The sequence below is a fragment of the Streptomyces sp. NBC_00207 genome (genome assembly GCF_045160965.1).
GTDB lineage: Bacteria > Actinomycetota > Actinomycetes > Streptomycetales > Streptomycetaceae > Streptomyces.
Map to the genome: position 1 here is coordinate 283,524 of NZ_CP130715.1, position 54,935 is coordinate 338,458.

Annotated in this window: 56 protein-coding genes, 1 tRNA gene and 7 pseudogenes (2 of these 64 cut by a window edge); 30 read left to right on the forward strand and 34 right to left on the reverse strand. The window is 67.2% G+C overall.

What is annotated here, in order from left to right; genetic code table 11:
• A pseudogene (locus OG472_RS01405) lies at nt 1–587 on the reverse strand (IS5 family transposase) (its annotated part extends 144 nt beyond the left edge of the window); the annotation flags it as partial.
• Nucleotides 588–675: 88 nt separating this feature from the next.
• A pseudogene (locus tag OG472_RS01410) lies at nt 676–825 on the reverse strand (IS701 family transposase); the annotation flags it as partial.
• 149 nt (nt 826–974) lie between these two features.
• On the opposite strand from OG472_RS01410, the gene OG472_RS01415 reads away from it, so the two are divergent.
• The 4 genes from OG472_RS01415 to OG472_RS01430 all read left to right on the forward strand — a co-directional run bounded on the left by OG472_RS01415 (nt 975) and on the right by OG472_RS01430 (nt 4,524).
• Nucleotides 975–1,763 (forward strand): class I SAM-dependent methyltransferase, encoded by a 789-nt coding sequence (locus OG472_RS01415; protein WP_405827109.1) that lies wholly within the window; start codon nt 975–977, stop codon nt 1,761–1,763.
• 145 nt (nt 1,764–1,908) lie between these two features.
• Nucleotides 1,909–3,153 carry an IS701 family transposase gene (locus OG472_RS01420; protein ID WP_405827111.1) on the forward strand — a complete coding sequence of 415 codons (1,245 nt, stop codon included), beginning with the start codon at nt 1,909–1,911 and terminating at the stop codon, nt 3,151–3,153.
• Nucleotides 3,150–3,812: a CPBP family intramembrane glutamic endopeptidase gene (locus tag OG472_RS01425; protein WP_405940685.1), complete on the forward strand. Its 663-nt coding sequence runs from the start codon at nt 3,150–3,152 to the stop codon at nt 3,810–3,812. Before OG472_RS01420 ends, OG472_RS01425 begins: the two co-directional genes overlap by 4 nt.
• Nucleotides 3,813–4,038: 226 nt before the next feature.
• Nucleotides 4,039–4,524: a DUF1877 family protein gene (locus tag OG472_RS01430; protein WP_405940686.1), complete on the forward strand. Its 486-nt coding sequence runs from the start codon at nt 4,039–4,041 to the stop codon at nt 4,522–4,524.
• A 94-nt stretch (nt 4,525–4,618) separates the two neighbouring features.
• Here the strand turns inward: OG472_RS01430 and OG472_RS01435 are convergent, their stop codons facing one another.
• Both OG472_RS01435 and OG472_RS01440 read right to left on the reverse strand, forming a co-directional pair.
• Entirely contained in the window at nt 4,619–5,686 is a 1,068-nt protein-coding gene (locus tag OG472_RS01435) for an IS110 family transposase (RefSeq protein ID WP_405940687.1), read from the reverse strand.
• A 201-nt stretch (nt 5,687–5,887) separates the two neighbouring features.
• On the reverse strand, nt 5,888–6,742 hold the full coding sequence (locus tag OG472_RS01440; protein ID WP_405940688.1) for an IS5 family transposase: 855 nt from the start codon (nt 6,740–6,742) through the stop codon (nt 5,888–5,890).
• Between the two features lie 240 nt (nt 6,743–6,982).
• Here OG472_RS01440 and OG472_RS01445 point away from each other — a divergent pair, with 240 nt between their 5' ends.
• Complete coding sequence (locus tag OG472_RS01445) at nt 6,983–7,309, forward strand: hypothetical protein (RefSeq protein WP_405940689.1); 327 nt, start codon at nt 6,983–6,985, stop codon at nt 7,307–7,309.
• Between the two features lie 290 nt (nt 7,310–7,599).
• Here the strand turns inward: OG472_RS01445 and OG472_RS01450 are convergent, their stop codons facing one another.
• Entirely contained in the window at nt 7,600–7,914 is a 315-nt protein-coding gene (locus OG472_RS01450) for a DUF6247 family protein (protein ID WP_405940690.1), read from the reverse strand.
• A 1,523-nt stretch (nt 7,915–9,437) separates the two neighbouring features.
• On the opposite strand from OG472_RS01450, the gene OG472_RS01455 reads away from it, so the two are divergent.
• Nucleotides 9,438–10,733: a hypothetical protein gene (locus OG472_RS01455; RefSeq protein WP_405940691.1), complete on the forward strand. Its 1,296-nt coding sequence runs from the start codon at nt 9,438–9,440 to the stop codon at nt 10,731–10,733.
• A gap of 61 nt (nt 10,734–10,794) precedes the next feature.
• Nucleotides 10,795–11,181, forward strand: a complete 387-nt coding sequence (locus OG472_RS01460) for a hypothetical protein (RefSeq protein WP_405940692.1) — start codon at nt 10,795–10,797, stop codon at nt 11,179–11,181.
• Between the two features lie 86 nt (nt 11,182–11,267).
• On the opposite strand, the gene OG472_RS01465 is transcribed toward OG472_RS01460, so the two are convergent.
• Nucleotides 11,268–11,510: a hypothetical protein gene (locus OG472_RS01465; protein ID WP_405940693.1), complete on the reverse strand. Its 243-nt coding sequence runs from the start codon at nt 11,508–11,510 to the stop codon at nt 11,268–11,270.
• 406 nt (nt 11,511–11,916) lie between these two features.
• Here OG472_RS01465 and OG472_RS01470 point away from each other — a divergent pair, with 406 nt between their 5' ends.
• Nucleotides 11,917–12,093: a hypothetical protein gene (locus OG472_RS01470; RefSeq protein ID WP_405940694.1), complete on the forward strand. Its 177-nt coding sequence runs from the start codon at nt 11,917–11,919 to the stop codon at nt 12,091–12,093.
• 1,312 nt (nt 12,094–13,405) lie between these two features.
• Here OG472_RS01470 and OG472_RS01475 read toward each other — a convergent pair.
• From OG472_RS01475 to OG472_RS01490, 4 genes are all read right to left on the reverse strand, one after another.
• The gene (locus OG472_RS01475; protein WP_405940695.1) at nt 13,406–13,840 is read right to left on the reverse strand and encodes a DUF732 domain-containing protein; all 435 of its coding nucleotides are present in this window, start codon (nt 13,838–13,840) and stop codon (nt 13,406–13,408) included.
• A 195-nt stretch (nt 13,841–14,035) separates the two neighbouring features.
• Nucleotides 14,036–14,605, reverse strand: a complete 570-nt coding sequence (locus OG472_RS01480) for a hypothetical protein (protein ID WP_405940696.1) — start codon at nt 14,603–14,605, stop codon at nt 14,036–14,038.
• Nucleotides 14,606–15,083: 478 nt separating this feature from the next.
• On the reverse strand, nt 15,084–15,956 hold the full coding sequence (locus OG472_RS01485; protein ID WP_405940697.1) for a hypothetical protein: 873 nt from the start codon (nt 15,954–15,956) through the stop codon (nt 15,084–15,086).
• A gap of 883 nt (nt 15,957–16,839) precedes the next feature.
• Complete coding sequence (locus OG472_RS01490) at nt 16,840–17,064, reverse strand: hypothetical protein (RefSeq protein ID WP_405940698.1); 225 nt, start codon at nt 17,062–17,064, stop codon at nt 16,840–16,842.
• Between the two features lie 261 nt (nt 17,065–17,325).
• On the opposite strand from OG472_RS01490, the gene OG472_RS01495 reads away from it, so the two are divergent.
• Both OG472_RS01495 and OG472_RS01500 read left to right on the forward strand, forming a co-directional pair.
• Nucleotides 17,326–18,486 (forward strand): helix-turn-helix domain-containing protein, encoded by a 1,161-nt coding sequence (locus OG472_RS01495; RefSeq protein WP_405940699.1) that lies wholly within the window; start codon nt 17,326–17,328, stop codon nt 18,484–18,486.
• A gap of 97 nt (nt 18,487–18,583) precedes the next feature.
• Nucleotides 18,584–18,781: a hypothetical protein gene (locus OG472_RS01500; RefSeq protein WP_405940700.1), complete on the forward strand. Its 198-nt coding sequence runs from the start codon at nt 18,584–18,586 to the stop codon at nt 18,779–18,781.
• Between the two features lie 48 nt (nt 18,782–18,829).
• On the opposite strand, the gene OG472_RS01505 is transcribed toward OG472_RS01500, so the two are convergent.
• Nucleotides 18,830–21,232 carry an MFS transporter gene (locus OG472_RS01505; protein WP_405940701.1) on the reverse strand — a complete coding sequence of 801 codons (2,403 nt, stop codon included), beginning with the start codon at nt 21,230–21,232 and terminating at the stop codon, nt 18,830–18,832.
• A 227-nt stretch (nt 21,233–21,459) separates the two neighbouring features.
• On the opposite strand from OG472_RS01505, the gene OG472_RS01510 reads away from it, so the two are divergent.
• Nucleotides 21,460–21,690, forward strand: a complete 231-nt coding sequence (locus tag OG472_RS01510) for a hypothetical protein (protein ID WP_405940702.1) — start codon at nt 21,460–21,462, stop codon at nt 21,688–21,690.
• A 549-nt stretch (nt 21,691–22,239) separates the two neighbouring features.
• On the opposite strand, the gene OG472_RS01515 is transcribed toward OG472_RS01510, so the two are convergent.
• On the reverse strand, nt 22,240–22,464 hold the full coding sequence (locus OG472_RS01515; RefSeq protein ID WP_405940703.1) for a hypothetical protein: 225 nt from the start codon (nt 22,462–22,464) through the stop codon (nt 22,240–22,242).
• Between the two features lie 567 nt (nt 22,465–23,031).
• Here OG472_RS01515 and OG472_RS01520 point away from each other — a divergent pair.
• Nucleotides 23,032–23,298, forward strand: coding sequence for a hypothetical protein (locus OG472_RS01520; RefSeq protein ID WP_405940704.1), 267 nt, complete (start codon nt 23,032–23,034; stop codon nt 23,296–23,298).
• A gap of 436 nt (nt 23,299–23,734) precedes the next feature.
• Here the strand turns inward: OG472_RS01520 and OG472_RS01525 are convergent, their stop codons facing one another.
• From OG472_RS01525 to OG472_RS01535, 3 genes are all read right to left on the reverse strand, one after another.
• On the reverse strand, nt 23,735–24,043 hold the full coding sequence (locus OG472_RS01525) for a hypothetical protein (protein ID WP_405940705.1): 309 nt from the start codon (nt 24,041–24,043) through the stop codon (nt 23,735–23,737).
• A gap of 11 nt (nt 24,044–24,054) precedes the next feature.
• The gene (locus OG472_RS01530; RefSeq protein ID WP_405940706.1) at nt 24,055–24,801 is read right to left on the reverse strand and encodes a hypothetical protein; all 747 of its coding nucleotides are present in this window, start codon (nt 24,799–24,801) and stop codon (nt 24,055–24,057) included.
• 569 nt (nt 24,802–25,370) lie between these two features.
• Nucleotides 25,371–25,982, reverse strand: a complete 612-nt coding sequence (locus OG472_RS01535; protein WP_405940707.1) for a hypothetical protein — start codon at nt 25,980–25,982, stop codon at nt 25,371–25,373.
• A 44-nt stretch (nt 25,983–26,026) separates the two neighbouring features.
• Between OG472_RS01535 and OG472_RS01540 the strand changes: the two are divergent.
• A pseudogene (locus tag OG472_RS01540) lies at nt 26,027–26,221 on the forward strand (transposase); the annotation flags it as partial.
• Nucleotides 26,222–26,311: 90 nt separating this feature from the next.
• Here the strand turns inward: OG472_RS01540 and OG472_RS01545 are convergent.
• The 4 genes and pseudogenes from OG472_RS01545 to tpg form a co-directional block, all read right to left on the reverse strand.
• Entirely contained in the window at nt 26,312–26,818 is a 507-nt protein-coding gene (locus OG472_RS01545; RefSeq protein ID WP_405940708.1) for a hypothetical protein, read from the reverse strand.
• 300 nt (nt 26,819–27,118) lie between these two features.
• The gene (locus OG472_RS01550) at nt 27,119–28,006 is read right to left on the reverse strand and encodes a LysR family transcriptional regulator (protein ID WP_405940709.1); all 888 of its coding nucleotides are present in this window, start codon (nt 28,004–28,006) and stop codon (nt 27,119–27,121) included.
• 232 nt (nt 28,007–28,238) lie between these two features.
• A complete protein-coding gene (locus tag OG472_RS01555) occupies nt 28,239–28,547 on the reverse strand; it encodes a hypothetical protein (RefSeq protein ID WP_405940710.1) in 309 nt (102 codons plus the stop codon).
• Between the two features lie 16 nt (nt 28,548–28,563).
• Nucleotides 28,564–29,154: pseudogene (gene tpg / locus OG472_RS01560) on the reverse strand (telomere-protecting terminal protein Tpg).
• Between the two features lie 266 nt (nt 29,155–29,420).
• On the opposite strand from tpg, the gene OG472_RS01565 reads away from it, so the two are divergent.
• Nucleotides 29,421–30,068, forward strand: coding sequence for a hypothetical protein (locus tag OG472_RS01565; protein WP_405940711.1), 648 nt, complete (start codon nt 29,421–29,423; stop codon nt 30,066–30,068).
• Here OG472_RS01565 and OG472_RS01570 read toward each other — a convergent pair.
• A complete protein-coding gene (locus OG472_RS01570) occupies nt 30,059–30,379 on the reverse strand; it encodes a hypothetical protein (protein WP_405940712.1) in 321 nt (106 codons plus the stop codon). The two genes, OG472_RS01565 and OG472_RS01570, sit on opposite strands and share 10 nt — an antisense overlap.
• Before the next feature lie 24 nt (nt 30,380–30,403).
• Here OG472_RS01570 and OG472_RS01575 point away from each other — a divergent pair, with 24 nt between their 5' ends.
• Nucleotides 30,404–30,529 (forward strand): hypothetical protein, encoded by a 126-nt coding sequence (locus tag OG472_RS01575; protein ID WP_405940713.1) that lies wholly within the window; start codon nt 30,404–30,406, stop codon nt 30,527–30,529.
• On the opposite strand, the gene OG472_RS01580 is transcribed toward OG472_RS01575, so the two are convergent.
• The 3 genes from OG472_RS01580 to OG472_RS01590 form a co-directional block, all read right to left on the reverse strand.
• Nucleotides 30,526–30,858: a hypothetical protein gene (locus OG472_RS01580; protein ID WP_405940714.1), complete on the reverse strand. Its 333-nt coding sequence runs from the start codon at nt 30,856–30,858 to the stop codon at nt 30,526–30,528. The genes OG472_RS01575 and OG472_RS01580 overlap by 4 nt on opposite strands.
• 843 nt (nt 30,859–31,701) lie before the next feature.
• A complete protein-coding gene (locus OG472_RS01585) occupies nt 31,702–32,346 on the reverse strand; it encodes an HNH endonuclease family protein (RefSeq protein WP_405940715.1) in 645 nt (214 codons plus the stop codon).
• A gap of 232 nt (nt 32,347–32,578) precedes the next feature.
• Nucleotides 32,579–33,181, reverse strand: a complete 603-nt coding sequence (locus tag OG472_RS01590; RefSeq protein WP_405940716.1) for a barstar family protein — start codon at nt 33,179–33,181, stop codon at nt 32,579–32,581.
• A 398-nt stretch (nt 33,182–33,579) separates the two neighbouring features.
• Between OG472_RS01590 and OG472_RS01595 the strand changes: the two genes are divergently transcribed.
• From OG472_RS01595 to OG472_RS01605, 3 genes are all read left to right on the forward strand, one after another.
• The gene (locus OG472_RS01595) at nt 33,580–34,011 is read left to right on the forward strand and encodes a hypothetical protein (RefSeq protein WP_405940717.1); all 432 of its coding nucleotides are present in this window, start codon (nt 33,580–33,582) and stop codon (nt 34,009–34,011) included.
• An 81-nt stretch (nt 34,012–34,092) separates the two neighbouring features.
• Nucleotides 34,093–34,593 (forward strand): DUF6381 family protein, encoded by a 501-nt coding sequence (locus OG472_RS01600; protein WP_405940718.1) that lies wholly within the window; start codon nt 34,093–34,095, stop codon nt 34,591–34,593.
• Complete coding sequence (locus OG472_RS01605; protein WP_405940719.1) at nt 34,590–35,000, forward strand: hypothetical protein; 411 nt, start codon at nt 34,590–34,592, stop codon at nt 34,998–35,000. The genes OG472_RS01600 and OG472_RS01605 overlap by 4 nt, the downstream gene beginning before the upstream one ends.
• 128 nt (nt 35,001–35,128) lie before the next feature.
• Here the strand turns inward: OG472_RS01605 and OG472_RS01610 are convergent, their stop codons facing one another.
• The 7 genes and pseudogenes from OG472_RS01610 to ligA all read right to left on the reverse strand — a co-directional run.
• Entirely contained in the window at nt 35,129–36,616 is a 1,488-nt protein-coding gene (locus OG472_RS01610; RefSeq protein ID WP_405940720.1) for an aldehyde dehydrogenase, read from the reverse strand.
• Nucleotides 36,609–37,868, reverse strand: coding sequence for an aspartate aminotransferase family protein (locus tag OG472_RS01615; RefSeq protein ID WP_405940721.1), 1,260 nt, complete (start codon nt 37,866–37,868; stop codon nt 36,609–36,611). Before OG472_RS01615 ends, OG472_RS01610 begins: the two co-directional genes overlap by 8 nt.
• Nucleotides 37,869–38,002: 134 nt before the next feature.
• A complete protein-coding gene (locus OG472_RS01620; RefSeq protein WP_405940722.1) occupies nt 38,003–39,028 on the reverse strand; it encodes an iron-containing redox enzyme family protein in 1,026 nt (341 codons plus the stop codon).
• Nucleotides 39,025–40,080, reverse strand: a complete 1,056-nt coding sequence (locus OG472_RS01625) for an iron-containing redox enzyme family protein (RefSeq protein WP_405940723.1) — start codon at nt 40,078–40,080, stop codon at nt 39,025–39,027. The genes OG472_RS01620 and OG472_RS01625 overlap by 4 nt, the downstream gene beginning before the upstream one ends.
• A gap of 75 nt (nt 40,081–40,155) precedes the next feature.
• The gene (locus OG472_RS01630; RefSeq protein WP_405940724.1) at nt 40,156–41,247 is read right to left on the reverse strand and encodes a hypothetical protein; all 1,092 of its coding nucleotides are present in this window, start codon (nt 41,245–41,247) and stop codon (nt 40,156–40,158) included.
• The gene (locus tag OG472_RS01635; protein ID WP_405940725.1) at nt 41,247–41,753 is read right to left on the reverse strand and encodes a transposase domain-containing protein; all 507 of its coding nucleotides are present in this window, start codon (nt 41,751–41,753) and stop codon (nt 41,247–41,249) included. Before OG472_RS01635 ends, OG472_RS01630 begins: the two co-directional genes overlap by 1 nt.
• Nucleotides 41,754–41,909: 156 nt before the next feature.
• Nucleotides 41,910–43,157 (reverse strand): annotated as a pseudogene (ligA, locus tag OG472_RS01640) (NAD-dependent DNA ligase LigA); the annotation flags it as partial.
• Nucleotides 43,158–43,226: 69 nt separating this feature from the next.
• On the opposite strand from ligA, the gene OG472_RS01645 reads away from it, so the two are divergent.
• Together OG472_RS01645 and OG472_RS01650 are read left to right on the forward strand one after the other, a co-directional pair.
• The gene (locus tag OG472_RS01645) at nt 43,227–43,385 is read left to right on the forward strand and encodes a HopJ type III effector protein (RefSeq protein WP_405943128.1); all 159 of its coding nucleotides are present in this window, start codon (nt 43,227–43,229) and stop codon (nt 43,383–43,385) included.
• A 544-nt stretch (nt 43,386–43,929) separates the two neighbouring features.
• Complete coding sequence (locus OG472_RS01650; RefSeq protein ID WP_405940726.1) at nt 43,930–44,190, forward strand: hypothetical protein; 261 nt, start codon at nt 43,930–43,932, stop codon at nt 44,188–44,190.
• A 393-nt stretch (nt 44,191–44,583) separates the two neighbouring features.
• On the opposite strand, the gene OG472_RS01655 is transcribed toward OG472_RS01650, so the two are convergent.
• Both OG472_RS01655 and OG472_RS01660 read right to left on the reverse strand, forming a co-directional pair.
• Nucleotides 44,584–44,660: transfer RNA gene (locus OG472_RS01655), tRNA-Met, on the reverse strand.
• Between the two features lie 111 nt (nt 44,661–44,771).
• Nucleotides 44,772–45,044: pseudogene (locus OG472_RS01660) on the reverse strand (RHS repeat domain-containing protein); the annotation flags it as partial.
• 217 nt (nt 45,045–45,261) lie between these two features.
• Between OG472_RS01660 and OG472_RS01665 the strand changes: the two are divergent.
• From OG472_RS01665 to OG472_RS01680, 4 genes and pseudogenes are all read left to right on the forward strand, one after another.
• Entirely contained in the window at nt 45,262–45,594 is a 333-nt protein-coding gene (locus OG472_RS01665) for a hypothetical protein (RefSeq protein WP_405940727.1), read from the forward strand.
• A 27-nt stretch (nt 45,595–45,621) separates the two neighbouring features.
• Nucleotides 45,622–45,879, forward strand: a pseudogene (locus OG472_RS01670) (DUF4913 domain-containing protein); the annotation flags it as partial.
• Between the two features lie 262 nt (nt 45,880–46,141).
• Nucleotides 46,142–47,089: an effector-associated constant component EACC1 gene (locus tag OG472_RS01675; RefSeq protein WP_405827163.1), complete on the forward strand. Its 948-nt coding sequence runs from the start codon at nt 46,142–46,144 to the stop codon at nt 47,087–47,089.
• 55 nt (nt 47,090–47,144) lie between these two features.
• Nucleotides 47,145–47,423, forward strand: a complete 279-nt coding sequence (locus OG472_RS01680) for a hypothetical protein (RefSeq protein WP_405827165.1) — start codon at nt 47,145–47,147, stop codon at nt 47,421–47,423.
• Nucleotides 47,424–47,545: 122 nt separating this feature from the next.
• On the opposite strand, the gene OG472_RS01685 is transcribed toward OG472_RS01680, so the two are convergent.
• Nucleotides 47,546–48,880 carry a hypothetical protein gene (locus tag OG472_RS01685; protein WP_405827167.1) on the reverse strand — a complete coding sequence of 445 codons (1,335 nt, stop codon included), beginning with the start codon at nt 48,878–48,880 and terminating at the stop codon, nt 47,546–47,548.
• 229 nt (nt 48,881–49,109) lie between these two features.
• Here OG472_RS01685 and OG472_RS01690 point away from each other — a divergent pair, with 229 nt between their 5' ends.
• The 4 genes from OG472_RS01690 to OG472_RS01705 are packed head-to-tail and all read left to right on the forward strand — an operon-like array spanning nt 49,110 to nt 51,195.
• Nucleotides 49,110–49,346 (forward strand): hypothetical protein, encoded by a 237-nt coding sequence (locus OG472_RS01690; RefSeq protein WP_405827169.1) that lies wholly within the window; start codon nt 49,110–49,112, stop codon nt 49,344–49,346.
• Nucleotides 49,347–49,361: 15 nt separating this feature from the next.
• On the forward strand, nt 49,362–49,754 hold the full coding sequence (locus tag OG472_RS01695) for a hypothetical protein (RefSeq protein WP_405827170.1): 393 nt from the start codon (nt 49,362–49,364) through the stop codon (nt 49,752–49,754).
• A 14-nt stretch (nt 49,755–49,768) separates the two neighbouring features.
• Nucleotides 49,769–50,422: a DUF6875 domain-containing protein gene (locus OG472_RS01700; protein ID WP_405827171.1), complete on the forward strand. Its 654-nt coding sequence runs from the start codon at nt 49,769–49,771 to the stop codon at nt 50,420–50,422.
• Nucleotides 50,347–51,195, forward strand: coding sequence for a hypothetical protein (locus OG472_RS01705; protein ID WP_405827173.1), 849 nt, complete (start codon nt 50,347–50,349; stop codon nt 51,193–51,195). Before OG472_RS01700 ends, OG472_RS01705 begins: the two co-directional genes overlap by 76 nt.
• A gap of 395 nt (nt 51,196–51,590) precedes the next feature.
• On the opposite strand, the gene OG472_RS01710 is transcribed toward OG472_RS01705, so the two are convergent.
• Nucleotides 51,591–53,522 carry a PQQ-binding-like beta-propeller repeat protein gene (locus OG472_RS01710; protein WP_405827175.1) on the reverse strand — a complete coding sequence of 644 codons (1,932 nt, stop codon included), beginning with the start codon at nt 53,520–53,522 and terminating at the stop codon, nt 51,591–51,593.
• Between the two features lie 516 nt (nt 53,523–54,038).
• On the opposite strand from OG472_RS01710, the gene OG472_RS01715 reads away from it, so the two are divergent.
• Nucleotides 54,039–54,533, forward strand: a complete 495-nt coding sequence (locus OG472_RS01715; protein ID WP_405827177.1) for an RICIN domain-containing protein — start codon at nt 54,039–54,041, stop codon at nt 54,531–54,533.
• A 315-nt stretch (nt 54,534–54,848) separates the two neighbouring features.
• A protein-coding gene (locus tag OG472_RS01720; protein WP_405827179.1) for a hypothetical protein crosses the window boundary here: on the forward strand, nt 54,849–54,935 show its 5' portion. 75 nt of this gene lie beyond the right edge of the window; 87 of the gene's 162 nt are visible here — the first part of the coding sequence; it begins with the start codon at nt 54,849–54,851; its stop codon lies beyond the right edge, outside the window.

Here is a 54,935-nt window from a genome sequence, read left to right on the forward strand (position 1 = left end):
TTTGTCGTGGTCGTAACCTCGGTCGCCGAGGAGGCTGTCGGGTCGGTTGCGTGGCCGTCCGACCAGGCCGGAGACCGATGGGATCTTCTTCAGCAGGGGGATCAGCTGGGTGACGTCGTTGCGGTTTCCGCCGGTCAGGGAGACGGCGAGTGGGATGCCCTGGCCGTCGACGATGAGGTGGTGCTTGCTGCCCGGGCGTGCTCGGTCGACCGGGCTGGGACCGCTTTTGGGCCCCGTCGAGCGGCCCTGACGTGGGAGGAGTCGATCACCGCCCGCGACCAGTCCAGCTTCTTCGCGACCCGCAGCTTCTTCAGCAGCACCAGGTGCAGCTGGTCCCACACGCCGGCGTCATTCCAGGCGGCCAGTCGCCGCCAGCAGGTCATTCCGGATCCGAAGCCCAGCTCCTGCGGCAGGTACTCCCACTGGATCCCGGTATGGAGCACGAACAGGATCCCGCAGAGCGCCTGCCGGTCGGGCACCCGAGGACGGCCCTCCACCTGTTTCTGTGCCGGCTCAGGCAGCAACGGCTCGATGAGCAACCACAGTTCATCCGACACGATCCATGGCCGCGACTGACGCTTCCCCACAGCTAGACCAACGACCCCCCGGACCGAAAGTCACATGATCAACAGCTTCTGTTAGGACCTCTAATACTCCAGCCGTAGATCGTGATCTTCATGGCTGGGCGGCTGCTTGCCGTCGGTAGTGGCAGTCGCGGGCGCGGGCCTGGTGTCGGCGTCGCCAGTGCGACCAGCGGAGTCGGTGCGCGAGGTCGTGGGCCCGGCTGGTCAGGGTGGTGAACAGGCGTTGGATCTCGGTGCAGGTCGGTATGGACCGAGGCCGGCCTGTGGCGTCGGCTGCACCGGGCGGTGCTGGACGAACTCGGGAACGAACGGCTCGTTGGATCTCGAAGGATGTGAGGGCCGTCGGGAGCGGCCCGGAACTGAACTGGTGCAGCACACGTCTCCCGCACCATGATCTCAAGTGAGCGCCAAGAGCACGCGATCTCCACCAAGCTGGTCTCGCCGTCCGCAGTGAGTGCGGAACCGTCGAAGACCAACGACTACAACAGCTTCGCCGAGGCGTACGCGGCCGCAAACGAAACCAACCTGGTCAATGCCTACTACGAGCGGCCCGCGATGCTGGCCCTCGCTGGAGACGTGGCCGGCCGACGGATTCTCGACGTCGGCTGCGGCTCGGGGGCCCTGTTTGCCGCGCTGCGCGACCGTGACGCCGTTGTGAGTGGCTTCGACACGAGTGCCGGGATGCTGGAGCTGGCTCGGCGGCGGCTCGGCGACGGTGCGGAGCTGCAGGTGGCGGACCTGGGCAGCCCGCTTCCTTACGCTGATGACACATTCGACGATGTAACGGCGTCCCTGGTGCTGCACTATCTGGAGGACTGGGGGCCGGCGCTGGCCGAGCTGCGACGCGTACTCAGGCCCGGCGGTCGGCTGATCGCATCTGTCGACCATCCCTTTGCCATCAACCTCATACACCGCGAGGCCGGTCGCGAGGCCGAGCACAACTACTTCGACACCACCAAATGGACCGTGGAGTGGACCATTGGCGGCCATACCGCCCTGGTGAGCAGGTGGAACAGGCCGCTGCACGCGATGATCGAGGCTTTCATCGGGGCCGGTTTCCGGATTACGGTCATCAGCGAGCCGGAGCCTGATCCCGCCGCCCGCGAGATGTTCCCCGAGGCCATCGCGGCCAAGCCGCGCTTCCTGTGCTTCCTGTTCTTCGTCCTGCAGGCCGACTAGTACTCCAGCCGTAGGTCGTGATCTTGCTGGTCGGGGCCGGTGCGGAGACGGCTGCGGCCACCGTTGATCATCGTGAGTTGTGTCGACCAACGAAGATCAGGCGGTGGCCGCAGGTCACAGCGTAGTGCCTGCCCGGTGGCGGTCGATGTTCGACCAGCTGACGGGCCGGTTTGCGCGGGTCGAACCACGCCGCCACGCAACGGCGTTGGTGCTGGGCCTGCTGGCGGACCTGCCAAGGAAGAACTGCTGGACGCTGGCCGAGCACGCGGGCGACTCCACCCCGGACGGCATGCAGCACCTGCTGCACCGCGCGAAGTGGGACGCCGACGCGGTCCGCGACGACGTACGCGCCTACGTGGTCGAGCACCTGGCCGATGACGAAGCCGTGCTGGTGGTCGACGAGACCGGCGACCTGAAGAAGGGCACCGCCACGGTCGGCGTCCAGCGCCAGTACACCGGCACGGCGGGCCGGATCGAGAACTCCCAGGTCGCCGTCTACCTCGTCTACTCCGCCGCCTGCGGGCATGCCGCGATCGACCGGGCCCTGTACGTCCCGCGCTCGTGGACCGACGACCTCGACCGCTGCCGGACCGCCGGCATCCCCGAAGACCTCACCTTCACGACCAAGCCGGTACTGGCGGCTCGGATGATCACCCGGGCTCTGGATGCGGGAACGCCCGCCCGCTGGGTCGCCGGCGACGAGGTCTACGGCGACAACCCGCACCTGCGGGCCGCGCTGGAAGACCGCCGGACCGGCTACGTCCTGGCAGTCTCCAGCACCCACCAAGTCACCACGGTGGCAGGGAAGTTCCCGGCCAAGGCCATCGTGGCGAAGATCCCGAAACGGGCCTGGCAGCGGCGCTCGGCCGGAGCGGGCGCCAAGGGCGAGCGGTACTACGACTGGGCCCAGGCCGACATCCACGGCCCCGCCGACCGGCCCGGGCACTGGTGGCTGCTGGTCCGCCGCAACCGGAGAAGCGGTGAACTCGCCTTCTACCGCGGCTTCTCACCCCACTCCGTCCCGCTGTCCGACCTGGTGCGGGTGGCCGGACGGCGCTGGACGGTGGAGGAGACCTTCCAGGCCGGCAAGGGCCTGGCGGGGCTGGACGAGCACCAGGTCCGCCGCTGGACCTCCTGGCACCGCTGGGTCACCCTCGCGATGCTCGCCCACGCCTTCCTCGCCGTCACCGCAGCCGCCGAACGCCGCGACCACCCCGCCCCCGACGACCTGATCCCCTTGACCTGCAACGAGATCCAACGCCTGTTCACCACCCTGACCAGCCGGGCCCACGACCTCGCGCACCGACTCTGCTGGTCACACTGGCGACGCCGACACCAGGCCCGCGCCCGCGACTGCCACTACCGACGGCAAGCAGCCGCCCAGCCATGAAGATCACGATCTACGGCTGGAGTACTAAGGCCCTGCCTCTGGTTCTACTCACGGTCACGGTTCAGGCGCTCATGCCGGCCCCGGCGGGCGAGAGCGGGGACCCCGCCTGGGCAGGCACACCGGGCCTTGCCACCGTGTGGCTCGTGGTGCCGTTCCAGGCCGCGGCCGAGGAGTACGCGTTCCGCGGCTGGCTGCTGCAGGGAGTCGGCGCCTGGTGCCGCTCACCATGGATGGCGATCACACCCCAGGCACTGCTCTTCGCCGTAGCCCACGGCTGGGGCACCGTCTGGGGCTTCACCGACCTCGTCGTCTTCGGCGTGGCGACCGGCTGGCTGACCATCCGTACCGGCGGACTGGAAGCCGCCATCGCCCTGCACATCCTCAACAACCTGGTGAGCATGAGCATCGCGGCCGCATTCGCCGGCGCCTTCGCCTCGGACGACACCGCCGCCGACATGGACTGGGCCGCCTTGGCCATCGACATCCCCATGGTGCTGCTCTACGCGACCGCCGTGCTGTGGGTCACCCGCCGCCGCGAACGCACAAGCGGCACAGACGTGCCCGGCAGGCCGAACACCTCACCGCCACCGCCCACCCCGCAGACTGCCGCGGCCTCACGCCCCACCGGAAGTCACATGGACCCGGCCGCCGAAGCCTGACCAACAGTCACGGAACGCGACAGGAAAACGCGAGCCGGGCCGGGCAGGCACGTTCGCGGACCCGGACAGGTGCCAGCCAGGCCTCGTGCAGCGCTAGGCCGTGTATCGAAAGAGTCCTGCTGAACACCGCGAGCCGATTTCGAGGGCACGGGGCTGTCAGTGCCCTCAAGTAGGTTCTGTCCGTTCGGCCTGACAGGTGGGTCGTGGAGCTGAGGGATTCGTCGTAGTGAGCATCTACCTGCACTTTCGTGCCGTGGCTGAGTCCAAGATCCGGGATGACCACACCTGGCTCGCCGCGTTCATGTCTGAGGCTTGGGAAAACGACGACGCCGAGTACGCCGCAGGCATCGCCCACTCGATCAACAAGGGCTGGGACGCTGTAAACGACTTCTACGCAGCCGCCGATGCCCTCTATACAGACGCCGACGAGCCCTGGAATTTGCCGATCTACGGCGGCCGCCCGGTACCCCACAGCGCTGACGCCGATCCCTCCGATCCCCCGCTGATGCTTCTGGAGCCGTCTGGGGTGTCACAGGCCGCGCGTTTCCTTACGACTGTCTCTTTCGACGAGCTGTGGAACGTCGTCGACGCAAGGTTCAGCGCCCTCGGCCGGACCAAGCAGGAGCACCTCGAACATCACAGGAACCTCCAAGAGTTCTACGGACAGGCGGCTTCGGCAGGCCACGCGGTGGTCAAAGCGGTACGGGCTTGAGTCGTGGCTACGTGCTGATCACAGCCATTCGTTGATGGCCGCGACCAGCACGGTCGCCTCGTAGCGGACGGCGAGTTTGATGCCCCTATGGATGTCAAGCCGCCAAGACGTGGGTGGTGGTGCGGGTGATGAGCCGGTGGATCTCGCGTGCGACGTAGCGTTTGAGGCAGCGGAGTGCTTCGCGGCGGGTCTTGCCTTCGGAGACGCGCCTGTCGATGTAGCCGCGGGTGCGGGTGTCCCAGCGGAGACGGGCCAGCACGATGGTGTAGAGGGCGGAGTTGGCCTGCCGGTTTCCGCCCCGGTTGAGGCGCCGACGCTGGGTTTTCCCGGAGGAGGCTTCGACTGGGCTCACGCCGCAAAGCGCCGCGAATGACGCCTCGCTGCGGAGGCGTTCCGGGTTGTCGCCCGCTGCAATCAGAAGCGTCGCGGCAGTGTCGGGGCCGACGCCGTAGCAGGCCAGGAGCTGCGGGTTGTGCTGCGTGATGACGTCTCTGATCCGCGCGGTGAGGTCTTCGATCTCCTCGGTGAGGTGCTGAATCCGCCGGGCCAGGAGTTTGAGCGTGTGGGCGGCGGCACCGGCCGTTCCGGAGGCCGAGCTGTCGAGCGCGGCGCAGGCACGTATCAGTTTGGGGTTGCTCAGACCGGCCAGAGACTCGCGGAGCTCAGGGGCGGTGGCCACGAGAACAGCCTTGAGCTGGTTGATCGCCTGAGCCCGGGACTTGATCGCGGAGGCCTTGGCCATCTTGAACAGCCTGAGCATCTCCACGGGCCCGTCGCCGGCCTTCGCGGTCGCCGTCGCCCTGCCAGTGATCACTGCGCGGGCTGCAGCCTCGGCATCGACGATGTCGCTCTTGCCGCGGCGTCGGCGGGTGGCTTTGTCAGGCTGGTTCACTTCGAAGACCGTGATGCCCTGACCATGGGGGTAGCGGCTGAGTGCGGCGCCGTATGAGCCCGTGCACTCCACCCCGGCTTGGCTGAGATGGCCCAAGGTCCGGGCCCAGTCCAGTAACTGTTCGTAGCCCTCGGCGGTCGTCGGAAAGCTCCGGTTCTCGACGAAGACGCCGGCGGCCGTGACCACGGCGGCGACGTGGAAGTCCTTGTGCGTGTCGACACCCATTACGATGTCGGGGTTGCCTTGGTCCAGCGGGGCGGGCTGGGTCATCCTGGTCACGGTCACCTGTCTCCTGCAGCCATGGGAAGCGGGGCGGCCATCGCTGGATCGGTCAGGGCGGTCAGGACTGTGACGGTGCCTCTCGCGAAGGCCCCTATCGGGACACGCCCGCCGGTCCAGCGGCAGCGAGTACCGCCCCAGACAGTGGCCGACAGATCAAACGCAAGGCACCAGGGCCAGTCGTAACGCGGGTCAGGCCACCGCCCGAAGCGGCACCTGAACATCCTCACAGTCGTAGCGGGTGGCGACGGCCCGGGAGTTCTTGAGTCGGTTGATCCCGCACTCGACCGCGTGGCGTTCGCGGTAGTCGACCGGGTCGAAGCGAGGCGGCCGGCCACCGCGGGAACCGCGCTTCCGGCGGTTGCGGGCCTGGTCGGCCTTGTCGGGGATGGTGCAGCGGATCCCGCGGCGGCGCAGGTAGGCACGGTTCCTGCGGGAGGCGTACGTCTTGTCCGCCCGCACGCGATCGGGACGGACCCGTGGCCGGCCCGGACCGACGCGGAGCACGCGAACCCTCTCCAGCACCGGTTCGAACTGCGGCGAGTCCCCACGCTGCCCGGCCGTGACCACGATGGCCATGGGTTTCTGACCCTGCTCGACAGCCAGGTGGAGCGTGGTGGTGAACCCGCCGCGCGACCGTCCCAGCCCATGATCATGGGGCTCGGTGAAGATACCGCCCGGTGGTTCCTTCTGCAGGTCGCCCTGCTTACGGGCGCCGGCCGCGTGCTGGTGGGCGCGGCAGACCGTGGAGTCGACGTTCAGGTCCCAGACGATCGCGCCCTTCGCGTCGGCCAGGGACTGGAGGCGGGTGAGGATCCGGTGCCAGGCACCGTTCCGCTGCCATCGGCGGAACAGGTCGTAGACCCGGTTCCACGGGCCGTACTCGGCGGGCACGTCCCGCCACGGAACGCCGGTCCGGACACGGAACCGTATGCCGTCGATCAGCTGCCGCCGAGGCCAGGCGGGCGGCCGCCCCGCCCTGGCACCCTTCGGCAACAGCGGCTCCAGCACTGCCCACTGCTCGTCCGTGAGATCTCCCCGACCCATGAACCGTGATCATTCACAGCCCAAGATCCACTTTCGATACACGGCCTAGCTCCGGTGTGCTCAGCGATGCAGTTCGACATGTTCGTCGAGGCGGCCTGAAATGCGGCCAAGGGCAGCGGGATGGCGCTCTCGGCGCGGGAACCGGGCAGGGGTTCGGGGGCGTGTGTGCTCCGGTACGTAAGATCGAAAGGGAGAGGTCAGGCACAGATGACGGCATCGCGGGAGGGCAAGGAGCCCGGCTTGGGGTGGTTCGTGACGGGGCCGCTGCTCGCCGTGGCGGGCACTGTGCTGGGAACCGCTCTGGCATCGCAAAGGTGGGCGGACTGTGCGCACGGCATGGACGCACCGACCCGTACGGGTTTTGTGATGATCATGCCGTTCGCCTGGATCGGCATGACCCTACTGCTCGGGCTTTTCCAGACCATCTTGGTGGCGGTGCTACCGGATCAGACCGAACCCGAGGTCAAATGGGTGGCCCTGTTCGTGGCGGCCTGTGTGCTGACCCTCCTGTACTCCTTCGGGATGGGTTCCCCGGACATGACGCCGGACGGCTTCTGCGTGCGGTAGCAGTCCACCCTCGTCAAGGGGGCGAAAGTTGCCTGACGCGGTACTAGCCGAGCCAGACGATGTCCAGGACGGACAGGTGCCGGAGCGCTCGGTTGGCGAAGTAGATGACGGACAGGCGGCCGGCGGACGCGATCCGGACGTCTTCGCCTCGGGGTCCCACTGGCGAAAGCCCCACGGGTCGGCCGCGGCGGCGTCGAGGAGGTCCCAGACCGTCTCTTCCACGTGCTCGGGGAGTTCGGCGAGGACCTTCGCGGCCGGCGTCGAGAGCCGGACCGCGTACGGCTGCAGGCTCACCGGCGCCGCCGGCCGCGGAGCTCGGTCATGTCCACGAACCCGGTCTCATCGTGGCTGGAGGCGACAAAGGCGTCGACCGCGGGAGCGGAGGCGAGGCGGGCCTGCCAGACGTGGACGACCTCGTACAGGGTGTTCAGGGAGAACGACCGGCGCGACTCCTCCAACGCATCCGCCCACTCCTGCTCGAACGCCGGCACCCACCGCTCTGCACGGCGGTCGGCGCGCAGCTGGGCGAGGAGTTCGGCCGGCGCGCCGGGTGCGGGCGCGTACGCCGCGGCGGGTGCGGGTGTGTGGTCGGGTTGCGCGCTCATCGGCTCCTCCTGGCGGCGGGTGCTACCGGCAACGGTAGAACGCGGTGGCCGAGGCCGTCGGTGTTCGGGCGGATGCGGTAGTCGAAGCCGGTCAGGACGGTGGTGAGCGCGGTGTTCATGGCGTCGCGGACCGCCCTCGAACCGGGTGACCGCCTCTGCCTCCAGGTGGTCGGCGTTGACCATGGCGAGCGCCTCGGTGGCGAGGCGGGCGGGGGGAAGCCCTCCTCGTCCTGGCCGACGCGGACGGCGAGCCCGCCCAGGGCCTCGTCGGTCGGCCGGGACGTCCGGAAGCCGGCGGGTCTCCAGGCCGAAGCGCACCCGGTCCGCCAGGTCGTGGAGGTCGGTCGGCGCCGTCCCGGCTCCCTTTTCCCCGTTTTGATGCTCGGCATTTTCAGGTTCCTGTTCAGAAGGAAACGTCGAAATAGTCGATGTCCGTGAATTCGACTTCAAGGCCGTCTGCGCGGGTTCCGCGGTCCTTGATCACCAACGACACTCGACGGCCAGTGCCAAGACAACTCTCCCAGTGACAACACGCCCAGTCGGCTCCAGCCTCTTCAGATGAGGCGAGGCTGATCACGCTCCGTTTGAAGTTATATAACTTCAGCTACGGTTGATCTCACCGGCCAGCAGGCCGACTGGTCCCTCTGGAGGTTCGAAATGTCTGCTCTGACGTCCGGTACGGCGGCGGTCATCCCCAGCAGCGCGGAGCGGCTGATCCGCACGGCCGAGGAGAATGACTGGCAGGCCTCCGCTGTGTTCGGCGCGGCCGGCGCGAAGGGCCGGACCACGGACGCGTGGGTCGTTGGGCTGGAGGCGTACACCACCGCAGGGGAGGTGTCCTTGCTCCTGTACTGGGAGCGCGGTCCCAAGGGCTTCCGGTACGTGGCCAAGGAGAGCAAGGGCGTACGGGATGGTGCGCAGCTGACGGACATGCAGTTCAAGGCCGTGAAGGCCCTGGTGGAGGAGTCGGAGGTGACGGACCCGTTCGAGTACGGCGAGTGCGGGTGTGAGGACCCTGCCGAGCTGGAGTGGGGTGTGGAGCCGCGGGTGTGCATCGAACACGCTTACTGCCCGGCGCGGTTGGATGCGCGGTGTGGGTGGGGCTCGGAGGTGACTCGGAACCGTGATCTTGCCGGGTGGGGCGAGGACGGCGGTACCGGTGGCCAGTACAGCCTCCGGATGGAGCCCGTCGAGGGTCAGGTGGAGCTCACGCTGGCGGACGTGATCCCCGCCGAGGTGCGGACGGCGGTCATCCCGGGGATGCCGGAACCTGTCGACGTCGGCGACTGCTGCGTCCCGGTGGCGGACGGCTTCAACGGCTTCTGTGACGCGTACGGGGTCCGCCTGTACCTCGTGGGCACCCGTCGGGACGGCCGGCTCATGTGCGCCGAACACGCCGCGCAGCGCGCCGGAGTCCCGGTCAGCGCGCTGCCCGTGCTCGCCATGGATGCCGAGGAGCGGCAGTACGCCGCGGACTGCATCGAGGACAACCGCCGGCACCGGGTGCTGCGCGGTGCCGAGGAGTGGCGGAGGCGCGCGAGGAGGAGGGCCGTACGATCTCGCACGCGTTCGAGGGGTGGGCGGAGAAGAACTGGACGGGTGACGACTTCTCCGCGGCGTACGTCGCGTGGCTGCACACCACCGGCCACGCCGCGAAGCCCGTCCACGCGTGGGCGGTCACGGGACCGGTTGACCGGGTGCAGCAGGCCGAGGTGCGGCTGGAGGCCGCGCGCGGGCAGCTGGCGACCGCGCAGGCCCTGCACGTCTCCGCGCAGCGCTACGGCGGAGAGACCGCGATGCGCGAGGCTTTGGAGCGGCTGCACACCGCGCACGCCATGGTTGCGGCCGCGGCCGCGGACCACGCCGCGGAGGAGGCGGTGCGCGCGGAGGAGGAGTCCGTGCGGGACGCTCCGGCCGCCGTGGCCACGACGACCGGGGCGAGTGACCGATACAGCTTCGGTCTGCCCACGGGTGAACTCGGCGGCCGGGTGGTGCACGTCGACGGACACGTGGCCGGCCGCGTCCGGGAGTCGGGGCGCCACTGGTACGCGATCACGCCCGGACGGGATGCTCGGCCCACCGAGCATGCGGACCGGGATTCCGCGGCCGCCCACCTCGTACGGTGCGCGGACCAGCGCGCGGCCGAGACTCGTCACCGCGTCCGGGCAGAGCGCGCCACGGCCGCCGCCCAGCGTCCCACCGCGGTACCCGTGGTCCCGTACTCGGTCGGCATCGCGCCCGTGACGGTCCCGGACCGTCACCACGGTCGGACCGTCGCCGAGTGGAAGCACGTAGCGGACGGACACGCGTTGCGTGCCGTGCGCGCCGGACGGGCCGTTCAAGCCGCGCGAGCCTCGCTTGAGGGGCCGACCGTCCGGTGGACCGACACCCCCGAGACCACCACCCCCGGGTGGGCCGCGCCGGCCCTCCCCCGGATCCGGGAACTCGCCCGGACCGCCCTGCGCCGCGGCGCAGTGGCTCAGGAGCTGTGGATGCGCATCGGGTGGGAGGCGAGCGACGCCGCCGAGGCCGGCGCGGCCCTCCCGGCCCACCGCGCGGCGGAACTCGCCCACCGCGCCGCCCTCCTGGCGGACGCCTGCGAGCACGCCGCCGCCGAGGCCGAGGCACTGGCCACGCCGCCGCGCCTCAGGCCAGTCCCCAAAAAACCAAGAAGTTATACAAGTACGTTCGCCCCGCGTTCGGTTGCGCCGGGCACATCGGCGGGGGTGGGAGCGTCGCCGCCCTGGCGCCGACCCTGGCCACCCGACCTCGCCCAGCATTCCCGAAGGACGTCAAAACCGAGAAGTTATATAAGTTAAGGGGTAGGGTGGGGGCGTGGGCCTGATACGGTCCGCGCCCGAGACGAGAGGCGACGCCCGCATGGCCACCGCACCCCGCCAGGTCCCCAAGACGTATCCCGCCGGGACCGGCCGGCCCACCGAACGGAAACTCACCGACGAGAAGGTCGTCAGGGCGGTGAACGTGGCCGGGACCGTGTGGGAGGCGGGCAAGAAACGCGCTGGTCAGGACGAGGTCTCGATCTCCCACGCCGTCGGGCTGTTCCTCGAGGCCTACGCCGCCGGCCTCCTCGACCTCGACGCCATCACCGCCCAGCTCGACGCGCTCGCGGTCGGCGAGGACCCTGCAGCCGTACCGGGCGCCGTCGCGTGGGCGGAGGAGGACGCCCCTCCCGCCTTCCCGCACCCCAGTTGGAGCAGCGGGGACGGCGTCCCGCGCGCACTCGACATCCTCGACGCCGAGGAGTAGGCCCTGACCTGCAAACTCGCACGCCCCGCCCGGAAATCCGGGCAGGGCGTTTGTCGTTCACGAGCAGGCCCGTTGCCGGGCCACGGTCAGCGCCGGCGGACGGCGACCGCGACGCCGACCGCCGCGACCAGAACCCCGGCCACCGTCGCCACCGTCGCAATCGGCCCGGTGAGCGACGGGTGGGCGACGCACACGTAGCCGACCATCGCGAGAACCAGGACGACGACGAACAGGCACAGCGTCACGAGCGCGCGGAGATCCGTGGCCGGCTGCGACGGCTGCGGGTGCTGCTGCGGGGTCTGGGGCTGCGGATCGGTAACGGTGGACATGAGGTTCCCTCCCGAGACGTCTGCGGACCCTCCGCAGACGAGGCGCTGCACGCCCACCGCCGTACTGCCTGCGCAGCCCGGTGACGGACAGACAGGACAGTCGCGGAGAGAGGGGTTAGCCGCGCAACCTCACGACTCCACGGCTGTCGGCGCGCCACCGGCGTGCTGCGGGACGTGCCGCGCATCTGCCGCAATCACCATGCGCGCAGCCGAGAGCGAATCGGGCTAATCACCCTAGTGCCCTGAGTCGGCCCGGCTTCCAATCACCCATCGGCCGAACCTCGGGGCACCGGCGCCGTCATGCTGGTCGGCCCGTCACTGCTGACCGCACAAGTCACGCGCATGACCCAGCGCGAAACTCAGCCCCGGTCAACGGCGGCAGAGCCCGACACGGGACACTGTTCAGGTGATCACCCGCCGCCCGCTGGGTACAGGCCCCCGTATCCCCACCGACACCCCCGAGCCCCGCCGTGCCCGGCTCGCGGCCGAGGGGACCCAGACCCTGCCCCCGGACGAACCCGCAGTCGAGCAGTTGCGCGCTGCGGGCCGGCGCACCCTCGGCCCAGGCAACGGCAGCAGCTGACCCTCCGGCGTACGTGAACCGGTTGACGTACAGCGGCCGCCGATGACGGCGCAACGATCATGGCCAGGGTCTTCGAGCGGCCCGAGGTGGACGACTCCGGGTGTGCGGCGGTTGCGGCCGTGCGCCTCCAGCCGCGCTACCGGCCGTTCCCATCCTCCTACTGGACGCCTCCGTTTATATCGGTCGCAAGAAGTCGAAGGTACGCACCAGTTCGGCAAATTATGGGAGAACCCAGAAATGGAAAATGTCGATTCCGCAATCATCCGCCGATCCGTGCGCAAACACAGTTACCCACCCTCTATATCGCCCAGTCTGCGCCTGATGAGGAACCATCACCTCTACCGCCAACTCCTCATACTTAACGGGTTCACGATTAGATACGCGCATATTGGTGGCAGTTAGATACTTGCCCCCTCCTTTTCCTGGGCGCGAGTTCGCATTAGATAGCTCCATAGCAGATCCGTGGCGGATTACCGTCGGATCTACACCTGGAGGAAAATTCACATAGATGCGCATGTCGGCAGCGCTTCTCTTAAGATGACTTCGCATGGTTACCCGAAATATAACCACGGTCATCTGCCCTCTGGCGAGCTGGTTATTCCCCACCAGGAATACCCGCACTCGAGCTCTAGCGGTATAAACCAGAGCCAAATAGGAGATAGCTAGCGCCACCAGCGCCACCACCAAAGTAGCAACCTCCATCAGGCATCACCCTTCAGTGGCAGCGTTCTCGAAATAACTCTCGCGCAGATCTGTTGCCCTTTACCGGGGGAACGAGAGGCCTTACGGTGGCGAAGGGCCTCGGCTGCCATCGCACCGTCCGTCACCAGTGACCGCCTGTTCACGACCGTCTGGTCTGAGCGTAATCCGTTGCCACGCGGTTAGAGGAAGAGGCTGACAGTAACCTGACGCGTACTGGCCGGTGCCCACCCATGCAGGCGGTAAGGGGGAACGTCGTCCTATCGGCTGTACCGGTGCTCCTCCCACGTTTGATGGCTACGGGAAGGAGTTGCAGTGCTGGACGCGCTCGCGTCGCCAGCCGCCACCAGAGAGCCCGAAGCGACCCCGAGGTCGACATCGCCGAGTCATGCGACTCAATGTGTCGGGCAGGAGCCGATTGCAGCGCCAGACGCCCAGCCGACCGGAACCGGCTCAAACGCCTCCAGTACGACACCCTCGACGGCTTCATAGCGGTCGCCGCCCCAGCATCAACCCTGACAAGCCGAAGTCAGTAAATCGCGAGAAAGCCGCAGCTGCTCCCACGCACCGTCCCGCCGAGGACCAGGATGGCTACGAGCCGGGAATAACTACGTCACCGCCCGCGCATCGATGGGCAGAAGAAGTTCTCGCTGGTGCCCACGACCCAGGTCGCATCGTTCCAGCTCCAACCTTGGTTCTGCAGTTGCTGCACCACCGCACTCTCGCCGTTCAACTCCACGGCCTTGCAGATGAAGTGACCCGCGTTTGCGATCTGGTTGTTGTCCAACGTGGTGTACGGGAGGCGGTTGCGGAACTTGTTGATGAAGTCCTGGTTGTAGTAGAGGTCGCCGTCAATTTCTGTTTTCTGGCTGTCGCATCGGAAGATCCCCGGCAAAGCACCGGGTAGGCCGCATTCGTCCGTTCTGATGCTGGATGGACTGAGGAGGCCGTAGGCACCACTCATGGAGGTCTCGGCTGTGGAGTCGTAATTCGCTGGTGGTCCAGCGAGCACGTTCGAAGACGCTAGAGCCAACACGCCGATCGTCATCGCAACAGTGACGATAGCCCGGCTCAACTGGGATCGTGACATCACAATCACCCCTCACACAGGGAACGTTTGCACCGATGGCTCAGGACGGAAAATCAGCTCTACCAGCAGCCAGAGACGTAGCGTTCAGGCCCGGAGTCAGATGCAGATCGAGGCTGCGGTATCAAGTCAGAGGAAGGGATGATCCTCGTCGGCTTACTTGATCGGGCCGATAGTGATGTGGCCGGCATATTGTGTGCAGGGCCGTCGGGTGGTGACGCATACCAGGTCGGATGCACCGTTCGGCACCAGCATCTGGTCTCCGAGGGAGACGCTTTGCCCGTCGGAGAACCAGTGCACGCCGAAGATGAATCGGTAGTCTCCAGTCCCCGATTTGGGCTGGATGAAGACAGCAGGGAACTTGGCTGTGTTCTGGTTTGCTTCGATTCGGACGACGTGGCGCTGACTGGTGACGGTGGCCCAGGTTGAGCCTGTCCAGCGTTCAACAAGGTAGAAGGATATGACGTTCTGAGCGTCTGTAGTGGCGGGGCTGCGTTGCACGATTGGCCCGACGCTGCTGTTGAATGTGAGTGTCAGTGCCTGGGGGTAGAAGCCGATGTCGGAGACGCTGACCGCTGGAGGTGTGACGGCGCCGACTTGGCCGAGCGCGCCTTCTGATGCCCAGGCGGCGGCTGGAGGTGCTGTGGCTAGCGTCCCCAGAAGTAGCGTGATCGCCAGGGCGGAGAGGGTGGATATCCCGCGCAGCGGGTTCTTGAGCGCAGACATTGTGGCCGCCTAAGCCGGACGATCGGCGTAGTGAACCCCGAGGTCTACTTCAGGCTACGCCCGGTTACGGTGCCCCGCCCGGGCTGCAGTTCGGGCGGGCGTTGCTATGTGGGGCCTTCTCTGTCAGCCGTGATGGAACTTTCACGCTGCGGACCGTTGCGTTACTGACTTCAGCCTGGCCAACCTCGCCCTCATGGCCCTCGACCGCCTCGAAACCCTCGTCCGCAACCCACTCAAACGCCTTCAATACCGGCCCAACACCCTCAACGGCTGCATAGCCAACAGCGGCCTGACCCTCGACGAACCGGCATCAGTGCCTGTTTCTGAACCCTGTCTACGCAGGCCAGCGACGTTGAGCCGGGAGTCCGGTGAACCGCACCCGTTTCGCAGAACGGTCACCGTGACGGAAGAGCGAACGGAAGTCCTGGTTCGTCTGTGGCAGGTGCAGCATTCTGCCGACCAGGGTTCGGGCAGGCACTCAGACTGGCCTCATCTCAGCCCGGAAGGTGCCATCGTCCGGCAGCACGAGCACCACTTGTCCGGACTTCCAGTCGCGGGGGACGAGATAGACGCGGGTCGGCGTTTTTGCAAGGGCGACAAAGCCGGTGTAGCGGAAGCGGTAGGGGCTGCCTCCGCTGCCGCTGTCCGTGGAGGTGATCCCCGGAACCCCATGGGCGATCTTCACCCGCGAGTAGATAACAACACCTGGGTTGCCCCTGAATCCTTTGCCCGCGTCGAAGGCGGCATCACTCCGGCCGGCGGCCGTCGCGTAGCGGGCCACGAACACAAACAGGGCTGCCCCCACGGTCCCGACGAGGATCACCGCGGTGACGAGCCACAACCGCCTGACCGTCGGTACCCGTTTGTCCGGGGAACGCCGGTCTCCGGGCCTCAGCCGGAGACCGAACAGGTACAGCGTGGCTCCCAGCGCTACGGCTAGTGGTGCCCACAGCCCACGCGCTTCCCCCACCGAGGCCGGACCCCGTGCTCCCACCAGGAGCCACTCTGAGGACACCCAGGGGGTCAGCAGCAGGATGACCAGGCTGGGGTACATGAACAACCGGGCCACCACGCGGCGCCGGGCTACGTTCCGGGGACCTGCCAGCACATGTTCAATCGTGAACAGCAGCGTTAGCAGGGCCAGGCCAACGGCAAACAGGAAACACACCGGGTAGAAGATCGCCTGCGGGCTGTTGGCCAAGTAACCCTGTACGGAGAACTGGAGGTCGCCCGGTGGCACCCCGAAGAAGGAGTAGTACGTGTCCGTGTAGGTGCTGCCGTAGAAGTAGAGCAAGCCGATGACGATGGTCCCTGGCGCGAGGATGTACGCAGCCTTGTCGAGGAAGGACATCCACCGTGGGGGCCCCGGCTGTGACTGCCGGTCCACCCGGCGTACACGCACGCGCGGTCCCCGGCGCCCCGGCGGGCGCCGCCGTCCGCCGCCGTCGGAATCGGGCATGATCACAATGTGACCAGTCACACCCTCCGACCGCACGCCGAGCCGCACCATCCGGCTGACAGCGCCGACAGGGCCGCGGCCTTATTGCCTGTCTGAACCCTGGCCGGCAGACCTCGATCCAGGCAGCTCTGGGAGTGATTCGCGGCCGTCAAGCGGGCCCTTGGGCGGCGGTGACCGCGGTGAATGCTGCACCTGCCACAGACGAACCAGGACTTCCGTTCGCTCTTCCGTCACGGTGACCGTTCTGCGAAACGGGTGCGGTTCACCGGACTCCCGGCTCAACGCCGCTGGCCTGCTTAGGCTCAGAAACAGGCACTGAATACCCGTCGCATTGCCTCGGCCCAGTCCCGCTTGAATGCCGACACCGGGTCTGCTACCCGCACGCGCGGCCGGGCGAAACCCACAGCGGGACGTCCTCTTCCTGCTCCTTCTCCTGGGCCTGGGCGGCGTCTTCGCCCTCGGCGCGGGGCTGTTCGTACGACTGGCGCTGTCCTGGGCCGACCCGGCGGCCACCGCGCGCTACGGGCGCCCTGTACGCGGCAGTGCTGGCCCTGGTGGTGCCGTACTTCCTACGCCGCCGGTAACACCACCCAGCTCCCACATGTGGGCCCGGCCAGCGGAGGGGCGGCCGGACCCGTGGGCCCGGCCCGGGTGTTCCCACTGGGAACACCCGGGCCTGTGGCTCAAGCGCACGCCATAGAACTGTGGGTCGGGGCTCCCCCACACGGTGGGTGAGCCGCCCTTCGCAGGTACAGGTGTCCGGCCTGAGGCCACGTCATCGCCTGCGGAGCGCGACCGCGACACCGAACGCTGCGGCCAAGGCCGCGCCGACCCCGCCGACCGCTGCGATCGGGGCGGTCAGGGATGGGTGGGCCACGCACACGTAGCCCGTGCCGCCCAGGATCAGGACGACAACGAGGACCAGGAGCAGCGTCTGCACCGGGTCCGGCCCTCGCGGGGCCGGCTGCTGGGGCTGGGGCTGCTGGTCGTTGGTGGGCATTGGGGTTCCCCTCCCGTGAGCGCCTGCGGACGGTCCGCGGGCCGGGCGCGGAGCAGAACTCGCGCGCTGCTTTCAGGTTGGGGCAGTGGATGATCTTGCAGGAGGGGGAACGTGGTTCCCGGCAAATCGGCAACATTCGGCCTTCCGGTCACGTCGTTCGTCACCGCTTCCGTCGAACCGTTTCCGGTGTGTCAACGCATGCGTGACAATCGGTCACCAGCGCCGTTCCAAGGCGGTGTCCGCAGGCCGGAGGGGCTGGCGATGGAGGCACGGGGACAGAGCGCGGCCAGCTTGTACGCGGCAGCTCTGCGCGAGGGGCTCGCCGTTTTCATCACCGCGGGCGGGACCCAGAGAGACATCGCCCGGGCCCTGAATGTGGCTCCGGCCACCCTCTCCCGCTACCTGAAGGGTGAGCGCGTCGCTCCCCGCGAATTCCTCGCCTCCCTGCGGGACTACCTCGACCAGCAGGGCAAGCCCTGGACGCCCGAGGAGTACGAGAACCTGGACGCGCTGTGCGGACACGCGCACGCCGCCAGCGGATCCCCGGCCGTCGAGCTCGCCCAGCTGAGGGAAGAGCTGGCCCGCCTGCGCGGCGAACAGGAACAGGCGCAGCAGGTCGCCGAGGAGCGTCTGAACGGACTGGAAGCGCGGGCGGCCCGTCTCACCGATCAGCTGGAAGAGGCGCTGGAACGCGCCCAGGCCGCGGAGGCCCGTGTTGCCGAGCAGGACGAGAGCCTGCGCCATGCCCAGGACTACATCCACCTGGCAGAGGCCGAACTCGCCCAGCAACGCGAGCAGGCCCGCCAACTGCAGCAGGAAGTCGGCGTCCTGCGCGAGCAGAACCGCCGCCTTGCCGAAGAACAGCATCGCGTTCCCGGGACGTCAACGCAGGACACGAACTTCGAAGCCACCCTCGCGGCGCGCCACCATCGACAGGAGCGGATCGCGCAGGAAGAGGTGCGGCTCGCCCGGGAACGGTCACGTGCAGGCCTCGGCGACGGCTCCCGCGACCGTCAGCAGAGCTACGAGGGGTTCGGGAGATTCACCGCGCCGCCGCTCGGCCCAGCCCCGAAGGCGGCACGGTACTCACCCGTCCTCGACACCCTCGTAGGCCTGGTCCTGACAGCCGTGATCTGCGTGCTCGGAACCGCATTCGCCGCGGGCCTCCAAGCCTCCCCCGGCCCCAGTGTCTGGAAGCTCGTCCTCGCCGCCGTGATCGGTCTCTTCGTATCGGCGATGTGCTACGGGCACGTCTTCGTGCTCGCTGAGAAGTACGTGAAGAACCGCTGGGCCCCCGACGTTCTGGAAGGCTTCGTGGGCATCGGCGGGCCCCTGCTCCTCGCCGCGTCGGTCATCACCCCCTTCATCCTCGACACCGACGGCCTCGGACACTGGCTCGCCGACATCGTGGGACTGCTGTAACCCCCGCGGTACACGGGCGGACCCCGCCTTCGGAGGGTTGTTCGGGTTCCGCAGGCCCGAGTGTTCCCAGTGGGAACGGCAGGGCCACACTGGGCGGATGATCGAGCGCCGCCCCCTGGGCACCGGCCCCCGCCCCACCACTGACACCCCGCCTGCCCCAGGCCTGCGCGGCCGTCTCGCCGCCGAACTGGCGCACGCCGAGCAACAGGATCTCCCGCAGGCGGCTGCCGAGCAGCCCGCGCCCGGGACGGCCCGCCGCCGGCTGGGCACCGGGCCGGAACGGACGGACCGCTGAACACAGCCTCCTCCGAGGGCACCTACAGCTCTTCACGCGGGGCTTCTGTCAGGGCCGAGTCTCTGGCGCACGTCCAGGCTCGGGAGACTTCTTGAGTCGGCGTGCCCGGCCCACGCCCACCAGGGCGGCCACGACGGCTACCTCGGCGCAGACGATGAGAACCGTGTCGTATCCGTCAGCTTTGGCGCGGGTGTGGGCGGTGATCAGGCTTGTGGTGAGGGCTACGGCGAGTGCTCCGCTGTACTTCGTATGCGCGTCGAACGCCCGTTGTGCTCCCTCCCTGAGCCCGTTCGGCGGGCAGCGCAGGACGGCGGTGCCGACCCCTACGAGCGCCAGCGCCCCCACCAGGCTGAATGTGGGGAAGGCGCCATGGTTGGACAGGCCGGTGGACAGCCACACCAGGCCGGCGGCCGTGGCGAGGAAGCCGATGATCCGGGCCGGCGTCCGCAAGCGGGTGGAGAAGGACCGTGGGAAGACGGTGAGCGCTGCCAGCGACACGGCGGGCAGGAGCAGGGCAGCCGCTGTCCATGCCTCGTGGCCGAAGACCTGTTGCAGTGCGAGGGTGCAGTAGAGCCAGGCCGTGCACTGCACGGCACCGCTCACCCACGCCCAGAACAGCGGTGGCCCGCCAATCCGGTTGAGAGGCTGCCCGATCGCGGTCCTGTGGAGCCGCCGTGAGGCCTTGGCCAGCATGCTCACGGCGAGAGCCGTCAGGGCTACCACGCCAGGGGACCACCAGCCGTCGGTGGGCGTCCGTGCGATGGCGCAAACGAACGCGGTGTGGGCGCCTGCCACCAGCGCCGGCACGCGGAAGTCCGGTCCGTAGATGTCGTCGAGCAGCGGCATGGGCTTGAAGGAGGGCAGGAAGGGCAGAGCGAGGAGCAGCAGGAGGGCGATGACGGCCGGGACCTGGAACGCGATGCGCCATACCCAGGTGGAGAGGAGCAGTCCCGATGCCGTGACGGCGATCGCGGTGCCTGCCGCTACGGCCTGCTTCGTCTTCTTGCCCGGCCCGGGGTACCAGTAGGGGGCGGCGAGCACGGCGCCGGCGACGGCCGCGCACAGTCCCTCGCCGAGGCCCTGCAGCGCGCAGCCCGTCAGTAGCTGGACCGCTGCCCAGTCGACCGACCAGTCGACTGCCGGGCGGGGCGCCCACATGTCGTACGCCGGGCTCCAGGAGGCGACCAGCGACCCGATCGCCAGAAGGAGCAGACCCGCCGGCAGGATCAGCCTGGGCCCGTACCGCAGGACGCCGAGCCTGCCCGACAATCCGGCGAAGGCCGCCGCCAGCAGGTTGCAGGTGACCATCGAGGCCGCAGGACCCAGCGTCGAGGTCATGTCCTCACCGACCGCGGGCACCGCGAGGACGACCGTGACGGCCGTGTACGCGCACAACGCCACGACCACAACCGCCACCACGACCCAGGCCGTCGACGGGGCGCGCATGACGGCCCGCGCCTCGGCGCGGGAGAGCCCGGTCGGCCTGGACGGAGGACTCGTCTCGCCTCCGGGCAGTGGATTCCGTTTGGGGTGCTGTGGTTGCTGCTCCCACCCCTTGGCGACTTCTTCGGCTGCTGCGGCCTGGTCACCGTGGGAACCGCCGGCGAGGTGGGCATACTCGGGAGAGAACTGGGGTCCGCTCTGCGTTTCCGGGGCGGAAACGGCCTGCTGCTCTTCGATGAGCCGGCGGTTCTGCTCACGCAGCACACCGACCTCCCGCAGGAGCCCACTCGCCTCCTGCTGCTGCCCGGCGAGTTCCGCTTCCATCCGGCGGACGTATTCGCGGGCGTGGCGCAGGCTCTCGTCCTGCTCGGCGACCCGGTCCTGAAGACGGTTGCGTTCGCTGTCCGCCGCCTGTGCGCGCTCCAGTGCCTGTTCCTGCTGCCGGGTGAGTTCTGCTTCCATTCCGCGGATGTAGTCGCGGGCGTGGCGCAGGCTCTCGTCCTGCTCGGCGACCCGGTCCTGGAGGAGGTTGAGTTCTCCGTCCGCGGTCTGCGCGCGGTCCAGGGCCTGCCTCAGCTGGTCGGCGAGGTCGAGAGCCTGCTCCTCCAGCGCGGCCAGGCGTTCCTCGGCGATATGGTGCTCCTGTTCCTGTTCTTCGCGGACACGAGCGAGCTCCTCGCGCACACGGGCGAGTTCTTCCTTCAGCTGAGCGAGCTGGACGGCCGGGGAACCGCTGGCAGCGTGCGCCTGGCCGCACAGGGCGTCCAGCTCCTCCCAGTCGACATCCGCCAGAGGCGGCTCCTGCCCCTCGAGGAAAGTCCGTAAGCCGTGGAGCGTCGCGCGTGAAGCGGTGCGCTGTCCGCTCAGGTACCGGGAGAGCGTTCCAGGGGAGACATGCACGGCGGCAGCAATCTCCTGCTGCTTCCCGCCGGCGGCACGGTAGCGATCCACGATCTTCCGCAAGGCGGCCGCGTACGCGGCCGCAGGCGTCACCTCAGGTTCGTCCATCGCCTGTCTTTCAGCCGGCCAGCACTGTCTCCTAACAGCGCAGTTGCCCGATTGTCGTGCATCCGGTGACAGCACGGGAACGCCCCGTTCACGACGGCCGAATATTGCCGATTGGCCGGAAACCGCCCGTTCCCACTCCTGCAAGATCCGCTCCCGCCCAACGCTGAAGCCATAGCGCTCAGCCTGGCCCGCGGCCCGTCCGCAGGCCCCGACGGGAGGGAACTCTCATGTCCACCGAAGAACCGCAGCCCGAGCCCCGCCAGCCGTCCCCCCAAGAGCCGGCCCCGGACCCGCTGCAGACCCTGCTCCTGGTCCTCGTCACCGTCCTGGTCCTGGGCGCCACCGGCTACCTGTGCGTGGCCCACCCCGCGCTGACCGCCCCGATCGCGGCCGTCGGCGGAGTCGGCGCCGCCCTAGCCACCGCGATCGGTGTCGCCATCACGATCCGCAGGCGCTGACACAGGTGTCCACACGTGCACGGGCACCCGAGTACACAGAGGACTACCGGGTGCCCATGCCGCGTGCGGTGCAGAGCGGCGCGACACCGGCTGTACGGCCAGGGGCGGGAAGGGCCAGGTCGGCGTGTGCGGGGCGCGAGCGCCCCGCCGCCCTGCCCGTCGAAACACGGAACCTCTCCCTGGCTGTCGCAGGTAGAGGTGTCGGCGCACTCGACAGGCTTGCCCACGGGGTCTGACCTGCACATACATTCATGATCGCCGGAAGGGGGGGCCAACTCCGACCCTGCCTCCGGAACAACTCCCGGTCCCCCTGTACGCGTAACCGCGAAGCCCCCTTCCGGTGGAACTCTCCCGGGACCCGGGGCGGGGGCGGCTTGCCCAGCGCCAGGACGACGGCGCGGCCGTGAACAGTCTCGCGGGTCTCCTTAGCCGGCAGCAGGACCAGGAGGACCCTGGTGTTGTGGTCAGGAAGATCGTTCGACGGTGTTCTCAATGCAACGCGCTTCCGCCGGAATCGAGGAAGTCGCGTCGCTCAAGGTGTTACGGGGTCTAGACGGTCCCGTGGCTCTTGGCCAGGTAGTAGGCCGCAGTCGGCAGCACGACGTTGAAGATGACGAAGACCCCAACGGAAATCGGGACCATCCCCCACAGGGGGAGCTTGGGCAGGGTGAGCGGGACCACGAACGAAAGGCCGGTGCCCCAGATCCCGTTACGTCGAAGACCGCTGAGAATCCCGAGGTAGGACGTCTCCGACGATGTCGTGGCAGATGTCACCGAGGCCGTGCCAAGCCTGAAGGACACCTCATTTGTCTGCGTTCCCTGGAGCGTCATCGGAGGCAGGTCAGCCCGTGCAGAAGGAGCGTCTTCTTCCGCGGTCAGATCCGAGTGAACGCCCAGACGCCCGCGGAGCCGGTACAGAGAACCGTTTCCCGGACGCGCGCTCTGCAGCGGGACAACATCAGCCCGGGGGGTTGGAGGGTCAGACAGTTCCACGGGACGTTGGGTCAGCTCACGTGTCGCCGAGCCGTCGTGCGGGAGTCGAACACCAAAAGGCATTGGCGTGGGCCTTCCGTGAGTGCGGCTCGTCTAGATGCAGCGCCGAGTGCTCCCACGGTACCGCCCCTGCGGGCGGATTAAACGGGTACTTCGGCATTACTTCATACAGTCAACTAGTTGATACTCCGCGTATCGAAAGCTGATCTCGTACTGTCTTTAGCCTCTCTTTAATCAGCGAACGTATGGCGGTATAGCAGGTGGAAGTAGTAGCGTCTTGAACAGCCGGGGTTGCCCACCGTCCAGCGCAGCAGCCCGGACCAGCAAAGACTCTGCTAGGAGAGATTCGTGGCCACTTCCCTTGAGGCCTCGTCCCCGGACCCTGGAAAGCCTGGCCGCCGGGGGCCTGCACTTGAGCGCGTCACACTGAACCTCACCCCAAGGTCGGCAGAAGCCCTTGACCGCGCCGTGGAGATCACCAAGGACTCCAAGACCGACACCATCAACCGGGCCATCCAGACATACACCTACCTGATGGAAGCCATCGAAGAAGGGGGCTCCATTCACGTACGACGGAGCCCGGGTGGCGACCTGGAGACAATCCACTTCTTGTAATTTCCACCAGCTCGCCGGTAAGGCCGGAAAGGCCACGGAGTCCTCCATCAGGTGGTCGCGGTGACCGGGTACCGGCCGCCCGGCTCCGCGTTCAGGCGGGGCCGGGCACTGCTGATCGAGTGACGCGGCGGCCCCGCGATCTGGAGCCCTGATCCCGGCGAGGAGTGAGCGCAGCAGTGCGGGCCGCCACCTGAGAATGGCGGCCCGGGATCGCGCTGGAACGAGGGTCAACCGGTGGAGGACCCGACGTACTCCTGCCGCTGGTAGCCGCGTCCGTCCCGCGTGCCAGTCCAGGAGCAGCACGGAATCTTCCAGGGCGCTGGCGTCGGCCCGGTGGCTGATCGTCGGGGTGCGGTAGCGGCCGTCATGGTTCCCGCTGGACCCCCTGTCCTCGGCTGGGCGGGCCCCTGCGGGCCCGCCCAGCCGACGTTTCGGCTCAAACCCTCTCAGGCAGACGACGGACGTCCTCCCCGGACACCACCTCCGCAGAGGCCTCGTCCTCCGTCCCAAGCCGGTCGCTGATCCGCCGGCACACCTGTCCGAACTTCCGACGCAGCCGCGCCACCTTGGGCGCCCAGTACTCCCGCACCAGCACACCCAGATGCTTAACGACCGGCGGCACCACGACCACCAGGACCACTCCGACGGCCACGGCCGCCACGATCGGGTACTCCGCGGCCAGCGACATGACCGCGTCGATGATGCTCTTCAACTTGATCTCCACATCGATGAACGGGCGCAGCACCCGATCGGAGATCAGGCAGCCAGCACCCAGAAAGGGCTGGAGGCATCGAGCTGGAGACCGAGTTCCGGCCCACGAGGAACCTCGGGCGAAGCCATCCGGATCACACCGCACGGCGAGCACGCGAGCGGCGGCCCATGGTCGACGTACTCGTACGCCGCCGGAGACAACCACCGCTGAATGGCCAGCAGGAGGTCAGCGCGCCACACCGCGATCATGTCCGCAAGCGCAGCAAGGTCGCCGAACTCCGCTACGTGGAAGACGGCGAGGGGCCCTGCTTCGCGTTCGCGCCAGCCGAAGCTGCTCGTCGGCGGCACATCGTCGACGGTCTGTGACAGCAGCCCCGCCGACAGCACATACGCGCCGAAGATCTCCGGACCGCCGGCCCCCTTCGCGGGCCGCTCGTCCTCGTACTCGGCCCACCGAAGTTCATCGACTCGCGCCTGCGAAACCTCACCGAAGGCCTCGCCCAAGAGCACGCCGAACGCATCATGGACGTCCTCGGGCACCGAACCGAGCCGAAGCGCCTCAAGAACTGAGGTCAGGCGCGACTGGCCGGACCACATCACGCCCAAGCGGGTCACTCGGCCCGGCCTCTGCACGAGGGTTTCGGTCAGGATCCCAGACGCCCGAAGCGCGTCCTGATAGACGTCGAGCACGAGGCGGCGGTACGCGGAGTCGGCCAATTCCTGACCCGGAGCAGAAGTAAGGATCGAGATCGCGCGACGCGCGTCTCGGTCCCTCTGCTCCACCGTCGTCATACCGACAAGCGTACCGGCGCCGTGAGACGGTCCGTCGATGTTTGCGGCCGGTGGTACTGCCCCCGAAGAACCGGACACTGGGCCTCACCCGTGCACGCCATGTCGGCGCGGGCTGCGGCCGATCCTGGCCAGCGACGGCCTCGCGCCGGACGGCTGCCCGCCCGAGTACGGGATCCCGCCAGCTCGGAACGGGCGGCCCCACCCACCCGCCTGAACCGCCGTCACCTGCCTCTTCGGAACCCAACGTCACAGGCGGCTCGCACTCCAGGAGCTCGCGCACAATCCGGTCGTCCGGGTGCCGTCGCTCCCCGGAGAAGTTCGGCCTGCCGCTCGGTCACCACGTCCTCAGCCGCGAGGCCGACCGCGGCAAGGCCCGTTCGTGGAGCAGTTCACCGTGTGCACGAACGAGGCGACGCCCCGCTTCACCGCTGACCTGGACCGTCTTACGCCAGGGCAGCGCCGCCGCCTCCGCCAGACTCCCCGCCTCGTACAGGGCGTTCGGGCTCGACAGCGACCACGGGGCCCCGGGCTGCTCCGGGACATCGGTGTTGGCGTCCGGCACGGGGCCGTCAGAAACGGGCTCGTCCTCGAAGGTTGGGGGCGAACGGGTCGTCCTCGTCCGGGAAGGCCTCGGCCTCTGCGGTCTGATCGTGGGCGGGTCGGAGCGGGCCAGGGACAACCGGCCGGGGACCGGCGGCGTCCAGCGCGGCGAACTGCTCGGCGAGTTCGGCGCGGAGGCGGGCGGTCTCCTCAGCCTCGGCGGCCGCGGCCGCCTCCCGAGCTGCCCGACGGGCGGCGGCCCCGTCGCGGCGCACGTTCTCCTCCAGAGCTTCCCCGTGCGCCTGGTCCCGCTCGTCCGCCAACTGCCGGGCCCGGAGCTCTGCTGCGGCCGCAGCGCGCACCTGCTGCTCGGCGAGGAGCTGCGCGGCCTTCGCCTGGGCGATCCGCTCCGCGGCTCGGTACTGGCAGGTGTTGCACTCCTCGCCGGTGTTGAGGAACACGCCGGCTTCGCAGTTCGGGTGGTCGCACTCGTGGGTGGTGAGCAGCGCGGCGAGGTAGCCGGCCGGCCGGGCGATCCGATCCCCGTCCTTGTAGCCGGCGCTTGAACGTAGAGGGCCTCCGGCCTGGTGCCACCCGATGCTCAGCCGGAGTGCGGCGTGCTCGGGGCGGCGCGGGTACATCGCGAACGGCCCTGAGCGGGCGTCCGCATAGCGCCCCAGGAACTATCGCCCGCAAAGGCATCGAGTCCTCGGAACGACTCGGGCGCCGCAGGTGGGTGATCGAGCGGACCATGTCCTGGCTGACCGGCTACCGCCGACTCAACCACCGCTACGAACGCCACCCCCGCAACTACCCGGCCTTCCTCGGCCTCGCCGCGGCCATCTGCTGCTACAAACGCCTCGTCCGCCTCACCACATAGGACACGGTCTAAGGGCGCGGTCCTGGCTGTCGGCACGAGGCGGGTGTACGCCCCGGCGGGCAAAACCACCGCCGTCGCCCTGGGCCGGGCTCACGGACACCAGGAGCCGCCGCTCTGGCTCGCCCGGGCCTCCACCGTGTAGCCCTGCTCCCCGTCGAATGCCCAGGACACGGCGAGATGGGAGGTGGCGCCGTCGATCTGCTTGGTGAAGCAGAGGCCGATCCGTTCGCCGTCTGGGTCGTGGTGCCGGGCGGGTTCGTCCAGCTCGGGCGGTGCCGGCAGCCAGCCGTTGCGGGTGGCGGCCGCCCGGTAGTAGGCGATGACGTCTGCTCGGTGGGCGGGCTCGGTGTACCCCCGGCCGACGTACGCGAAGCGGTCGTCGTCGTCGCAGCCGGAGTAGGACCCGCCGTCGGCCTGCGCTCCTTGCGGGGTGCCGAGCGTCCGGACCTGGGCGGCCATCGGCTCCTGCAGTGCCGCGTCCGCGGCGGTGCAGCCGTAGATCCCGCCGTTGAGGGCCCACCAGCCACCCATGACGGTGAGCGTGCCGAAGACCAGCCCGCCCGCAACTACGGACGCCCCCACCCGAAGATCGTTCACGGGCGGGAGCGTACCCGTCGGCAGCGGCGGGGAGAACCCGGGCACCCGCACCATGAACGACAAGGCCGCCCCGGCGCGGCCGTCCGCTCAGGGACCTCACGACGTAATCCGCCTGATCCAGGCCGATGTTCCCCGCTCTCCAGCGCGCAGCCTGCCGGCGGCGAGCACCAGGTCCTCTACGCCGAGCCTGTTCCTGCAGGTCAGAGCTCTCTGGCCCGTCCTCTCCAGGACCGCCCACGAAGTCGGAGGTGTGCGGAGCGCGGGACTTCTTTGAACGGGAGATTCACGCCGCGGATTGCGTCAGAATCGGTACGTGCCGAGATCTCGCACTGTGCTGGCCAGAGCGCGGATGAGGTCGTTCTCGGCTTCGGTCCGCCAGACCAAGGCGAAGTTCAAGGTGGCGATGTCCGGGACGGGAAGAAATCGGATGTTCGACATGCCCCAGTACCTGGTGACATGGCCGGGAAAGGTATTGATGATGTCTCCCATGCCGACCAGGCTGATCAGCTCATCAGAGTTATCCGCGAGCACGGTGCGCTCAATCTGCCGGCCCCGTGGGGTGTAGAAAGGCAGGTAGCCGTCCTCCCAGTAGTCCGGCAGGTCGAGGGCGGTGCTGTGCGGGAATTCGGCGAGCAGCTCCAGAGGGACGGAGTCCCGTTCCGCAAACCGATGGTCGGCGGCAACGGCGAGGATCCGGGAGTCGGTGCACAGGATCGGTCCGACGGTGAGGTCCGGCTCTTCCACAGGCAGCCAGAGGACAGCAACATCCATGGCACCACTGCGGAGCCGGCCAAACAGGTCGGTGAAGGTTGCCTGGCGGATCTGGAGGCCCCATTGCGGGTGCCGCGCACGGAACGCCTTCCAGTAGGGGTGCAGATCGGCGACGTTGAAGGGCATCAGGCTGATGCGGAGCTGTGCGGTGATGCCGCGGGCTGCCAGCTGGGCGCGCTCCAGGGATTCGTGCAGGCCCGCGTAGACCGGTTGCAGATCGTCGCGGAGTTGTCGGCCGACCTCGGTCAGGCGCACCGTACGGCTGGTGCGGGCGAACAGCTCTGCCCCGATGCGCCGCTCCTGCTTCTTGATGGCCTGGCTGACGCGCGCCTGGGAGACGTGCAGCCGCTGTGCCGTCCGGCCGAAATGCAGCTCCTCCGCCAGTACCAGGAATATCTCGATGTCCCGCAGCTCCACCGGCCCCCCGGCTCCCCGTCGATAACCCAGCGGTTACCGAACCGCATGGAAGTCCATCTTGATCATACGTGCGAACCGCAAGATCGTTGAGGCACCAGGGGCGCCGAACCTCAAGTCAGAGCCGGCGTCCCACCTCGTCGAGCCTCGGCGAGGACAATGTCGGCCGTCAGGCGGTTCAGGCTGGAGCCCGTTGTTCAGCTCGCGTGCCAGGAGCAAGTGAGCCGCAGGGCCTTCAAGGCTTGCCGTCATGGAAGAAAGCGCTGAGGGGACCTGCAGGTAGTCCGAAGCCCTTGAAGGTCTGAGGCCCGAAGGCGCCGAAGGGCAGGACACTGACCTGGAGGCCTAGCGCCTTCTTCCTCCTCACTGCAACCTTCAAACCCAGAGAGATGAGCCCGGCGTACATAGCGACGATCTTGGACGTCGCCTCGGGCAGCATGGTGGCAGTCAGGGCCACGGCGCTTGCGCCATCAGCCAAGTCGGAAGTCTCCTCCACGCTGAAGTAGATGGTTGTGCTCCAGCGCTTCCGCTCTATGTCTGGCATGCTCCCCCCGGCTCGCCTACAGCATGCCCACACACCAACGTGCTAAATCGGCCCTAACCTGCGCTTCGACGCTGTCTGCCAGCCTGCGAGACTTTGGTGGTGAGCACGATGCGCCGCCCTCTGGGGCATGGACCGGATCCCGTCGCCCTTCGGCGATGATCCCACGCATCTCCTGATCGCCGGCTCCGCGTCACGGGCGTCGAACAGGGGCTGCACGTACGCCCGGGGGAGGTGGACGGTGAGGCGTCGCATCTGCCGTTGTCGGTCGTGCCGACCGGTGCGGTGTAGCCGAACCGGGCCCGCGTCTCGACCGTGATGCCGGTGCTGGTGGCGGCCTCCTTGCGGCGCCGGCCGCGCACGACCGGCTGCCAGCGCGCCCGTACGGCCGTGTCGATGCGGTCCGCGACGGCCTTGGGCGAGTCTTGCGGTCGCCCTTGCGGTAGGGCTCCACCGACCGCTGACTTACCCCAAGCTCCTGGGCTACGGCTTTGGTCGACTTCAACTGTCTGACCAGGAAGTTGATCCGCCCTTTCAACGTCTTGGGCGGCTCCCGCGTGAACCCTTCCCGGTCCGCGCGCTCCAGGGCGTCATCGATGTCCCCCGCCAGCAGCGTGTCCTTCCTCTCGGCACCCGTCCCGGGCAGCGCCCGGGACGGGGTTGCCCCAGCCTGGTCTACGACGCCCCCAGTCACCTGGGGGCCTTCACTGCTGTCTACGGACGAAAGCCTCTCGGACGGCCAGCGCAGGCGTCGCGTGCGTCATGGTCCCCCGTGTGAAGCGAGGCCTGCCAGGAGGCTCTCCGCGTCGGAAGGTCCTCCGGTCCAGACCGCGGCCAGTGACTTCGGCGCGCCATCTGATCGGGAGCATTGCGGCCGTGAGACGGACGTTGGCCGTCAGTGGGTACGCGCCTACGATCACGCGGGGCGCGACGGAGGGGATGATCATGTACCAGGCGAAGGACCCGGACCGGCTCGAGAGAGCGGTGGCGCGGTACCTGCTGAAGGGCAAGAAGCAGGCGAAGCAGGAGCGGAAGTACTTCCGCAGCCTGCCCTCGTTCCACGACGTTGTACGGATCGCGGGCGCCGGGAACATCCGTGAGGGTGTGCGGCACGAGCACCTGGAGAACGTCGACGCCGGGGCGCTGATCAAGTACCGGGACGCTCTCCTCGACGAGCTGGATGCTCTGCAGCGGGCGACGGTGTTCGAAGAGCTGTACGGCCTGCTGTGGGATGCGCGGATCCGGGGTATCGGGCCGGTTACCGTGTACGACACAGCGGTGTCGGCGGGGGCATGGCTGCGGCTGCGGCCGGATGTCGTGTACCTCCACGCCGGGACGCTGCTCGGGGCGCGAGCGCTGGGTGTGCCGAAGGACGCCGAGACGGTGGATGTGGAGGAACTTCCCGAGACGCTCCACAAGTTCAGTGCGGGGCAGGTAGAGGACATTCTCTGCGAGTACCACAAGGTGAGGTCGGCCGACTTCGCTGAGCAGCGGAAGCTGCGCCGGGAGCGCCGTCACATCTGACGGTGGGCTGGAAAGCCCGCCCCGCCACCAGGCCGGGGCGGGCCTCCGGCATAACCGAAACCCAGCAAGGCGGACGCTGGGGTGCGTGCCGTTACCCGTCCTGTGCCGGTGGTGCCGAGGGCGGTGGCCACCGCTTCGGCCGGCATACCGTCGTCGCACAGCGCGCCGGCGGCCGTCCGGCCGACCCAGGCGGCGACCCGCTCCAGCACACCAGCGGCGCGCAGCGCGGCCAGCGGCGCGTCCGCGGCCGTGGCGGTCAGCTGCCCGGCCAACTCGACCAGAAGCGCGGCCAGCCGTCCGGGCAGCGGCACGGCCGCATCGCGGACAACGGACAGGTGCGCAGCCCAGTCCGCGAGCAGTCCCGCGAGATCCACGTCCGCCTCTTCAAGGACGGCGGCACCCGCGCCGACCACCTCGAAGTCGAACTCACCGACATCGACTACATCGACGTGTCGTTCTAAAGCCAGGTCCGCCGCACGAGTTCTGTGAGCGGCGTGTATCCTTGGACATTTGGCTGCTGACTAGGATGCGCATTCATAACATCTTCTTCTCGGCGCTGACATCCGAGGATTTCCGCGCAAGAGAAACTGGTAGACATCTTCCCAATTTGACCGACGATATCCTGAGCCGGCTGACGGACTCGCAAGGTCACGGAAAATTGCCCCGAAGTACCCTTTCTTTCATCGGCCACGTTCGCCATGATCCAATACTTTTTGCCGTCCCCATTCACCTCGTCAGGGCCGGCGAGTGCAACAAGCCGTGTGCCCACGGCGACGTTTTCGTAGAACACGTCCATATGAACGAGGACTGCTCGCGGGTCCTTCGGACTCGGATCAGACTCAGTGGCACCGAGGGTTGCATAGATCGCTGGAGCGGCAGGGCTGATTTTGTCCGGACTGCCACTACTGACGGACGAAGAGGGTGGAGACTCTGGAGAGTCTTCACCACTGGTACAGGATTTTGTGATCAAGACTCCCGCGAGAGCGAACACCCCTGAGGCGAGGGCGGCCAGCAATGTCTGCCACCCTCTGAGCTTCTCGCCCCTTGATTGAGGCTCCGGAGCGTCCGGTGAATTCTCAGAATCTGGCGGGGGCGCCTGTTCCATGGAGTCTCCCTTTGAGAGTGTCCACTCTTTACAGATGGCGCGATCATTTGCTTGGAGACAGGCCCGTGAGTCCCCGTCGGGCGATTGATTCTTGCGGCATGTGAACTTCTGGGCACGAGGGTTGTAGAGGTTGGCCGCTGAAATCTGACGCTACGTCTGGTCCGTGCGCTCGCAGCCACTGCTTGAGTTCGATGCTGCCCTCGACAACACTGCGGAACGCGCACTTCACGGTATGCGACTGGCAGGCATCTCGATGAAACACCCAACGCGTGTCTCTTTGATCGGTTAGCCAATCGATCGGATACGTCAGTCCTGTAGCCGACGAGAGGTGGGACCGGATCGCTCCGCTGATGCCGACCGATCCGGTCCGCGAATTGGCGCTGGGCCGACCATCGCCGCACGCCCGATCCATCGCGTGGAGGCACCGGGGGCAGGCTCGCCTTGGCGCGACCTTCCCGACGACGTCCGGCCGACGTCTACAGGAGGGTCAACATGCCGGTGACCGCCACTGCACCTTCCCGGGGAATCTCAGCTAGCCCGCTCGAAGGCGAGGTTCGCATTCGGGCAGCCGGCCGCGTACGTCAGCAGCGCCTCCCGCTCGGCCTGGTCCACCGCCAGACCCCAACGGTGCTTGGTCGCCACCCACTCACCGATGTACCGGCAGTGCACTGCCGGAGACGGCATCCACGTCGCCGGGTCCTGGTCGCTCTTCTGACGGTTCGAGCGGGCCGTGACGCCGACGAGGGTGACGTCCGAACCCAGGTCGTTGGCGTACCGGCGACGCCGCTCCGTCGTCCAGCCGTAGCCACCTGAGTCATGGACCTCGGCGAGCGGGACCATGTGGTCGATGTCGACCCCGGCCGGGCCCTGCACCAGGACGTCGTCGTAGTAGGAGTGCCACACCCCGCCGGTGATCGTGCAGCCGGCCCCGACGGTCGGGGCCTCGATCGCCTCGGCGATCAGGACGTCGTTTCGGGCCGTGCAGCCGTTCTTGTCATCGTCTTTCCAGTGCGGGTACAGCTCCCGCTTGTACCCGTCGCGGATCTCCTCCGCGATCGGCAAAGACGTGATCGCCTCCGTGAGGGTGTACTCATCGGCATGGGCGGTCGTCGGGGCGAGGACGGCGAAGGCCAGGGAAGCCGCGACGACACCGCGGCAGAGACTCGTGATCATGGTCCGGTGATACCGGGCGCAGCACCACCGGTACGACCCCGGCGAAGGGCATCTCACCCTGCCGGGGGCACAAGTTCACCGAAGAACCGATCATGCACCCGCCCCACCCTCAACCCGGCGGCCATCCCCGTTCGACCCGGCCGAGTCATGCCCGTCCCGCTCCGGCGGGCCGCGCTGGGCATCCGCTGGACCCGACGAGCAGGCCCGCCAACGGGCGCTTCACCGCATCCGTTTAGGCCGTCTGAGAGCCGTGTCCGGCCGGCGGCCAGACGGGGTCACCGCCCCACGTGTCCTCAGCAGTCAGGGTGAGGACCAGCCGCCCGTCCACCACGGCTGCGGCCACGTCCTCGTCGTCGACGGCGGCCTCCGCGAAATCAGCGGGTGCGACGCGGTCGAGCAGGAAGACGAAGTGCAGGGCGAAGGGTGAGCCGTACGAGTGGGGCTCACCGTCGGCGTCGACCATGAAGTTGGCCCGCCAAGCGCCCGCGCACAGGGTCCACACGAGATCACCGAGGAACTCCGCGCCCAGCAGCGGGTCCGCACCGTCGATCAGCACCGCGACGTCCTGCTTGCCGTGCCCGGGCCCGTGCCAGTCGCCGAGGCAGTCCACCATGGCATCCCAGTTGTGCCCGAAGTAACCGGGGAACCCCAGTTCACGGGCGAACGCCCGGTACAGACACCCCTTCTCGTGCAGCTCCTCACCGTCCAGGCGCAGAACGATCCCACCCCGGGCCCGCAGCTCGGCCTCGGCCGCGGCCACCCAGGGGTCGGCGGAAGAGGTGAAGGTGACCCAGGGCGACCGGCGTTCGGTGAGGGTGGGAAGGAAGCTACTCATGGGGCATGCTCGCACCCCGCCCACTCAGGGCGCCTTCGGATTACGTCCCCGGCCTGAGCGATTGCGGCGAGGTCGGGTGCTGGTCCTTTCCCCGTCCGATCTCGCGACCAGTGCGGACGGCAAGGAACAGCAGCGCGCTTCACCGCATCCGCTCAGCCGGGCGTCCAGCAGCGAGGCGGAGACCCGCTGACAGCGCGCTGCGCTGCTGACGAACCCCGCCGATACGGATGCGTCGGCCCGGCGGTACTGCCCCCAAGGATGGGCACCGGGCCTGACCCGCGCACGCCATATCGGCACGGGCTGCAGCGACCCTAACCGGAGCCTGCTCGGTGTCCCACCCACTTATGTGACACCGAGCAGGGCAGGCCCGGACAGCGGGCCGCCTCGTTACACCGGGCATGATCAGTACACAGCAGACCGCCGGTGAGATGGCCGCCCTGGACCTGATGCTGGCCCACCTCACCCACGACAGCGAGGCCATCGCCTCCGCCATGGCCGACAGCACCGTCTGCCCAACCACCGCGGCCTACGCGCGCCAGCAGCTCTGCGGACTGCTCCACGACGCTGTCCTCGCCCGCCCCGACATCTCCCTCAACCGCCCGGCCGTCCTCGGACCTGCCGGACGGACCTGGCTCCAGCACGTCACCATGCACGGACCCGTGGCGGACACCGTCATGGCCCTCGCCGACGACGGAGCCGACCCCCGCCACCACCTCGACGACACCCAGTGGATCGCCACCTACGCCATCAGCGCCGTCGCCCGCATCATCGACGTCTACGGACCGGCCGTGGCCGCCGGACGCCTCGCCCAAATCCGGGACACCGCCTGACTTGCCCGGTCAACCCGTAGGCCAGGTACACGCACACCACGTCTCGTGAAGACCCCCATTGGGCCCACCGGGACCCGCGGCATGATCAATGTCGATGAGTTGGGGAGTCACCGGCCGCCGCGGCCATGCCTATCTGCCCCGCCCGACCGGCGCCCCCGGCGCAGGTCCGTGCAGCGGATCCCGCCGCCGGGATGCCACTCCAGCACCGGCCCCACCGCGTCGCCGTGCTCCTGGCACCAGGAGACGGGAACCACTCCGCCGCAGCCGTGGCGCTTGCACACGCACCCCTCACCCGGCCCGACATGGGCGACACCGTGGCGGACCGGCCCGCCTCGTGCACCTGACGCGGCGGTGCCGCGCAGGCCGGCCGGCCACGCCAGCGTGAGGCGCAGGGGCTGCGGCAACGCCGTCCGCACCGGCACGCACGCCCGCCAGTTGCGTGAACGCGCAGACGAGATCGATCAGCTTGCCGCCCACGCCCCCGACGGCACCCGCAAACGGCTGCACCGCAACGCGAACCGGCTCCGCGCAACCGCGGACACCCACGACGTCACCGCCACAACAGTCGAGGTCCCCGTATGACCACCCAGCACCACGACGAACGCGCCCGCATCCGCGAAGCGATCGACCGCCTCCTCGCCGGCACCGCCACCCAGTCCAACGGGAGCCTCACCGTCGTGGCCCTTGCTGCCGAGGCCGGAGTCCACCGAATGGCTCTCCTCAAACGACATGCCGATCTGAAGAACGAGTTCTACGAACGCGTCCGCAACGAAACGAACCAGACCCTCGAGGTCGAAAAGCGTCTCCGTGAAACTGTGACCAAGCTAAAAAAGACGATCAGTGAGCAGCGCAAGGAAATCGAGGAACTTCGGGCCACCACCGCCGGGCTCACCTTCGCCAATGCTGTCCTTGTTGAAGAACTCCGATCCAGGAACCCCCCCGATCGGATGGCCGGCAACGTCATCCACATGCCTGCACCACGGCAATAAGCCACGCAAAGCCATTTACCTTGCTGCCTCCCACCCCAGGGCTGTTTCAAAGTACTTTGAAACAGCCCTGCTGCTCACCCCCGACGAGATGCGGAGGTTCCTGGTATTCGTCGACGCCGCAACCGTGTTCAACCGTGCGAACTCTGCGGAGCCACTCGGCTACCCGTACCGAGACGCGGGAGCTGTAGCGGCGCAACGGATACACACGTCGACTTGACCTCGGTGAACAGATCGACGCTGTAGTGACCGCCAATGCGCCCGATCCCGCTGTGTTTGTAGCCGCCGAATGGAGCTCTGAAGTCGCGAATCAAGACGGAGTTGATCGCTACTGAACCGGCGCGAAGCCGGCGGGCAACTGACATCGCCCGCTCATGGTCGCCACTCCAAACACATCCCGCCAGGCCATACGCGGTGTCATTGGCAATCTGTACAGCCTCCTCCGTTCCCGAGAATGGAATCAATGCCGCGACAGGACCAAAGATCTCCTCTTGGGCGATCCGCATGCTGTTGTTGACATTCGACAGCACGGTAGGAGGCACGTAGTGACCGCTGGTCAGGCTGCCGAAAACCTCGCGGTGAACTGTGGCGCCCGCGATCCGGCCGTCCTCGATGTAATCTAGGACACGCGACCTGTGAGCCTCAGAAATCAGCGGACCGACCTCAGTCTCCTTTGAAAGAGGGTCCCCCATCTGAATATTGGCTGCCCTTGTAGCGAACGCATCAACGAAATCTTCATAAATGGCACGCTCAACCAGGATGCGTGATCCTGCCGTGCACGCCTCCCCGTTGCTCGCGAACATCGATAGCAACGTACCGTCAACTGTCCGCTCGAAGTCAGTGTCAGCAAAGACAATACTCGCCGACTTACCCCCCAATTCACAATTGACGCGCTTGAGAGTCGGGGCGGCGCGCGCAACGATATCCTTCCCTGTCGCCACGCCGCCGGTAAAGGCGATGACATCTACATCCGGATGTGCGACGAGAGTCTGACCGGTGACGCGATCCCCGAGGAGGATGTTGAGCACGCCCGGCGGCAGGTCCACTTCGCGTGCGACCTCGGCGAGAACAGCGACACTTAGAGGGGCTAGTTCGGATGGTTTTAGGACACATGTGTTTCCGCACGCCAGTGCTGCAGCCACATTGATTGACGCGACCGACAAGGGCGAATTCCAGGGAGTGAGGACTCCGACAACACCCACCGGCTCGCGTATAACGATATTTACATAGGCATCGTCAAGAGGATACGCCTCTCCGATGAGTCGCTCAGCCTCGGCGGCGAAATACCGGAAGTGGGCAACTGCGCGTGGCAGGTGACCCCCGGTGGTGATCGTGATGGGCATACCGGTGTCGCGAGTCTCGAGCTTCGCCAGGGCCTCAAGACGCTCCTCGATGCAATCCGCCATATCCAGTAGAACTGCGGCGCGCTCGGCTGCTGGCATCCGAGGCCAAGGGCCCGATTCGAACGCGTCCCGAGCGGCCGACACGGCGCGGTATACATCTTTCTCACCGGCAAGCGCCACACGACCGAGCGACTCCTCCGTGGCAGGATCGAACGACTCGAACCAGCAATCACCCTCCGCGGGCCGAAAGAGTCCGCCGATGAATAGTTCAATCATGTGCGGCCTCCGGGATCGCCATATCCATCTGCCTGGCCTTACTAGATTCGTTCAGGTCAATGCCAGCTGTACCGGCCAAACGGTGGAACGCGCGTTGAAAACTGTCTGCAGTTGCCTCGAGTACGTCTTGATCATGCGCGGTCGAGACCCAACCATGCACCGAATGGCAGTCGACACCTTCTAGTAGCAGCGCACTACGCAATGCGGAATACAGTTGCGGTTGAGCGTTATGCAAGGCAATTACCGCGGATGACGGACTGATCGGCGCACCGGCCCGGATTGCGCCAATAAGGATGTGAAAGATCGAGCTCTGCGCGAACAGGCGAACGTCGACCCCCGCGTCCTCGGCTTTTCGATTCACCAGATCGGCAAGGCGCCTTGCTGATTCAGCTGCTTTCGTCTGCCGCCTCCCGTCAGCGACCTGGTCGAGCATCGCTACCCCGGCAGCAGCAGAGATTGGATTGCCATTGAAGGTTCCGGTATGCGGCACCCTGATCGCTCTTCCCTGCACTTCTGTCCCTGCGCCGAACACCGACATCACTTCGGCGCCGCCGGCCACGGCACCGCCGGGGAGGCCGCCGGAGAGGATCTTAGCGAGAACTGTTAGGTCCGGAAGGACGTTACAGAGCTGCTGCGCACCACCGGGGCTGTATCGGAACCCACTGACGACCTCATCGAAAATTAGCAGGGTGCCATGCTCTCGCGTCGCCCTCCGCAATTCCCGCAGCGTCTCTTGGTCGTACGGAAGGCCACCACTCGCTCCCCCTCCAGGCTCCAAGATAACGCCTGCGACGTCCCGTTCTGCCAACCGCTCGACGAGGACATCAATAGCGAACTCGCTCTCCACCACGACGTTCGCACTGACAGAAGGGTTCAGTCCAGCCTGTGCTGGATCGACGAAGTGAGCCAGCGCCTCATCGTGCCATCCATGAAAATGTCCGTCCAATTTCATGATCGCCGGACGGCCAGTGAAGGCCCTGGCGACGCGCATAGCCAGAAGTGTCGCTTCGCTGCCTGATGACGTGAACCTCACACGTTCGACGGAGGGAACTAAGCGGCAAACCTGCTCGGCCCACTCGACTTGCAACTCATGGAGGGCACTGAGGTGCAGGCCCTTTTGTAGTTGTCTGGCGACTGCTTCGACGACCTGTGCAAAGCCGTGACCGCACAGCAATGCGCCGTGCCCCATCCAGTAATCCACGAAGCGGTTGCCGGCGATATCCCACTTCCACGGACCATCGGCGCGGTCCATGCATACGGGGTGCGGCGAGAGTTGCCAACTGTCGTGGGTCGTACCGCCGGCAAGCACTGCCGCTGCTCTAGCGGACAGGCTCGATGAGGCAGTGAAGTGTTCTAGAAAAGCGAGCTGGGGTCCCTGGGGCGAGTTTACGAGCACTGGATCAGCGTCCTGATATCAAATCGACGACGCGGGATTGACACACTCTCGCCGCCATAGTAGTCCTCGATCCCCTCGAAGAAGAGGAAGAAATGCTCCGCAATACTCCGCACTGCCATAGCGATGTTTTTTTTCTCTTCCCTCGAGAACATCCATCGCCGAGCACACAGCTTTTCGAAAGTCAGTTCGTTGTGGTCCAGGTTGACATCCATGCGTGCGTGTTGACAAAAAGCACTGAGCATGCTTTCAGCGAATGGGTATCGATCGATGAGCAAGCTAAAGAACTTGTTGATCGCGTCGCTCGATTTAGGCGCACGCGATTGCTGCATCACCCCGAAGACCGACGCATATGCCATGAGGTCGGACATTGCAAGCTCGTTCAGGTGATCAATGAGCGCCATCGTGGATGCCAATGGAGGCGCCGATTTAACCTGTTCCGGATCAAGTCCCACCCCCGCTAGACCCGTCAAGAAGAGATCCCCGTGGTGAGACTCTTCGAGATAGTGATTCGCCAGCAACCCTCTGACATGGGGATTATCGCGACAGGAAGATACCGAAAAGGCCATGTGTTCGTTTGCCGCACTGACGAAGTGGAAGAATTCGATACCCCATCCGAGAATGACAGCCGCGTCCGCTTCACCTGCCAGAACAGTTCTCCAGAATGGCCTGGAAACGATCTCCCTCGCCCAGAACTCGCATTCATGAAAATATGCGTCCATGAAAGAGTCGAGCTCGCTCGCTTCTTCCATAGCCGCAGCATCGATCAAGAGGTGTTCGCTAGCGAGAACGTCAAGAACGGGACCCAACTCTGCCACAGAAGTGGCGGTACGAGCCGCGATACGATCCAACCGCTCCATGCCGCTCAGTAGAAGTCGAGTATCGCGAAGTAGACGGGCACTTGATCCGCCGAATGACAGAACAATGTCGTCTGTCTCAACCAGAAGGTCCTGACCCGAGTTTGCCAGCTGCACCTGCTGAGACAGGAAGGGACATGATGTCGCGTGCAGCTGCTTCATTTCCATTCCTCACTTACGTGACCCATGTCGACAGCCACTGCCTCGCGCTGCCGATATTTGTTGATGACACCTCGCGGCGCCGACTCTTCGTACGAGCGCAGAATATCGCTGGACCAAGTCTCCAGAATCTCAACCAAGCGCGCTCCTGCATCCAGAGCTGCCGACGCGTGGTCGGTAAGCACGGGTCCGATCCGTTCGCAGACCGCTTCCAGGAGCGCATTATGTCCATACTCCTCGTCTAGATCTACATGGGCGATCAGTGGCTCCACAAATCTCGGACTGTCGGCGTAGTTTTGCTGCACAAGCTTGAAGAAGGAGCGGGCGTCAGACCGCTCTCCTCCGGTGGATTCGAGGAATCCTGAGCAAACTGCATACTGAAGCGGGTCACGGCGAGCACACCGGCGCATGAAGTTGAGGATGGCAAGAGTGCTGGGCAACGGAGGCGCATCAATGACAGCGTCATCCGAATAGCCTAGGGCGTTGAGCGAGTCCAAGAAGAATCTCGCATGATCATATTCTTCCGAAAAGTGGTGTAGAAACAATTCTCGAACAGGCCGAGATGGACATTCCGCTACAACAAGCGGAAGTCGATCATTCACGCCCTCGATAAAGTGATATGATTCCACGAGCCAACCCACCAGCTGACTGTGCTTCGCCGTCCCAGCCGTCAAACCCGTCCACAGTGGGCCCCCGAAGAGACGCTCCTTCCACAGAGGGAACAAGCGGCGGCATGCTACTGCCACTTCACCCGCATCGACGACAGGTGAAGCCTCGGAGACGTTGGCCGCAAGGCCAGTCGCCACGAGCCTATCTACAATCGCAATCACGGATTGCAGCGGGACTCCCGTCTCGTCGGCGATGGCTCCGACCTTGTTCTTCCCGTCAAGCCTCGTCGCAACTGCGTGGAGCTCAGGGGTGCCGATACCGGAGAACTGGTATTGGTCCTCGTAGAGATCGAGAACAGGACCGCTGCTACGAAGGCTGACATCTGCACGCAGAACCATCCTGGCATCAGCGCGATTGAGCGGATAAGCTGCAGCTTTTGTTGTCATGAAATTCTCCTGCTTATTGAGATGGCGAGCAGGACCCTCCACAGACGTTGGCCCTGCTCGCCGCGCAGCCTCGTTCTACTTGACGATGACACCCAGGACCGGGATGTCCCGCCTCTTGCGCCTCCGACTCACCTGGACGGTGATCTCGGCACTGACGTCCTCCTCGTCCGTCTCCCGCACCTCGACATTTTCGGCCTGTCCGCGTGGAACATGGACGATGACCTGCTCTTCCTCGAGCTCCCCAGACGCCATTGCAATCAGTCCTTTCTGTCCGTGGTTACGATCCTTGATCGTCACTCCGACATAGATACGCATGAACGTCTTGAAATATTCGGCGAGGTGGCCAACTGCCTCCGTATGGCTGCGCCGGTCACCGGACCGACAACCGTTTCGTATCTTCCTACAGACCTGCGATTGGCTGCTGACTTCGAAACTCCATGCTGATCTTGGCTTATTCGCAGTTCTGCCGCACTTCACTTGGGCCAAGTGGGTGAACAGGTGTGTCGCCACAGGCGCGGGGGGACCCGGCCGGGATCGATCCCGGCCTGTTCTGCGGCGCGAATCTCCAGTGCGCACAGCGCCTGGTAGACGGTGATGAAGGCGTGGATCTCCTGGCAGATCAGCTCGGGTGCCTTGGAGCGCAGGATGAACCCGCCCCCACGCAGGCGGTTCTTCGGTTCTGCGAATCCGTTTTCGATCTCCCACCGCTGGTGGTAGGTCATTCTCCGGCTGGCGGGCCGGAGCCAGCCGGCGGTTCAGCAGGCTGGTGACCAGCCGGAACGTCTTGGTGTGGGGAAGGCCGACCAGGGGCCGGACGGTCACGGTGTCCTGGATGATGCGGACGGTGTGGCCCTGGGGTGGCTCGGCCAGGCTGCGGCCGGGGCCCTGGCCTGTCCACGCCGGACGGCTTCCTTCGGGGTCGGCATGACCAAGCAGCACCCTCAGCGCGACGAAGACCAGGTTCTTCTTGATCCGCCAGGTCAGGTGGGCGCCGTTGGCCCGGGCCAGGCCGCAGAGTTCGTACCCGGAGAAGTTACGGTCGGCCAGCAGCATGTCCGGCTGCAGGGCAGCCAGCAGTCGGCGGGCGAGCCGGTGCTCGCTCAACTTGGCCACGGCGTCGAAGGCCGCGTCGACCGGGACATGGGTCCCGCACTCGGTCAGCGCCATCAGACGGACCTGTGTTCGCTCTGATTGACGCCGTCTCTACCGGTGAACCCGAACTGCCGTGCGTTGGGAGGGGGTGTGGAGGACATCCAGCGCGGTGCCCTCCCAGGCGACCAGCCGGAGCCCGAACGCGCCCGAGGTCGCCGTCTTGGCCAGCGTGCCGCACCGTCGCGCGAACACTGCAACGGCTTGGCGCCCAGCCGCTGCCCGGCCCGGGTCAGGGCCGAACTCGTGGGCAGGCGCTCCACGCACATGCCCGGCAGGTGCCGTAGCTTCTCCGTCAACGTGCGCAGAACGGAGCGGTATCTCGGTGGCCCGGTGCTGTCGAAGCTGCTGAACAGGCACAGGGCCAGGACGAAGTAGACCACGGTGCGGGCCGGCAGCAGACGGCGGCGGCACTCGGTGCGGCCGCTGTGCTCCATGACCTCGTCCACTAGCTTGGGAGTGGGGTCTCCTCTGTGAGTACGCCGAGACGTGACGTGCTCACCGAATTGCTGGCCCGGCGCCACCGGTGAGACGCCAGGGCTGGTTCAAAGTCTTTGAAACAGGCCCTGCTCCCACCCCTCGGGCCGGGAGGCAGCAGTCGTTTGCAGGCTGAGCCAGACGCGTTCCCCTGATGTCCTTCAGGCACACGCAGATCCTGAACACAACAACTTGTCAGGGAAGTCGATCGCATCCCCGCAGCGGGGGCAGGCTTCGGGGAAGACGATCGGGATCTCGGCGCCGGTGCGCTGGTCGGCCAGCGGTGCTTCGACCCGGGGGATCACGTCGCCGGCCCGGTACACGAACACCTGGTCGCCGATCATGAGCCCGCGACGGGTGATGTCGGACGGGTTGTGGAGCGTGGCGTAGGTGACCGTGACCCCGTCGATGACCACGGGCTCCAGGACAGCGCGCGGGGCGATGATCCCGGTCCGGCCGACGTTCCACTCCACCGCCAGCAGGCGCGTCACCTTGTGTTCGGCCGCCAGTTTCCGGGCCACTGCCCACCTGGGGGCGCGCGAGCCGTTGCCGGCCTGCCGCTGGTCCTCGGCCGTGTCGGCCTTGACGACGACACCGTCGATCCCGAACGGTAGGTCCCCGCGCAGGCCGGCGATCACGTCGATACGTTCCTGCACCTGCTCCACGGTCTCGCATCGCGTCGGGGCGGCGGCCGTACTGGCGGCCGTGTTCGCGCCGAGCGCGGCCAGGTTCTCCAGCAGAGCGACGTGGCCGAGGTCGTCCAGGCCGATCGCGCTGTAGGCGAAGAAGGTCAACTCGATCCGGTAGGGGCGGTCCTTGGCTCGCAGGGTGCCGGCCGCTCCGCTGCGCGGGTGTGCGAAGGGCGTGGCCTCGTGGGCGAGCCGGATCCGGTTGGCCTCCTCGAACTGGGCGGTTGTAAGCAGCACCTCGCCGCGCAACTCGACGTCGATCGGCTTGGTGAGGACCTGCGGCAGACCGAGGACGGCGTCGGCGGCGTGGGTGATGTCCTCGCCGGCCAAGCCGTCGCCGCGGGTGAGGACCTGGACGAGGCGGCCACCCCGGTACCGGGCGGCCACCGCGAGGCCGTCGAGCTTCGGCTCCACACACCACCCGGCCACAGGGTGCCCGAGACGCCGTTCCAGCCCTGCGGCCCATTCGGCGAGCTCGTCAGCGTCGAAGACGTTGTCGAGCGAGAGCATCGGCACCGAGTGCGGCACGTCACCCTGCACCGCCCCGCCTGCCACCTTCCCGGTCGGCGACTCGGCAAGCACCTCGTCCGGGTTGGCCTCCTCATACGCCGCGATGGCGCGCAGTAGCCCGTCGTACTCGTCGTCACCGAGCGGGGTGGTCCCGTCGCTGTAGTACGCGGCCGACGCCGCCACGGCGGTGGCCACGGCCTCCACGTAGGCGGCAGGAGAGAGCAGGGCACTGTTTTCGGTCATGAAGGTCATCATCCTGCCCCGCACTGACAACGCCACCGCCCGACTCCGCCTTGCCTCGCACGCCAACGAGCCGGCCTGCTGCACAGGGCGGTAAGACGGCAACGGTCTGCTGATCAGCACCGTCACAGTGTGCTGGCGACGCCGAACGACACTGATCACGGCAACATTCGCAACCTCATGACCCATGGCCTGGCAGGGGTGAGCTTCGCCGGGCAACCCTTGGCCCCCAAGAGCTGAACACCGAAATCCCGGCGAGCACCGAAGGACACGACTCCCGTGCGGGGTGGGAACACTCCTCCAGGTGCCTCTATTCACGGGTCGTGGGAACTGGCCGACAAAGACACACAGCGCGAGCTCGACCACACCGTCTTCTGCTTTGCCGCGCTACACCCGATTCAGCCTGGCACGGCGGCGCTGCCGCGCGGTGCGTCTCATCGGTGAGACGGCAGCTGGCCAGCGGGGTCCGTCGCCGTGCCTCATCGGCGGGCGCGGCGGGTGCAGGAGCCACGTCAGCGCGGCCACGTGCGGGTACTACGCCGGGCGGAAGGACCCCAAGGCGCGCACGACCGCACGAGCCGCAGCAGCGTTGGCGGCCGCGAAGACCCGGTCCTGTTCCAAGGGGCGGCCCGCACGTAAACGCTCGGGAAGGCGAGGGCGGTCCTGGACCCGCTCGCCCTGCTGGAGGCGCCCATCAGCTGGACGAGTCCACGCGGGCGCGCAAGTGAGCTGCGCGCGGATCGGCCTCCTCCTGCCATCGTGGCCTGGCGCTTACGATCGCACGGTGGCGATCGAACTTCCTGCCGAACTTATCCGGCTCCAGCGCGAGGCCAACCTGGCGCGCCAGGAAGCGTCCACTCGCGAGTACAGCGCGGAAGGCTGGAAGCCCTGGCTGGACGCTGTCGACGCGGTGCACATCGCGGTGACCAAGTACGCCAAGGAGGCGGGCTTGTCGCGGCACGAGGTGGAGAAAGCGGTGAAGACGGCGGCGAACGCAGCGGAGGCCCCACCCGAGGATTCCTCGGGTGGAGTTGGGACCGAGTAGCGCCCGCAGCCCACGAGGCAGTCGGTCCGATCAGACCCGCTTGCCGGAGCACCTCCGCTCGCGCGGAGGGGTGCTTCCCCCTGTTTCTGCGCCACCGGTCAGAGTGGCACTCACAGCAGGCTGCGCGCACCTGCCCAGTGGGGGCGGCACGGTCCGTCCGGGAGATTCCGTCTCCAGGGCCCCGCGGTGCCAGGCTCCGGCGTGGGCCGGCTTCGTGCTGCGACTCCAGGAGGTGTGCACGACATTCCATCCAGACGGTTTCCCGCCACGGCCCCCGAAAACTCAGCTCGGAGGTGCCGGCAGCAGCCCGTCGGCGGGAACTCTACGATCGGGGGCCGGCTGACAGACCTGAATGCGAGAAGGGGCCCGGCAAATGCCGGACCCCTTCCCTTCTGGTAGCGGGGACAGGATTTGAACCTGCGACCTCTGGGTTATGAGCCCAGCGAGCTACCGAGCTGCTCCACCCCGCGTCGGTACGGCAAGCCTACGGCACCCACGCGGCGCCGCCCGCCATTTTCCTGCCCGCCGCCTGCAAGGACCGGACGCCGGGCCACTGTCGGTGGCGGGTACGACCCTTCGGTGTGCGGGCGGCAGAAGGCCGCTGCCCCGCCAAGAACGTCAACGCGGGCGACACAGTTGCCCTCGCCGTCGTACGTCCATGACTGCTCGCTGCCGTCAGCCTCGACTCGGCGGGCGAGTTTGCCCTCGACCGTCCACTCCAGGCGCGTGACGGCACCCAGTGGGTCGGTGATCGACACGGCTCGGCCGAAGGCGTCACGCTCGTAGCGCGTTGTCGCCCCCAACGGATCGGTGATGGCCAGGGGCAGACCGGCCTTGTCGGAAACGACCCTCGTCCAGGGGCTTCGCCAGCCTTCTGGATGCCGTCTGGGTGCGTGCCGTGCCTCGGCTGCGTTCCGTGGTTGAGAGGGCTGGAACGGTTGGCAGGTGCGGCGCATCCCGCGTGAGAGCTACCAGCGTTGTCCATCGGCGGGTAATTCGTGGACGCCTCCGGATTCCTAGCGTGGTTGTCAGGTCGCCGCCGGTGCGACCACCGCCACAGGGGAGGCCATCATGAGCACGACATCCACTGCGAAGCACGAAGCGGACCCCGGTCCGGACATCGAGCCGATTGGTCGGGGCGGCCGTTTCGGCAGGATCCTGCGCTCCCCGCTCGGCTGGATGGTGACCGGGCTGGTCGGGGTCGGGCTGGTCGCGAATGTGACCGCGACGGGGCCCGGTCCGGTGCCGGTGCTGGGTGCGGCCGCCGCGGTGGCCGTGTACGCGCTGGTGATGCGCCGGCTCGCGGGGCGTGTCACGCCGGAGATCGCCCGGCCCGGCGCGCTGCGCGAGGCGTTGCTCGGCGGTGGGATCGGTCTGGGCTTCATCCTCGGTCCCTGCTGCTGATCTCGTTGGCCGAGCGCCGACGCCCGCTGGTGCCACCTCTGGTTCGAGCACCCCGTTGCCGTCGCGCGGCTCCACGCCTCCTGGCTCGCCTGGCAGGAGCTCACCAACCCGGCCACCTGCGGCTACACCGGCCCCTCGGTCTGGCACCTCGACCACCTCGACCCGCGCCTGCTCCAGCTGCGGGGCTCCTGCGGCCCGTTCGCGGGCTGCACGAAGGGGGAGCACCAGATCGGCCACCGCATGCCCGGCGCCGTGCCCAGCGCCTGGCGCCAGATCGAGGACTGATCCCCGCCGGACAGGACGCTCGTTGTCGGGCGACACGAGAGTGTCAGTGGTCGGCGACATGGGCCGTGTCAGTGATTCTCTCCGGCTGACCTGCCGGGTGACGGTGCTGCTGAGGGGCTCGTTGTCAGGGTAACCGCCTCGATGTGCTACCTGGGAAGGTTGGTGTCACGGCAACTGCCGACGCAGTGCGAGCGTGTTCGTATCTTCATGGGACGGGCAGGATCACGGACACAATGCTGTCGAGATGTACGCAGGGGGAATCATGACCATATCGGTACAGATAAGCGAATTATATGCCATAGCCGAGTACTTGAAGCGACAGCCCAGCAGGCAGCCAGGGGTCCTTGAGGTTCTCCTGGACGAGCTCAAGGCCGTCAGGCAGGACATGGACGAGCACGGCTTCGAAAACTACCTGGACCCGGACAATGCGTCCGGATGGGACTTCCCCAGCCAGGTTGAAGTCGACTTTGTACGAGAACTGGTAGACGTGTTGGCAGCAACATTCGACTCTGCCGACGCAGACGATGAGGTCGACCTGGCCATATCTCAACTGACTTCCCGGCTCAGCAGAGAGGTGTGGGAAGCCGACGGTTCGCCCATCAGCGTTGACGTACACCTCGTACGTGATGCCTTGTCCCTGCTGGACCTTGCAGTCCGATCAGGATCTCCCGAGGCACCGCGCGGGTTGGCCCTTCTGTCCCCACTGGCTCCTGCCGAGAGTGACGGTCAGGAAGCCGATATCCCGACCCACTGCACCGTGCCAGCCGATGTGGTCAAGGACATCGTTTCCATCCTCAGAACATGCAGCAACGAGTTCACCATTTCCATGGTGGGCCAGCAGGCAACCGAGACAGTCGACCGACTGGACCTTGTCCATCAGCTGGCAACAGACACCCGGCCCCGGCGCATCATTTTCGACGGTGCCATCCTTGCGGCCGCTGCGACCGCTGCAGTCACGCCTCTGGCACGCGCCCTGCTGCTCTGGGTACGACAGCGTAAGTCTGATGTGAAGCTGGAGATCACTCGGTACGACGGGTCAACTGCCAGCGTCGAGGCTACGCACCTTGCCGAACCGGAGAAGATGCTCGCCCGGCTGGCGCAGATTCTCGACGAAATGCCGCCAGGGCCAGCCCAGCTCCCGGCTGCGGACCTGCAGCTCGATCCACCACCGGAAGGCCAAGAAGCTAGCGACGCCGAGGGCGACGAATAGCAGGACCTGGGGTCGGAGCTCAATAGCTCGCCCCGCGGCGGAGACTGCGGAGAAGATGATCAAGAGGCTCGCGCCGCATCTGGAGAAGGTCCCCGGCCCCAAGGACCGGCTGGACGCTGCGCGGGAACGCCGAAACCACCTGGCGCACACTTTCTGCTTCGACCGAGCCCCCGACCTCTGCGCCCCCGCCCCCGCGATCCGGCTGATCACCGAGCTGGCCGCCGACGAGGAGATCTTCCTGAATCTCTTCGCCGAGGTGCAGGCCATCAGCCGGGCCGTCATAGGAAAGCGGGTATCGCCACCGCTACAGCCGACGCCTTGCACTTCTCGTTGATCAAAGAGGCCAAGAAGGCCCAGTAGCCCAGCCGGACCGCTCATCCGACGAGGAGTAGTTCCCGGCGGCCGGGCTGGGGTGACAGGGATGATGCTGACACCCCGACCTGGGCCACGCCGCGGTCAAGCGGCCGCCTTCTGCCGGGAGACGGCCTGGACGCGCTCGCCGAGCTGACGCACCACCCGCGTACCGGGCTGTGCCTTGACGTGGGCGCGCAGCGTGGCGAAATGTTCGTCACCGCGCGCGGTGGACAGGGTGGCGTAGTCGTCGAGGAAGGTGTCCCAGGTGGCGCAGGCGGCTTCGACGTGGCCGAGCTGCCATTGCCGGGTGGCCAGGACACCGTTGGCGTGGACGCGGCCCTGCCGTTCGTTCGCGGGCCGGGCCCGGTTCGAGCGTTGCATGGCCTGGATGGATCCGGGGAGGTCGCCGAGCTCGGCGAGGACGTGGGAGACGTGGAACTCGTACGCGGCCCGGTCGTAGCCGCCGACCGCGTCGTTGCGGCCGTCCGCGCGCGAGAGCGCATCCTCGGTCTCCCGTAGCCGGGCGAAGGCCAGCCTGCGGTCCTTGACCATGGCCGCCCCGTGGGCCTGCTGGCCGCGCAGAAACGCGACCAGCCGGGGGCCGGCCGCGGGGGCTGCCTCGGCCGCCGAGTCGGCGAGCTCCAAGGCCTTCGGCCCGTATCCGAGGTTGGAGGCCTGCAACGCCATCCCGCGCAGGGTCCGGCAGTACGTGAGGTGGTCCTGGGCGTCGCCCGCGAGGCCGAGGGCCTGGACGAAGTACCGCTGGCCGAGGCCGTGGGCCCGCTCGAACATGGCCATCCACCCGGTGAGGTAGACGAGGTCGGCGGCCGCGGCGAGCATCCGCTCCCGCACCTGCGGCGTGGCGTCGGCAGTGATCCATGGCATCACGGTGTTGGCGAGGAACGCGGCGGCCATCGGCCGGGCATGGCCGCCGCCGAGCTCGTCGAGGATGCCGGCGATGTGGTCCGTCATCCGCTGGACCGTCTCGACCTCGCCCGTACCGACCCGGACGGTGCGCCCGGCCTTCACGTCCTGGTCGGCCGACTCCAGCCGGTCGCCGAGGTCGGAGTACACCGGCACCATCAAGGCCGCCGAGTACAGGCCGGCGCTCAGCACGCGCCGCCGTGATGGGTCCATGTCGCCCCTAACGAGGTCGGACAGGTCACCGACCGTGTCCGCGGTGATGCCGAGGAACCCGGCCTCCGCGCACGTTATCGGGCGGCCGATACGACGCGAGATCGCTTCGGCGATGACCTGCGGAACGCCCTCGCGGGGCATCGTCCCCCTGAGCCAGTACGTCACGGTGCTCGCCGAGTAGGACAGGTCCATCCCCGCTTCGGCGCCGGCCCGGTTCACCGCCCGCGCGAGCTGCCCGTTTCCCCAGTCGGCTTCGGCCATCAGGCCGGCGAGCGATCTGTTCGGTGCGCGTCCCATCATCCAGCTCCCTGGCATTCAACGCGTTCAACGAGGCACCCAGTCTGCCGTGTTCTCCCCCGGGGTGTACCCCCGTTGAATGAGTACCAGCCACCCGGCGCCGCGACCGCGAATCCCCTGGGCTTTCCCCTGGGAGAGACGGTGCCGGTTGGCCCCACCGTGGCGGCCGGTCCCCCCTTGTTCATCCCCCCTTCGGGGACCGGCCCCCGACGACCCCAGGAGGTGAGCGGCGATGGCACGGATCGGATCCTTCGGCCACGAAGAGCACGACTGGCTCGGCAAAACGGTCCGCGACATCGCCAGCGGCACCGAAGGCAAGCTCACCGCCGTGGTCAACGAGGAGAAGCACGACCACCTCGGCCGGGCCACCCGCGTCCGGCTCGCCTACATCAAGAAGACGGACGGGCGCGAGCTTCCCACAGCCGTGACGAACATCGAGCTCGCCGCTGACCCGTCACCACTCGACTGAGAGGGGCACCACCTCATGAGCACCATGACCGCCGTACGGGCCGAGCTGGGCAAGTTCCTGGCCCTGGCCGGGTACCGCTTCAACCGCGGGGAATCCGCACCGCAGATGTTCTCCGCAGCAATCGACGCCGAGTGGCACGAGCTCGTCGACAGCCCCGAGTACGCCGCGTTCAGCATCGAGCACGCCGGTGCCGTCGCCGCACATGTCGAGGGCCGCGGCGAGGGCTACGTGACGTGGGTGTCCGCCTACGAGGAGGCCTACGGACCGCTGCCCGAGCTGTGGTTCACCGACGCCGATGGCCAGGTCGACAAGACCGCGCTCGCCGCGTACCGGGAGACGGGCAAGGTGTGGGCGTCGTGGAACTGCGGCCCGGACTTCACCGCCGGCAGCGGCTCCGACACCGAGTGACCAGTCACACGCCCATGGAGCCCCTGCCGCTGCCGGCGGGGCCTCTGCGCGTCATCAGGCAGCGCACCACCACCGCCCCGGCCCCCGCATACGTGCAGGCGACCACCGCCCACTGCCCCTACCTCTCCCCCTCGATCCGGCACGGCCTGACCCGCTGGACCGTGTACGGGATGCGGCCGCTCGCCGAGCCCGCCGCCGTCGAGGCGGACGTCTTCGCCGCCGCGCTCGCAGCCGCCGAGAAGGTCCGGGTCCTGTCGAAGGGCCCGCGTGGACACCTCGTGTGCGAGAACGTGGTCATCGCCGGGGCGGCCCGGGCCCATCTCGACTGGCCGCACTGGGCGCTCAAGAACCTCGTCGCACCGATCGGCCTCATGGTCGGGAAGTTCTGGGAGGGGGAGACGGACACGGACCGGTACGGCGACGAGCTCCCCGTCCCGCCGCTGACGTTCCTCTCCGTACGCCCGGCTGTACGACCGCGCGACCCGCAGTTCCTCGACACCACCCCCACCCTCGCCGACGCGATCCGCGAGGCCGACGACGATGGCCGCGAGCTCCTCGCGGGCCTCTCCCACGACTGGACGGAGATCCGAGCATGGGCCAGCACCCTCCCGTTCCCGCAGCAGCCCGCGCGGCCGCCGAAGCCGCCTGCCGCGGCCCCGTCGAGCTGAGCGAGATCACCAACCGGCGCGGGTCCGCAGTATGGAGAGCAACCGGCGCCGGCACCACCGCAGCCGCGATCAAAATCGGGTACGGCGACGGCCTTGCTGTCACCGCCCGCGAGGGCGAGGTCCTCCGCCTCCTGGACCGGCCCGACCTCCTCGGCGCCGGCGTGACGAGCAACGCCTCGTGGATCGTCACCAGCTGGCTCGAAGGCCCCTCCACGTACAAGGTGTTCGCGCCCTACCGCAACGGCGAGGACGGCCAAGAGCAAGCCCTCACGGCTGCCGTCGGTCTGTGCCGGGCCGTCGCCGAACTCCACACCGCAGGATGGGTCCACTCCGACCTCCAGCCCGCCCACGCCGTCCACACCGACCAGGGCGTCCGCCTCCTCGACCTCGCCTGGGCCTGGCGCCCCGGCTTCGAGCCCAGCGACGCCTTCCGCGGCGGCATCGTCCACCTCCTCGCCCCCGAACTCGCCGCCTCCATCGGCGTCGGCATCATCCCCGTCACCCCCAGCCCCGCCGCCGAGGTGTACGCCCTTGCCGGAACGCTGTGGACCTGCCTGACCGGCCGCTGGCCCCTCGACTACCAGGCCGCCGGGATCGACCCTCAGCAGCTCACCCCCGTACAGCTCCGAGCCCGCATCGCCAACCGCGCCGCGCCCCTCGACCCGATCCGACCGTGGCCGGAACTCCAGAAACCTCTGCGTGACGTGCTCCTCGCCCCACGCAGCAGCCGCCCCACCGCCGCCGAGCTCGGCGACCTCCTTGCTGCCATCTGACGAGCACGGTCTCCGGCCCATGCCTGAGCTGCTTCGACCCGGCCGCGGGCCGCAGGTGTACCGCAGGGCTCCTTGGCCGGGAGTTACGGGCTTCGCCCGGGGCGGCGTTTGGGGGAGGCGGGCGGCTGGCCGCCCTGTGCGGACGGCGTGGCCGGGCCGGACTTGGGTGCGGGTCGCCCACGGAGGGTGGTGGACTTGGACCGTGCTGCCGCCCCGGAAGGCCGACGCGCGGCCGTCCCCACGCGCATGTCAGCCTCGGCACTGCGGTGCTCCAGCACAGGAGCCTGCGCCCCACGCGCGGGTTCCTCGGCCCAGCCGTCCCGATCGAGCTCGATCAGCCCGGTGAGTCGGCCTTCGGCGTACAGCCGATGCGCGTTCGCCCGCCGGCGCCTGCCTCATGTCTGCACGGCATACAGCGTGTTGGACCCGTCAGAGAGGTACGCGACTCCGTCGGCGACCACCGGCGAGGACGCCGGGCTGTTGCCCAGAGGGTGGACCCAGTGCTGTAGCCCGGTATCCGCCTGCAACGCGCAGAGCTGATAGCTGAAGGCGACGTAGACGATGCCGTTGGCTACCACAGGCGAGAGGACCTCGTTCGAACCGATTTCGGAGGACCAGCGTTCGCGTCCCGTGGCCGCATCAACCGCATACAGCTTGGGCATCACATCCCTATCTGTGATTTTCGCGACCCTTTCGCTTGTGAGGTAGACGGTGCCATTGGCCACCGCTGGTGACGAGCGCAAGCGGGCCTTGGTGTGGAATGACCAGCGCTCCCGCCCGGTATCCGCGTCCACCGCGTGGAGCTTGCCGTTGTCACTGCCGACGTAAACGACGCCGTCGACCACCGCAGGCGACGAGCGCACCTTCCTGCCCGTGGTGAAGGACCAGCGCTTCTCGCCGCTCCTCGCGTCCACCGCGTACAGCCGACCGTCGTCACTGCCGAAGTACACGAGCCCCTCGACCACCGTCGGCGACGAGCGCACCATTCCGCCGGTGCTGAACGCCCAGTGGGGCTCCCCGGTTTCCGCGCTCACGGCATGAAGCCCGCGTTCGTCGCTGCCGACATAGACGACTCCGCCAGCCACCGCAGGCGACGAGCGCACCGTTCCACCGGTGGTGAAGGACCAGCGCTTCTCGCCGCTCCTCGCGTCCACCGCGTACAGCCCACCGTCGTCACTGCCGAAGTACACGAGCCCCTCGACCACCGTCGGCGACGACCACGCCCTGCCGGCGGAGGTATAGGCCCAGCGCTGCTCCCCACTCGTCACATCCACGGCGTACAGGGCGCCGTTGCTGCAGTAGACCAGGCCGTCGGACGCGGCTGACCCCCGGTACCTCTCCCTAGGGGTGGCCCAAAAGCCCGTGGGGGTGCAGGCGTAGGACCACTTCCTCGAACCGCGTAGGCGCCGGCCGGGCCCCCCAGGCACGGTGGCCCGTGTGTCCGGCACGGGCGAGGGGGGATCGTTGCGCTGGACGAGCTGGGCGATCTGGTCAGGCAACCAGCTTGGCTCTGTGAGCAGAAGTGTGGGGCGGAGGGGCTGCCCCTTTCCGTCCTTGCCGCGAGAGCCCGTCAGCCGATCGAGCAGTGTGGCCACGGTCGGACGCTGATCGGGCTCCTTGGCCAGGCAGGCGGCGACGACATCACGAAGGTCACCAGGGAGGGCATCAAGGCTGGGCTCTTCCTGGACGGTACGGATGCACAGCGCGGTCGAGCTGCCAGAACCGAACGCGCTGACGCCAGTGGCCGTGTAGGCCAAGACCGCTCCCAGGGCAAAGACATCGCTGGCCGGGGTCACCGGCCGGTCGAGGAGCTGTTCCGGAGACATGTAGCCGGGGGTTCCGATCAGCACGCCTGCCCGGGTCAACGTACTGGCCTCCATGGCGACCGAGATACCGAAGTCGATGATCCTCGGTCCGTCCGCGGCGAGAAGCACGTTGGACGGCTTGAGATCACGGTGGATGACCCCGGCCGCGTGGATGACCTCGAGTGCCTCAACCATGCCAGCGGCCAGGGCGAGCACCGAGTGAAGTGGCCATGGACCGTGAGCGGCGAGTGCCTCGCCGAGGGAGGGACCCGGCACATAGACGGTCGCCATCCAAGCTGGCGAGCCGTCCGGGTCGGCGTCGATCACACCGGCGGTGAAGGCCCCATTGACCCGTTGAGCCGCCATCACCTCTCGCTTGAAACGTCGCCGGAACTCGCCATCCCCAGCCAGCTCCGGACGCACTACTTTCACGGCAACCGGGCGTCCGGCGGGCGAGCGCCCGAGGTACACCCGGCCCATTCCTCCGGAGCCCAGCCGCGCCACGATCTTGTAGCGCCCCACCTGCTGCGGGTCCTCCGGGCCCAATGGGTCCAACGCTCCCACCCCACACCCCCTTCAGGCTCCCCCTTGGGAGCCGCTGTCCGACCCGCCACCACTTCCACACAAGGCGCAGTCCGTTGCCTGATATATCCCTGACGGTGCGCGCATCAAGCGATGAAATTGTTGGCAGCAGCCGCACGGTGCCTCCCCCTCCGAGTGCTGTCTCACACCTGCCCTCGACCCGCCCCGCTGGGTGCCTACGGGCGGGAGCCTTTGAACGCCCCGCCACCGCATCCCGAGGTGGGTAGCACCCGGGCTTCGCCCTCACCCTCCCGCCTATGCGAGGCCAAATGCCCCAGCGGCCCCGCTCGACCACAAGCCCATACCGACTCAAAAGACCTCAATAAAGAGCTAAACACCCTCTAAAGGCCTGCTGGACGCGTCCGCCAACTCTCACCCCAGCCCCTTCGGCTCCACCCAGTGGTTATGATCAACTCTCGAAGTTCACCACCACAAACATGAACAAAAGGGAGTTAAATGTTCACTCCAAAGCGTTTCGGAGCAATTAGCTGCGGCCTTGCTGCCGCGATCAGCTTCACACTTGTTCCCGCAACCTCAGCCTCGGCCGCCGGCGGCTTCCCAGTCCGCAACGCCTACAGCGGCAAATGCCTTGAAGTTGCGGACTGGAGCACCTCCAACGGTGCCGTAGTTCGACAGTGGGAATGCACTGGCGGCGCCAACCAGCAGTGGACCGGAAATGGCACGATCCTCAAAAACGTAAACAGCGGCAAGTGCCTTGAGATAGCAGACTGGAGCACAGCCTACGGCGCCGCGGCCAGGCAGTGGGACTGTACCGGCGGCGCCAACCAGCAGTGGACATTCTGGCAGTCAGCAGATTCTATTCACGTCTCCATTCAGAATAAGCACAGCCGCCTCTGGCTAGAAATCCCCGGAATGAGCAGAGCTAACGGGACTCAGGCAGCCCAGTGGGGCGAAAATACCGGCTACAACCAAGTATGGATGTATAATTAATTCACTAAACATCTGCTCCACCCGACTTGATTGAGCAGATGTCGGCCTTCTGCCATCTACCGCGCGAAGGTGGCAGGAGGGTTTCCCTTAGCCCTCACCTCTTGCAGGTCCAAGCCTCCGACCCATTGGGCTGTACCTACAAACCTGCCTGATCTGGACTACGCGCGCTCCTATCCAACCAACGGGCCCTCGGGCCCGGGTCAGGATGACGTCAACGGTCGCGCTTGCTCCGTCGAGTTCTACTTCGGCATCGACTGCCTCATCGGCCCCGACGGAGCCCCTGTCCCCATCCAATGGACATCACTGAACAAATCGGTGAACAGGTGGCAGGGAGAACTGCAGAACAAGCGCTACGTCGAAGAGAGGATCGATGCGCTCCTTGACGCTGCGGAAGCTGGACAG

What these genes read in the sequence shown, in the direction of transcription:
- OG472_RS01415 (WP_405827109.1), top strand. Translation starts at nt 975, where the DNA reads ATGATCTCAAGTGAGCGCCAAGAGCACGCGATCTCCACCAAGCTGGTC.
- OG472_RS01420 (WP_405827111.1), top strand. Translation starts at nt 1,909, where the DNA reads ATGTTCGACCAGCTGACGGGCCGGTTTGCGCGGGTCGAACCACGCCGC.
- OG472_RS01425 (WP_405940685.1), top strand. Translation starts at nt 3,150, where the DNA reads ATGAAGATCACGATCTACGGCTGGAGTACTAAGGCCCTGCCTCTGGTT.
- OG472_RS01435 (WP_405940687.1), bottom strand. Translation starts at nt 5,686, where the DNA reads ATGACCCAGCCCGCCCCGCTGGACCAAGGCAACCCCGACATCGTAATG.
- OG472_RS01440 (WP_405940688.1), bottom strand. Translation starts at nt 6,742, where the DNA reads ATGGGTCGGGGAGATCTCACGGACGAGCAGTGGGCAGTGCTGGAGCCG.
- OG472_RS01450 (WP_405940690.1), bottom strand. Translation starts at nt 7,914, where the DNA reads ATGAGCGCGCAACCCGACCACACACCCGCACCCGCCGCGGCGTACGCG.
- OG472_RS01460 (WP_405940692.1), top strand. Translation starts at nt 10,795, where the DNA reads ATGGCCACCGCACCCCGCCAGGTCCCCAAGACGTATCCCGCCGGGACC.
- OG472_RS01465 (WP_405940693.1), bottom strand. Translation starts at nt 11,510, where the DNA reads ATGTCCACCGTTACCGATCCGCAGCCCCAGACCCCGCAGCAGCACCCG.
- OG472_RS01475 (WP_405940695.1), bottom strand. Translation starts at nt 13,840, where the DNA reads ATGACGATCGGCGTGTTGGCTCTAGCGTCTTCGAACGTGCTCGCTGGA.
- OG472_RS01480 (WP_405940696.1), bottom strand. Translation starts at nt 14,605, where the DNA reads ATGTCTGCGCTCAAGAACCCGCTGCGCGGGATATCCACCCTCTCCGCC.
- OG472_RS01485 (WP_405940697.1), bottom strand. Translation starts at nt 15,956, where the DNA reads ATGTCCTTCCTCGACAAGGCTGCGTACATCCTCGCGCCAGGGACCATC.
- OG472_RS01490 (WP_405940698.1), bottom strand. Translation starts at nt 17,064, where the DNA reads ATGCCCACCAACGACCAGCAGCCCCAGCCCCAGCAGCCGGCCCCGCGA.
- OG472_RS01495 (WP_405940699.1), top strand. Translation starts at nt 17,326, where the DNA reads ATGGAGGCACGGGGACAGAGCGCGGCCAGCTTGTACGCGGCAGCTCTG.
- OG472_RS01500 (WP_405940700.1), top strand. Translation starts at nt 18,584, where the DNA reads ATGATCGAGCGCCGCCCCCTGGGCACCGGCCCCCGCCCCACCACTGAC.
- OG472_RS01505 (WP_405940701.1), bottom strand. Translation starts at nt 21,232, where the DNA reads ATGGACGAACCTGAGGTGACGCCTGCGGCCGCGTACGCGGCCGCCTTG.
- OG472_RS01510 (WP_405940702.1), top strand. Translation starts at nt 21,460, where the DNA reads ATGTCCACCGAAGAACCGCAGCCCGAGCCCCGCCAGCCGTCCCCCCAA.
- OG472_RS01530 (WP_405940706.1), bottom strand. Translation starts at nt 24,801, where the DNA reads ATGACGACGGTGGAGCAGAGGGACCGAGACGCGCGTCGCGCGATCTCG.
- OG472_RS01535 (WP_405940707.1), bottom strand. Translation starts at nt 25,982, where the DNA reads ATGTACCCGCGCCGCCCCGAGCACGCCGCACTCCGGCTGAGCATCGGG.
- OG472_RS01555 (WP_405940710.1), bottom strand. Translation starts at nt 28,547, where the DNA reads ATGCCAGACATAGAGCGGAAGCGCTGGAGCACAACCATCTACTTCAGC.
- OG472_RS01585 (WP_405940715.1), bottom strand. Translation starts at nt 32,346, where the DNA reads ATGATCACGAGTCTCTGCCGCGGTGTCGTCGCGGCTTCCCTGGCCTTC.
- OG472_RS01590 (WP_405940716.1), bottom strand. Translation starts at nt 33,181, where the DNA reads ATGAGTAGCTTCCTTCCCACCCTCACCGAACGCCGGTCGCCCTGGGTC.
- OG472_RS01595 (WP_405940717.1), top strand. Translation starts at nt 33,580, where the DNA reads ATGATCAGTACACAGCAGACCGCCGGTGAGATGGCCGCCCTGGACCTG.
- OG472_RS01600 (WP_405940718.1), top strand. Translation starts at nt 34,093, where the DNA reads ATGATCAATGTCGATGAGTTGGGGAGTCACCGGCCGCCGCGGCCATGC.
- OG472_RS01605 (WP_405940719.1), top strand. Translation starts at nt 34,590, where the DNA reads ATGACCACCCAGCACCACGACGAACGCGCCCGCATCCGCGAAGCGATC.
- OG472_RS01610 (WP_405940720.1), bottom strand. Translation starts at nt 36,616, where the DNA reads ATGATTGAACTATTCATCGGCGGACTCTTTCGGCCCGCGGAGGGTGAT.
- OG472_RS01615 (WP_405940721.1), bottom strand. Translation starts at nt 37,868, where the DNA reads ATGGACCGCGCCGATGGTCCGTGGAAGTGGGATATCGCCGGCAACCGC.
- OG472_RS01620 (WP_405940722.1), bottom strand. Translation starts at nt 39,028, where the DNA reads ATGAAGCAGCTGCACGCGACATCATGTCCCTTCCTGTCTCAGCAGGTG.
- OG472_RS01625 (WP_405940723.1), bottom strand. Translation starts at nt 40,080, where the DNA reads ATGACAACAAAAGCTGCAGCTTATCCGCTCAATCGCGCTGATGCCAGG.
- OG472_RS01630 (WP_405940724.1), bottom strand. Translation starts at nt 41,247, where the DNA reads ATGGCGCTGACCGAGTGCGGGACCCATGTCCCGGTCGACGCGGCCTTC.
- OG472_RS01665 (WP_405940727.1), top strand. Translation starts at nt 45,262, where the DNA reads ATGAGCACGACATCCACTGCGAAGCACGAAGCGGACCCCGGTCCGGAC.
- OG472_RS01675 (WP_405827163.1), top strand. Translation starts at nt 46,142, where the DNA reads ATGACCATATCGGTACAGATAAGCGAATTATATGCCATAGCCGAGTAC.
- OG472_RS01680 (WP_405827165.1), top strand. Translation starts at nt 47,145, where the DNA reads ATGATCAAGAGGCTCGCGCCGCATCTGGAGAAGGTCCCCGGCCCCAAG.
- OG472_RS01685 (WP_405827167.1), bottom strand. Translation starts at nt 48,880, where the DNA reads ATGATGGGACGCGCACCGAACAGATCGCTCGCCGGCCTGATGGCCGAA.
- OG472_RS01690 (WP_405827169.1), top strand. Translation starts at nt 49,110, where the DNA reads ATGGCACGGATCGGATCCTTCGGCCACGAAGAGCACGACTGGCTCGGC.
- OG472_RS01695 (WP_405827170.1), top strand. Translation starts at nt 49,362, where the DNA reads ATGAGCACCATGACCGCCGTACGGGCCGAGCTGGGCAAGTTCCTGGCC.
- OG472_RS01700 (WP_405827171.1), top strand. Translation starts at nt 49,769, where the DNA reads ATGGAGCCCCTGCCGCTGCCGGCGGGGCCTCTGCGCGTCATCAGGCAG.
- OG472_RS01705 (WP_405827173.1), top strand. Translation starts at nt 50,347, where the DNA reads ATGGGCCAGCACCCTCCCGTTCCCGCAGCAGCCCGCGCGGCCGCCGAA.
- OG472_RS01715 (WP_405827177.1), top strand. Translation starts at nt 54,039, where the DNA reads ATGTTCACTCCAAAGCGTTTCGGAGCAATTAGCTGCGGCCTTGCTGCC.